Origin of the sequence: Mycolicibacterium wolinskyi (genome assembly GCF_002101965.1) — a bacterium.
Lineage (GTDB): Bacteria > Actinomycetota > Actinomycetes > Mycobacteriales > Mycobacteriaceae > Mycobacterium > Mycobacterium wolinskyi.
Genome location: NZ_LQQA01000001.1, coordinates 1 through 55457 on the forward strand (window position 1 = coordinate 1; position 55457 = coordinate 55457).

59 protein-coding genes, 4 tRNA genes and 2 pseudogenes (1 of these 65 running past the window's edge) are annotated in these 55457 nt (G+C 66.5%); 24 read left to right on the plus strand and 41 right to left on the minus strand.

The annotated features are described in order from the left end of the window. Positions 1-935 (plus strand): annotated as a pseudogene (locus AWC31_RS00005) (transglycosylase family protein); the annotation flags it as partial. Between the two features lie 6 nt (positions 936-941). Here the strand turns inward: AWC31_RS00005 and AWC31_RS00010 are convergent. From AWC31_RS00010 to AWC31_RS00025, 4 genes are read right to left on the minus strand one after another with little or no spacing between them, the layout of a single operon-like run. Next, complete coding sequence (locus AWC31_RS00010) at positions 942-1370, minus strand: molybdenum cofactor biosynthesis protein MoaE (protein WP_085141703.1); 429 nt, start codon at positions 1368-1370, stop codon at positions 942-944. Further along, positions 1367-1846: a MogA/MoaB family molybdenum cofactor biosynthesis protein gene (locus AWC31_RS00015; protein ID WP_067846275.1), complete on the minus strand. Its 480-nt coding sequence runs from the start codon at positions 1844-1846 to the stop codon at positions 1367-1369. The genes AWC31_RS00010 and AWC31_RS00015 overlap by 4 nt, the downstream gene beginning before the upstream one ends. Beyond that, on the minus strand, positions 1843-2316 hold the full coding sequence (moaC, locus tag AWC31_RS00020; protein ID WP_085141705.1) for a cyclic pyranopterin monophosphate synthase MoaC: 474 nt from the start codon (positions 2314-2316) through the stop codon (positions 1843-1845). Before moaC ends, AWC31_RS00015 begins: the two co-directional genes overlap by 4 nt. 2 nt (positions 2317-2318) lie before the next feature. Further along, positions 2319-2516: a hypothetical protein gene (locus AWC31_RS00025; protein ID WP_084356529.1), complete on the minus strand. Its 198-nt coding sequence runs from the start codon at positions 2514-2516 to the stop codon at positions 2319-2321. A gap of 58 nt (positions 2517-2574) precedes the next feature. On the opposite strand from AWC31_RS00025, the gene AWC31_RS00030 reads away from it, so the two are divergent. Beyond that, positions 2575-4830: a helicase-associated domain-containing protein gene (locus tag AWC31_RS00030; RefSeq protein ID WP_085141707.1), complete on the plus strand. Its 2256-nt coding sequence runs from the start codon at positions 2575-2577 to the stop codon at positions 4828-4830. Positions 4831-5278: 448 nt separating this feature from the next. Here AWC31_RS00030 and AWC31_RS00035 read toward each other — a convergent pair whose 3' ends face one another. Both AWC31_RS00035 and AWC31_RS37700 read right to left on the minus strand, forming a co-directional pair. Then, positions 5279-5704 (minus strand): hypothetical protein, encoded by a 426-nt coding sequence (locus AWC31_RS00035; RefSeq protein WP_085141709.1) that lies wholly within the window; start codon positions 5702-5704, stop codon positions 5279-5281. Between the two features lie 30 nt (positions 5705-5734). Beyond that, complete coding sequence (locus AWC31_RS37700; protein ID WP_234816660.1) at positions 5735-7660, minus strand: hypothetical protein; 1926 nt, start codon at positions 7658-7660, stop codon at positions 5735-5737. 428 nt (positions 7661-8088) lie between these two features. Between AWC31_RS37700 and AWC31_RS00050 the strand changes: the two genes are divergently transcribed. Beyond that, positions 8089-9738 (plus strand): DNA repair helicase XPB, encoded by a 1650-nt coding sequence (locus AWC31_RS00050; protein WP_085141713.1) that lies wholly within the window; start codon positions 8089-8091, stop codon positions 9736-9738. Here the strand turns inward: AWC31_RS00050 and AWC31_RS00055 are convergent. The 3 genes from AWC31_RS00055 to AWC31_RS00065 form a co-directional block, all read right to left on the minus strand. Continuing rightward, on the minus strand, positions 9735-11246 hold the full coding sequence (locus AWC31_RS00055; RefSeq protein ID WP_085141715.1) for a cytochrome P450: 1512 nt from the start codon (positions 11244-11246) through the stop codon (positions 9735-9737). The genes AWC31_RS00050 and AWC31_RS00055 overlap by 4 nt on opposite strands. A gap of 91 nt (positions 11247-11337) precedes the next feature. Then, positions 11338-11682: a cupin domain-containing protein gene (locus tag AWC31_RS00060; protein WP_067846300.1), complete on the minus strand. Its 345-nt coding sequence runs from the start codon at positions 11680-11682 to the stop codon at positions 11338-11340. A gap of 45 nt (positions 11683-11727) precedes the next feature. Further along, the gene (locus tag AWC31_RS00065; RefSeq protein WP_085141717.1) at positions 11728-12411 is read right to left on the minus strand and encodes an SDR family oxidoreductase; all 684 of its coding nucleotides are present in this window, start codon (positions 12409-12411) and stop codon (positions 11728-11730) included. Between the two features lie 141 nt (positions 12412-12552). On the opposite strand from AWC31_RS00065, the pseudogene AWC31_RS00070 reads away from it, so the two are divergent. Further along, positions 12553-13572: pseudogene (locus AWC31_RS00070) on the plus strand (YbfB/YjiJ family MFS transporter); the annotation flags it as partial. Here AWC31_RS00070 and AWC31_RS37705 read toward each other — a convergent pair. Next, entirely contained in the window at positions 13564-14547 is a 984-nt protein-coding gene (locus AWC31_RS37705) for a LysR family transcriptional regulator (protein WP_234816661.1), read from the minus strand. The pseudogene AWC31_RS00070 and the gene AWC31_RS37705 sit on opposite strands and share 9 nt — an antisense overlap. A gap of 126 nt (positions 14548-14673) precedes the next feature. Here AWC31_RS37705 and AWC31_RS00085 point away from each other — a divergent pair, with 126 nt between their 5' ends. Together AWC31_RS00085 and AWC31_RS00090 are read left to right on the plus strand one after the other, a co-directional pair. Then, positions 14674-15372 carry an SDR family NAD(P)-dependent oxidoreductase gene (locus AWC31_RS00085; protein WP_085141722.1) on the plus strand — a complete coding sequence of 233 codons (699 nt, stop codon included), beginning with the start codon at positions 14674-14676 and terminating at the stop codon, positions 15370-15372. Beyond that, positions 15359-15724: an SgcJ/EcaC family oxidoreductase gene (locus tag AWC31_RS00090; protein ID WP_085141724.1), complete on the plus strand. Its 366-nt coding sequence runs from the start codon at positions 15359-15361 to the stop codon at positions 15722-15724. Before AWC31_RS00085 ends, AWC31_RS00090 begins: the two co-directional genes overlap by 14 nt. Here the strand turns inward: AWC31_RS00090 and AWC31_RS00095 are convergent. Then, the gene (locus tag AWC31_RS00095) at positions 15705-16694 is read right to left on the minus strand and encodes an LLM class F420-dependent oxidoreductase (protein ID WP_085141727.1); all 990 of its coding nucleotides are present in this window, start codon (positions 16692-16694) and stop codon (positions 15705-15707) included. The genes AWC31_RS00090 and AWC31_RS00095 overlap by 20 nt on opposite strands. Before the next feature lie 55 nt (positions 16695-16749). Here AWC31_RS00095 and AWC31_RS00100 point away from each other — a divergent pair, with 55 nt between their 5' ends. Further along, a complete protein-coding gene (locus AWC31_RS00100; RefSeq protein WP_085141729.1) occupies positions 16750-17175 on the plus strand; it encodes a pyridoxamine 5'-phosphate oxidase family protein in 426 nt (141 codons plus the stop codon). Between the two features lie 4 nt (positions 17176-17179). Here AWC31_RS00100 and AWC31_RS00105 read toward each other — a convergent pair whose 3' ends face one another. Continuing rightward, a complete protein-coding gene (locus AWC31_RS00105) occupies positions 17180-19006 on the minus strand; it encodes a S9 family peptidase (RefSeq protein WP_085141731.1) in 1827 nt (608 codons plus the stop codon). Positions 19007-19060: 54 nt separating this feature from the next. On the opposite strand from AWC31_RS00105, the gene AWC31_RS00110 reads away from it, so the two are divergent. The 4 genes from AWC31_RS00110 to AWC31_RS00125 are packed head-to-tail and all read left to right on the plus strand — an operon-like array spanning position 19061 to position 21460. Then, positions 19061-19483, plus strand: a complete 423-nt coding sequence (locus AWC31_RS00110; RefSeq protein ID WP_085141733.1) for a PPOX class F420-dependent oxidoreductase — start codon at positions 19061-19063, stop codon at positions 19481-19483. A 32-nt stretch (positions 19484-19515) separates the two neighbouring features. Next, on the plus strand, positions 19516-19836 hold the full coding sequence (locus AWC31_RS00115; protein WP_085141735.1) for a type VII secretion target: 321 nt from the start codon (positions 19516-19518) through the stop codon (positions 19834-19836). 18 nt (positions 19837-19854) lie between these two features. Continuing rightward, positions 19855-20991 (plus strand): WXG100 family type VII secretion target, encoded by a 1137-nt coding sequence (locus AWC31_RS00120; protein ID WP_085141737.1) that lies wholly within the window; start codon positions 19855-19857, stop codon positions 20989-20991. A 28-nt stretch (positions 20992-21019) separates the two neighbouring features. Further along, positions 21020-21460: a TIGR03618 family F420-dependent PPOX class oxidoreductase gene (locus AWC31_RS00125; protein ID WP_085141739.1), complete on the plus strand. Its 441-nt coding sequence runs from the start codon at positions 21020-21022 to the stop codon at positions 21458-21460. Between the two features lie 15 nt (positions 21461-21475). On the opposite strand, the gene AWC31_RS00130 is transcribed toward AWC31_RS00125, so the two are convergent. From AWC31_RS00130 to AWC31_RS00140, 3 genes are all read right to left on the minus strand, one after another. Then, complete coding sequence (locus AWC31_RS00130) at positions 21476-21892, minus strand: MerR family transcriptional regulator (protein ID WP_085141740.1); 417 nt, start codon at positions 21890-21892, stop codon at positions 21476-21478. Positions 21893-22097: 205 nt separating this feature from the next. Then, positions 22098-24245 (minus strand): 3-hydroxyacyl-CoA dehydrogenase NAD-binding domain-containing protein, encoded by a 2148-nt coding sequence (locus AWC31_RS00135; RefSeq protein ID WP_085141742.1) that lies wholly within the window; start codon positions 24243-24245, stop codon positions 22098-22100. 16 nt (positions 24246-24261) lie between these two features. Next, a complete protein-coding gene (locus AWC31_RS00140) occupies positions 24262-25473 on the minus strand; it encodes an acetyl-CoA C-acetyltransferase (protein ID WP_067846341.1) in 1212 nt (403 codons plus the stop codon). A 157-nt stretch (positions 25474-25630) separates the two neighbouring features. On the opposite strand from AWC31_RS00140, the gene AWC31_RS00145 reads away from it, so the two are divergent. Further along, the gene (locus tag AWC31_RS00145) at positions 25631-26467 is read left to right on the plus strand and encodes a type IV toxin-antitoxin system AbiEi family antitoxin (RefSeq protein WP_085141743.1); all 837 of its coding nucleotides are present in this window, start codon (positions 25631-25633) and stop codon (positions 26465-26467) included. 67 nt (positions 26468-26534) lie between these two features. On the opposite strand, the gene AWC31_RS00150 is transcribed toward AWC31_RS00145, so the two are convergent. Next, positions 26535-27650: an alkene reductase gene (locus AWC31_RS00150; protein ID WP_207626265.1), complete on the minus strand. Its 1116-nt coding sequence runs from the start codon at positions 27648-27650 to the stop codon at positions 26535-26537. A gap of 54 nt (positions 27651-27704) precedes the next feature. On the opposite strand from AWC31_RS00150, the gene AWC31_RS00155 reads away from it, so the two are divergent. Next, entirely contained in the window at positions 27705-28877 is a 1173-nt protein-coding gene (locus AWC31_RS00155) for a pyridoxal phosphate-dependent aminotransferase (RefSeq protein ID WP_085141745.1), read from the plus strand. A gap of 27 nt (positions 28878-28904) precedes the next feature. Here AWC31_RS00155 and AWC31_RS00160 read toward each other — a convergent pair whose 3' ends face one another. Then, complete coding sequence (locus AWC31_RS00160; protein WP_085141746.1) at positions 28905-30329, minus strand: NAD(P)/FAD-dependent oxidoreductase; 1425 nt, start codon at positions 30327-30329, stop codon at positions 28905-28907. A gap of 168 nt (positions 30330-30497) precedes the next feature. On the opposite strand from AWC31_RS00160, the gene puuE reads away from it, so the two are divergent. Then, entirely contained in the window at positions 30498-31400 is a 903-nt protein-coding gene (gene puuE / locus AWC31_RS00165; RefSeq protein WP_085141748.1) for an allantoinase PuuE, read from the plus strand. 40 nt (positions 31401-31440) lie between these two features. On the opposite strand, the gene AWC31_RS00170 is transcribed toward puuE, so the two are convergent. The 7 genes from AWC31_RS00170 to AWC31_RS00200 all read right to left on the minus strand — a co-directional run bounded on the left by AWC31_RS00170 (position 31441) and on the right by AWC31_RS00200 (position 38209). Next, a complete protein-coding gene (locus AWC31_RS00170) occupies positions 31441-32994 on the minus strand; it encodes an NCS1 family nucleobase:cation symporter-1 (protein ID WP_085141749.1) in 1554 nt (517 codons plus the stop codon). A gap of 82 nt (positions 32995-33076) precedes the next feature. Beyond that, on the minus strand, positions 33077-33778 hold the full coding sequence (locus AWC31_RS00175) for a GntR family transcriptional regulator (RefSeq protein WP_085141751.1): 702 nt from the start codon (positions 33776-33778) through the stop codon (positions 33077-33079). A gap of 72 nt (positions 33779-33850) precedes the next feature. Further along, positions 33851-34765, minus strand: a complete 915-nt coding sequence (locus tag AWC31_RS00180; RefSeq protein WP_085141753.1) for an LLM class F420-dependent oxidoreductase — start codon at positions 34763-34765, stop codon at positions 33851-33853. Between the two features lie 39 nt (positions 34766-34804). Further along, a complete protein-coding gene (locus AWC31_RS00185) occupies positions 34805-35248 on the minus strand; it encodes an SRPBCC family protein (protein WP_085141755.1) in 444 nt (147 codons plus the stop codon). 49 nt (positions 35249-35297) lie between these two features. Next, on the minus strand, positions 35298-36179 hold the full coding sequence (locus AWC31_RS00190; RefSeq protein WP_085141757.1) for a universal stress protein: 882 nt from the start codon (positions 36177-36179) through the stop codon (positions 35298-35300). Then, positions 36176-37078 carry a universal stress protein gene (locus AWC31_RS00195; RefSeq protein ID WP_085141758.1) on the minus strand — a complete coding sequence of 301 codons (903 nt, stop codon included), beginning with the start codon at positions 37076-37078 and terminating at the stop codon, positions 36176-36178. The genes AWC31_RS00190 and AWC31_RS00195 overlap by 4 nt, the downstream gene beginning before the upstream one ends. 48 nt (positions 37079-37126) lie before the next feature. Further along, positions 37127-38209 (minus strand): CaiB/BaiF CoA transferase family protein, encoded by a 1083-nt coding sequence (locus AWC31_RS00200; RefSeq protein ID WP_085141760.1) that lies wholly within the window; start codon positions 38207-38209, stop codon positions 37127-37129. 18 nt (positions 38210-38227) lie between these two features. Between AWC31_RS00200 and AWC31_RS00205 the strand changes: the two genes are divergently transcribed. Further along, a complete protein-coding gene (locus AWC31_RS00205; protein ID WP_085141762.1) occupies positions 38228-39910 on the plus strand; it encodes an alpha-keto acid decarboxylase family protein in 1683 nt (560 codons plus the stop codon). Here AWC31_RS00205 and AWC31_RS00210 read toward each other — a convergent pair. Continuing rightward, entirely contained in the window at positions 39897-40337 is a 441-nt protein-coding gene (locus AWC31_RS00210; protein ID WP_085141763.1) for an SRPBCC family protein, read from the minus strand. The two genes, AWC31_RS00205 and AWC31_RS00210, sit on opposite strands and share 14 nt — an antisense overlap. A 32-nt stretch (positions 40338-40369) precedes the next feature. Here AWC31_RS00210 and AWC31_RS00215 point away from each other — a divergent pair, with 32 nt between their 5' ends. Further along, the gene (locus AWC31_RS00215; RefSeq protein WP_067846403.1) at positions 40370-40717 is read left to right on the plus strand and encodes a UBP-type zinc finger domain-containing protein; all 348 of its coding nucleotides are present in this window, start codon (positions 40370-40372) and stop codon (positions 40715-40717) included. Here the strand turns inward: AWC31_RS00215 and AWC31_RS00220 are convergent. Together AWC31_RS00220 and AWC31_RS00225 are read right to left on the minus strand one after the other, a co-directional pair. Further along, the gene (locus tag AWC31_RS00220; protein WP_085141765.1) at positions 40714-42270 is read right to left on the minus strand and encodes a phytoene desaturase family protein; all 1557 of its coding nucleotides are present in this window, start codon (positions 42268-42270) and stop codon (positions 40714-40716) included. The two genes, AWC31_RS00215 and AWC31_RS00220, sit on opposite strands and share 4 nt — an antisense overlap. Positions 42271-42322: 52 nt before the next feature. Further along, positions 42323-42922: a TetR/AcrR family transcriptional regulator gene (locus tag AWC31_RS00225; protein WP_085141767.1), complete on the minus strand. Its 600-nt coding sequence runs from the start codon at positions 42920-42922 to the stop codon at positions 42323-42325. A gap of 82 nt (positions 42923-43004) precedes the next feature. Here AWC31_RS00225 and AWC31_RS00230 point away from each other — a divergent pair, with 82 nt between their 5' ends. Then, a complete protein-coding gene (locus AWC31_RS00230) occupies positions 43005-43481 on the plus strand; it encodes a DUF2834 domain-containing protein (protein WP_085141769.1) in 477 nt (158 codons plus the stop codon). 2 nt (positions 43482-43483) lie between these two features. Here AWC31_RS00230 and AWC31_RS00235 read toward each other — a convergent pair whose 3' ends face one another. The 6 genes from AWC31_RS00235 to AWC31_RS00260 all read right to left on the minus strand — a co-directional run bounded on the left by AWC31_RS00235 (position 43484) and on the right by AWC31_RS00260 (position 48173). After that, on the minus strand, positions 43484-44335 hold the full coding sequence (locus AWC31_RS00235; RefSeq protein WP_085141770.1) for an SDR family NAD(P)-dependent oxidoreductase: 852 nt from the start codon (positions 44333-44335) through the stop codon (positions 43484-43486). Then, positions 44332-45237 carry an alpha/beta fold hydrolase gene (locus AWC31_RS00240; RefSeq protein ID WP_085141772.1) on the minus strand — a complete coding sequence of 302 codons (906 nt, stop codon included), beginning with the start codon at positions 45235-45237 and terminating at the stop codon, positions 44332-44334. The genes AWC31_RS00235 and AWC31_RS00240 overlap by 4 nt, the downstream gene beginning before the upstream one ends. Then, the gene (locus tag AWC31_RS00245) at positions 45234-46592 is read right to left on the minus strand and encodes a cytochrome P450 (protein ID WP_085141774.1); all 1359 of its coding nucleotides are present in this window, start codon (positions 46590-46592) and stop codon (positions 45234-45236) included. The genes AWC31_RS00240 and AWC31_RS00245 overlap by 4 nt, the downstream gene beginning before the upstream one ends. A gap of 109 nt (positions 46593-46701) precedes the next feature. After that, positions 46702-47301 carry a TetR/AcrR family transcriptional regulator gene (locus AWC31_RS00250; protein ID WP_067846424.1) on the minus strand — a complete coding sequence of 200 codons (600 nt, stop codon included), beginning with the start codon at positions 47299-47301 and terminating at the stop codon, positions 46702-46704. Positions 47302-47335: 34 nt separating this feature from the next. Beyond that, positions 47336-47572 carry a hypothetical protein gene (locus AWC31_RS00255; RefSeq protein WP_085141776.1) on the minus strand — a complete coding sequence of 79 codons (237 nt, stop codon included), beginning with the start codon at positions 47570-47572 and terminating at the stop codon, positions 47336-47338. Between the two features lie 22 nt (positions 47573-47594). Further along, positions 47595-48173, minus strand: a complete 579-nt coding sequence (locus tag AWC31_RS00260; protein WP_374214059.1) for a YdcF family protein — start codon at positions 48171-48173, stop codon at positions 47595-47597. 219 nt (positions 48174-48392) lie between these two features. Here AWC31_RS00260 and AWC31_RS00265 point away from each other — a divergent pair, with 219 nt between their 5' ends. Next, positions 48393-48734 (plus strand): hypothetical protein, encoded by a 342-nt coding sequence (locus tag AWC31_RS00265; protein ID WP_133060054.1) that lies wholly within the window; start codon positions 48393-48395, stop codon positions 48732-48734. 257 nt (positions 48735-48991) lie between these two features. Here AWC31_RS00265 and AWC31_RS00270 read toward each other — a convergent pair. The 3 genes from AWC31_RS00270 to AWC31_RS00280 all read right to left on the minus strand — a co-directional run bounded on the left by AWC31_RS00270 (position 48992) and on the right by AWC31_RS00280 (position 49291). Further along, positions 48992-49065, minus strand: a tRNA-Phe gene (locus tag AWC31_RS00270). Positions 49066-49106: 41 nt separating this feature from the next. Beyond that, positions 49107-49183: transfer RNA gene (locus AWC31_RS00275), tRNA-Asp, on the minus strand. A 35-nt stretch (positions 49184-49218) separates the two neighbouring features. Then, positions 49219-49291: transfer RNA gene (locus tag AWC31_RS00280), tRNA-Glu, on the minus strand. Positions 49292-49446: 155 nt separating this feature from the next. On the opposite strand from AWC31_RS00280, the gene AWC31_RS00285 reads away from it, so the two are divergent. From AWC31_RS00285 to AWC31_RS00295, 3 genes are all read left to right on the plus strand, one after another. Beyond that, positions 49447-49519 (plus strand) — tRNA-Lys (locus AWC31_RS00285). 46 nt (positions 49520-49565) lie between these two features. Continuing rightward, positions 49566-50066, plus strand: a complete 501-nt coding sequence (locus AWC31_RS00290) for an SRPBCC family protein (protein WP_085141780.1) — start codon at positions 49566-49568, stop codon at positions 50064-50066. Between the two features lie 112 nt (positions 50067-50178). Then, the gene (locus AWC31_RS00295) at positions 50179-50535 is read left to right on the plus strand and encodes a DUF732 domain-containing protein (RefSeq protein WP_085141782.1); all 357 of its coding nucleotides are present in this window, start codon (positions 50179-50181) and stop codon (positions 50533-50535) included. On the opposite strand, the gene AWC31_RS00300 is transcribed toward AWC31_RS00295, so the two are convergent. After that, on the minus strand, positions 50532-50855 hold the full coding sequence (locus AWC31_RS00300; RefSeq protein WP_165765875.1) for a hypothetical protein: 324 nt from the start codon (positions 50853-50855) through the stop codon (positions 50532-50534). The two genes, AWC31_RS00295 and AWC31_RS00300, sit on opposite strands and share 4 nt — an antisense overlap. 66 nt (positions 50856-50921) lie before the next feature. Continuing rightward, a complete protein-coding gene (locus AWC31_RS00305; protein WP_085141786.1) occupies positions 50922-51926 on the minus strand; it encodes an oxygenase MpaB family protein in 1005 nt (334 codons plus the stop codon). 82 nt (positions 51927-52008) lie between these two features. Here AWC31_RS00305 and AWC31_RS00310 point away from each other — a divergent pair, with 82 nt between their 5' ends. Further along, on the plus strand, positions 52009-52593 hold the full coding sequence (locus tag AWC31_RS00310) for a TetR/AcrR family transcriptional regulator (protein WP_085141788.1): 585 nt from the start codon (positions 52009-52011) through the stop codon (positions 52591-52593). Positions 52594-52599: 6 nt separating this feature from the next. Here AWC31_RS00310 and AWC31_RS00315 read toward each other — a convergent pair whose 3' ends face one another. From AWC31_RS00315 to AWC31_RS00325, 3 genes are all read right to left on the minus strand, one after another. After that, entirely contained in the window at positions 52600-53040 is a 441-nt protein-coding gene (locus tag AWC31_RS00315) for a hypothetical protein (protein ID WP_085141790.1), read from the minus strand. A gap of 157 nt (positions 53041-53197) precedes the next feature. Beyond that, complete coding sequence (locus AWC31_RS00320; RefSeq protein WP_067846464.1) at positions 53198-53626, minus strand: hypothetical protein; 429 nt, start codon at positions 53624-53626, stop codon at positions 53198-53200. 143 nt (positions 53627-53769) lie between these two features. Further along, positions 53770-54204, minus strand: a complete 435-nt coding sequence (locus tag AWC31_RS00325) for a hypothetical protein (protein ID WP_067846467.1) — start codon at positions 54202-54204, stop codon at positions 53770-53772. Between the two features lie 225 nt (positions 54205-54429). Here AWC31_RS00325 and AWC31_RS00330 point away from each other — a divergent pair, with 225 nt between their 5' ends. Together AWC31_RS00330 and dusB are read left to right on the plus strand one after the other, a co-directional pair. Continuing rightward, positions 54430-55434 (plus strand): acyl-ACP desaturase, encoded by a 1005-nt coding sequence (locus AWC31_RS00330; protein WP_067846471.1) that lies wholly within the window; start codon positions 54430-54432, stop codon positions 55432-55434. Then, a protein-coding gene (gene dusB / locus AWC31_RS00335; protein ID WP_085141792.1) for a tRNA dihydrouridine synthase DusB crosses the window boundary here: on the plus strand, positions 55431-55457 show its beginning. 1149 nt of this gene lie beyond the right edge of the window; 27 of the gene's 1176 nt are visible here — the first part of the coding sequence; the start codon lies at positions 55431-55433; its stop codon lies beyond the right edge, outside the window. The genes AWC31_RS00330 and dusB overlap by 4 nt, the downstream gene beginning before the upstream one ends.

A 55457-nucleotide genomic window follows, 5' to 3' on the forward strand; every position in this document is an offset into this window, starting at 1 on the left:
GGGGAGCGGCGCCGGCCCCGGTCGACATGCTGGCCGCCCCGGCCCCGATGCCGCAGGCACCTCCGCCGGCGCCGCTCCCCGAGCCTCTGCCGCCCGCTCCCGCGCCCGAGGCGCTGCCCCCGGCACCGGCACCCGCACCTGAGGCGCTGCCGCCCGCACCGGCACCCGTCGCGCCCGCTCCGGTCGACGTGCCGCCTCCGCCGCCGCCTGCTCCCGAGGCCCAGATCGTCGACGCCGCACTGCAGGTCGCACCAGCCCCGCTCGACGCACCGCTGCCCGTTGACGTGCCGCCGCCTCCGGCTCCGCCGGCACCCCCGGCCCCGCCCGTCGATGTCGTCGCGGCTCCGGCCCCACCGGCTCCGGAGAACTGGGATCAGGCCCCCGCTCCGGTCGACCAGCCGCAGACGTGGGCACTGCACGCCGGCACCCCGTTGCCGCTCGAGCCCGCGCTGCCGGCTCCCCCGGCCCCGCCCGCTCCTGCCCCAGCACCTGCGCCTGCCCCGGTCGCCGCACCCGCACCGGATCCGTTGGCCCCGCTCAACGGTGTGGACATTCCGCAGCCGGCCTTCGATGTGGCCAACCAGGTCGTGACCAACGGAACCCCGTTGCCGCCGGAGGGCGTCCCGCACCTGGCCAGCCCGGAGAACCTGCCGCCCGGCACGACAGACAGCCCGGCACAGATTCCCGGCCAGGGCCCGAACATGACGTACCTGCGCGAGATCTGGCACGCGATCCAGACCCAGGACATCAGCGGCAAGGACGCCTTGCTGGCGCTGACCCAGCGTCCGCTGACCTCGGCGCCTCCCGGCGGGCAGGCCGCGAACCTCCCGGTCGGCACGCCGCCGCCGGCAGATCCGGCCGCTCCTGCCCCGGCTCCAGCACCGGTGGGCGCTCCGGCCCCGGCCGCGCCCGCGCCGGTTCCGCCGCCGGCCTGAGTCAGGTCAGGCGGAGCCGACCCATTCGTCGGTGCCGTCGGCGAAATGCTGGTGCTTCCACACCGGTAGTCGCTCTTTGACGGTGTCGACGAGGCGGGCACAGGTTTCGAACGCCGCCCTGCGATGGTCCGCTGCCACAGCGGCCACGAGGGCGGCGTCTCCTATATTCAGGGGCCCGATGCGATGGCTCACGGCGATCGCCCGCACGCCCTCGGCCTGGGCGGCCACCTCGGCCGCGACCTCTTCGAGGGCCTGCTGAGCCGTGGGATGTGCCGAGTACTCGAGTCTGGTCACCGACCGGCCGCCATCGTGGTCGCGAACCACACCCGAGAAGCCGACGACGGCTCCGGCCGCCTCGTGCGCGACGAGTTCTTCGTACTCGGTCAGCGAGATCGGCGCGTCGGTCACTTCTACCCGGATTACGGCTGCGCTCACCGGTTGTGGTCCTTTCCCCCGAGCTGATCCAACGCGTGCTCGAGCACGTGATCGAGCACGCCCAGCCCGTCTTTGACGCCGCCGGGCGACCCCGGCAGGTTCACGATCAATGTGCGCCCAGAAACGCCGCAGACGCCACGGGAGAGCACCGAGGTCGGCACCTTGTGTACGCCGGCGCGCCGGATGGCGTCGGCGAGCCCGGGAACTTCGTAGTCCAGGACGGCCATGGTCGCCTGAGGCGTCGCATCAGTCGGCGAAATGCCGGTGCCGCCCGAGGTGATGATGAGGTCGACGTGTTCGGCCAACGCTGAGCGCAGGGCCTCGCCCACCGCGCTGCCGTCGGGCACCACCATCTGCTCGGTGACGTCGTAGCCGCGGTTGGCCAACCAGCCGACGATGAGAGGTCCGGTCCGGTCGTCGTACACACCGGCGGCCGCCCGGGTGGATGCGATCACAACCCGGGCAGAACGTGTCACTGCGTTGGTCTTTCCCACAAACCCGTTTTACCGCCTTCTTTGCGCACGACGCGGATGTCGTCGATGCGTGCGGCGGGGTCGACGGCCTTGATCATGTCGTAGAGCGTCAGCGCGGCCACGCTCACGGCCGTCAGTGCTTCCATCTCGACACCGGTGCGGTCGGTGCTGCGCACGGTGGCGGTGATCGCGACCGCGGATTCACGGACGTCGAAATCCACGTCGACACCGGTGAGTGCCAGCTGATGGCACAGCGGGATCAGGTCGGGAGTCCGCTTGGCCGCCAGGATGCCCGCCACTCGCGCGGTCGCCAGGGCATCGCCTTTGGGCAAGCCGCCGGACGCGATGAGCGACACGACGTCGGCCCGGGTCAGCAGCGTGCCCTGCGCCACCGCGGTGCGTTTGGTGACGTCCTTGGCCGTGACGTCGACCATGTGGGCCGCGCCGGACTCGTCGAGATGCGACAGTCCCACCGTTACCTGTTGACGACGGTGACCGACTGGACGAATGGCAGCTCTTCGGCTGGCAGCGGGAAGGTGATGTCACCGAACGGAGACAGTGAACCGGTGCGATCGGAGACGAGCTCGCTCACCGCGTGGTCATCGCCGTCGGAGAGCACCGGCCAGCCGTTGTCGACGTACTGTTTCTTCTTCTTGTCAGCCACGCCCCATATTGTGGCAGGCCCCATCGCCGGTCGCGATACCGGCGGGCTGCTTTACGCTGGTCAGGATATGAGCGCCGCACCGACTCCCGGAATTCCGCTGGGCGCGTGGCTGGCCGACCTCCCCGACGAGGGACTCATCCGTCTCCTGGAGTTGCGGCCTGACCTGAGCCAGCCGCCTCCCGGCACCATCGCGGCGCTCGCCGCCAGGGCCACGTCGCGGCAGTCGGTCAAGGCCGCCACCGACGGACTGGATTTCCTGCGGCTCGCGGTGCTCGACGCGCTGCTGGTCTTACACGCCGACACCGCGGCGGTCCCTCTTTCTGCGGTGACCGAACTGCTTGGCGAGCGGGCCGATGAGACCGACGTGCTCGCGGCGATCGACGATCTGCGCGAACGCGCCCTGGTGTGGGGTGAGACGTCCGTGCGGGTAGCTCCCGAGGTCGCATCCGGACTGCCCTGGTACAGCGGGCAGGCCGTCTTGGAAGTACCGGACCGCAGCGCCGAGAACATCGCCGGGCTGCTCGACGGGCTCGACGACGCCCAACGGGACCTGCTGGCCCGCCTGTTGGAGGGTTCGCCGGTGGGCCGCACGCGCGACGCGGCTCCCGACGCTCCGAGCGATCGTCCGGTGCAGCGACTGTTGGCGGCCGGGTTACTGCGCCGGATCGACAACGACACCGTGATACTGCCCCGCCTCGTGGGGCAGGCGTTGCGCGGTGAGGTGCCCGGCCCGACCACGTTGACCGCGCCGGAACTGAAGACCACCACGACGACCGTCGGCGACGTCGACGCCGTCGCAGCCGGCGCGGTGATCGATCTACTGCGCGAAATCGAGTTGGTGCTCGAAAGTCTCGGCACCACACCCGTTCCCGAGCTGCGCAGCGGCGGGCTGGGGGTGCGTGACGTCAAGCGGCTGGCCAAATCGACCGGGATTGACGAAGGCCGCCTCGGCCTTCTGCTGGAACTCGCGGCCGCCGCCGGGCTGATCGCGGCGGGCATGCCGGACCCCGATCCCGGCGAGGGCACCGGCCCGTACTGGGCTCCGACGGTGGCCACCGACCGGTTCGTCGAATCGACGACGGCCGTGCGCTGGCATCTGCTGGCCTCGACCTGGCTGGATCTGCCCGCCAGGCCCGCGTTGATCGCCACCAGAGGACCTGACGGCAAACCGTTTGCCGCGCTGTCGGATTCGCTCTACTCGACCGCGGCGCCGCTGGACCGCAGGCTGCTGCTGCGGGTGCTGGCCGACCTTCCGCCAGGTTCCGGCGTCGATGCCGCCGAGGCGTCGCGGGCGATGATCTGGAGACGGCCGCGCTGGGCCGCACGGCTGCAGCCCGGCACGGTGAGCGCGCTCCTCACCGAAGCCCACGCCCTTGGGATGGCGGGCCGGGGCGCGATCAGCACACCCGCTCGCGGCCTCTTGGCGGGAGACGCCGACGAGGATGTGCTGGCGGCGATGTCGAAGGCGCTGCCCAAGCCGCTCGATCATTTCCTGCTGCAAGCCGATCTCACGGTGATCGTGCCCGGACCACTGGAGCGCGACCTGGCCGAGCAGTTGGCAGAGGTGGCCACCGTCGAATCAGCAGGCGCCGCCATGGTCTATCGCATCAGCGAACCGTCGGTGCGACGCGCCCTCGACTCCGGACGGACCGCCAGCGAGCTACACAGCTTCTTCGAGAAACACTCGAAAACTCCGGTGCCGCAAGGTCTTACCTATCTCATCGACGATGTCGCTCGGCGGCACGGCCAGTTGCGGGTCGGCATGGCGGCGTCGTTCGTGCGGTGTGAGGATCCCGCGCTGCTCGCGCAGGCCGTCGCCTCCCCCGGTTCCGAACGCCTCGAATTGCGACTCCTGGCCCCGACGGTCGCGGTGTCGCAGGCGCCGATCGCCGATGTGCTCGCCGTACTTCGTGACGCGGGATTCGCACCGGCAGCTGAAGATTCGACCGGCACCGTCGTCGACATCAGGGCCCGCGGCGCACGCGTCACCGCACCGACGCGACGTCGGGTGTACCGGCCGCCGACGCCTCCGACCGCACAGACTCTCGGCGCGATCGTCGCGGTATTACGCAAGGTCGCGGCCGGACCATTTGCCAGCGTCCGCCTCGATCCCGCGATGGCCATCACGCAATTGCAGGAAGCCGCGATCGCGCAGTCCTCCGTCGTGATCGGCTACGTCGACCCGGCAGGCGTTGCCACGCAACGCGTCGTGGCTCCGATCAACGTCCGCGGCGGACAACTCACCGCCTACGACCCGGCCGCCGGGCGGGTACGGGAATTCGCGATCCATCGCGTGACATCGGTTGTGTCAGCTGACGATTGAGGATCGTCGTCGACGTCAATCGGCGAAGCGATCCGGTAGACACGCCTCCTCGAGATCAAGGTCGCCGGACGCTTGCCTACTCACGAGACAGGCATGCGCCCGCTCAAGCTGCTCTGCTTCTTTTTCTTTCCTTCTTCTGGGATGTGTCGGCGCCGCCCTTACCGGAGGATCCGATGGCTATGTCAACTCCAGTTGGCGCCCCGGTAGGAGGGTTTAAAGTGGCCCCAGTTGTGCCGTGGGAGGCGGACGTTGGCGGGTTAGCCTCGGCTGATAGTCCACTGTCGAAAGTGGATTCCGGCTGCGGAAAGATCAATCAACGGGGGTGTGTCGAAGGCAAGGCGTTAGAGGCTTTAAGGCTCACGATCGGCGTCTAGCTGCGAGTGGATCTGATCGTCCTCGGTTGACTAGAAGCAAGACAGCTTCGCGATACGGAGAAGATCTGTGGCGGTTAGCTATCGTCGATGAGGACATTGATGACGTCGGTTCCGTTGCCGGGCTGGGCTTCTCGGGTGAGCACGCGGATAGGGATGGAGCCGGTCCGCCTGAGTGGAACGTGGTGGTGGTATTCCGCGGTTGCCAGGATGCTGCCGAAGGTGAGTTCGGGTTCGGGGAAGTTCAGTGGCGTGTCGAAGATGAGTCGACCTAGGCCGGTGGTGTCGGTGCCGCGGTACACATAGATGTCGACCGTGCGATCACCGTGTTGGTCTTGGTCATCGGCGAAGGTGAAGACGTTGACGCTGGATTCGTCGGCAATGAACTCCACGGGATACTCATCGCCAAGTTCGGGAACCTCGTCCCAACCCAATGCCACGAAGGAGACTTGTTGGTAGTCCGGAATCATTGTGGCTTGAGCGAGTAGTTCGTTGCCCGCCATTCTGGTTGGTCCTCTCGGCTGGGTTGAGTGTCATTTGGGCTTTTTGTGGTGTTTCTTGCTCTTCTTGTCTTTCTTGGGTTTCTGCTTGTTGTGGTCGCGGTTCTTGTTCGATGACGCGGAGTGATCGCCGTTACCATTGTTGTTGCTGTCGCGGGTGGCTTGCACCCCGGCCTTCTGCACGGCGGTGAGGCGTTGACGATTGGTGACGGTGCTGACCCGTTCGGCGTCGATAGCGCGTTGCTGGGCGGGGCTGGACGGACGTAACTGTGGTTGCCGTTGGAGCAGGTCGCGTTGCGCGCAGTTGCGGCAGCTGGTTTGGCCGGCGCGGTTCCGGAACACCACTTCGACTAGATCGCCAGGCTTCAGCTTGTACTTGCGGATCACGGTCGACCAAGTATTGCCCTCGACCGAGGATGCCCTGGGATTGAGGTACCGCACGTTAGGGCGGCCAGTGCCGCGGTCGGCGCTCATAGCGAGTGGTTTCTCGTCGCGCGCATACCCCGACCGCAGCGGGAAGCCTTTCATGGCTTCGTTGCGATTAGCGTTCCGTGCTGACTGAGTGGCGATCGGAAAAGGACTGGGTTGGTCGAGGATTGCCGCTTCGTAGTGGTCGATGAACGGTCCTTGCCCGCCCATCTTGGTTTCGTCGTAGACCCCGGCCGGATGCTGGGTGATGCACCCGCAGTCCAGAGTGTGTCCCGGGGGAACGTGTACGGGAGCCTTGCCCGGGGGCGCGTTGGGAGCTTTGGGAGTGCTCACACCAGGCACCGGTGGTTTCGCCGCGTCCGCGACGTCATCGGCGAGTTGCGCTGGCGGGGTGGGTGTGGCTTTGGCGACGTCGATAACGTCGTCGGCGTGCTTGCCTAGTTGTTCGACGGCGAGTTCGGCGCTCTCGGTGACCACCTTCTTGGCCGCGCCTTGCGGGGTGACCATCGAGGCGGCGCCCAGCACCGTGGAGGCGATGCCGAGGGCTTGGTTGTCGGGCATGGCGGCGGCGGCGATATCCACGGCGGCGCTGGAGATGTTGACGGTGGCCGAGGCGATCATGGCCGCACCGGCAGGTCCGCCGACGCCGGTGACCGCCAACGCGACACCACCCACGAGCAGCGCGGATTCGAGTGGGTTTTCCTTGACGAACCCGCCCACGGCTTTGGCGCCGGAGACGGTGGCCGACATCGCCGTGGAGGCGGCCGATGTGACCGTGTCAGCCATCGAGCTGACGGTGCTGGTGAACGAATCAAACAAGCCCACCGGCACCCCGCCGGTCCCGGTGAGGTGCAGGGGTGGGTCGACGTAGACCGGCCAGGTGGTGTGCGGTTGGGGGTCGATGACCTCGGCGAGCACATATAGCTGCGGGGCGAGTTGTTTGACCACATACGAGCTGGGCACCAATCGGCCGGTGGCGTCGCGGGTTTCGGCCGGTGAGAACATGCCGATGGTCTCGGCGGTCGGGGTCGCTTTGTTGATGGTCAGGTAGCCGTTGGTGTGGGCGAGCATGACGGTGTCGGCCGGGGTGCGTACGAAGGTGGTGACCATCCGCGGCCCGCCCGGATCGCTGATCCGGGCGACGGTGCGGGTGCCGGTGGCGGTGTTTTCGGCCAGCATGTCGAACCCGGCCCCGGCATTCGGGTAGACGACCTGCCCGCCCGCGGTGTGCTGGGCGTTGCCGAGCCCGCCGGGCAACACCACCTGCACCGGGCCGGCGGCGGTGGGTGCGGTCAGGCCGGCCACCGGCTCGTCAGGTAATCCGGCGCGGCGCTGCTCGACGGTCAGAGTGGGATCGGAGCCGACCGCCGAATCGGTGAACGCGGCGACTGCGGCGTCGGCGAACCCCTGCGCCGCCGACACCGTTCGCGCCGCCTGCCCGATCCCGCTCGACGGCGCGGCCAGGTGCAGCCCGCCGACGGTGACCGCCACCGCGCACAACGCGGCCAGCCAACGCGCCGGCCACCCCAACCACATACTTTGCTGACCGTCGCGCAGGAAGTTTCCTGCACCCGCAATCCAGCTTCGATCCCCCGACATGCGATCCCCCGATCAGCAACTTTTTATAGTTCACTCGCAGCTATCTTCAGCAAGCTTGATAAGCACTGTAGACATCCGCGCCTTAATGCGCAATTAACAGCTACAATTCGCAACATCAACGCGCATCTGGCATCGCCCATATCTCATCTAGCGAAACTTCTCTACCAGTGTTGAGTAACTACAGCTATCTATTAGGAACCGCCGTCAATAGTCGTCACCGTTACCATGAACGCAGCTGGTCATAGATAGCTGTCGGAATCACCTCCGCGTCCGAACCTCCGTGCGCCAGACGTCCAGCTCGACGGGTTCGGAATAATGGACAGGATGAGTTTGCAGCCGGGAAGCAGGGCGGATCGCGCATGACTGACGGCCCGTTGATCGTGCAGTCCGACAAGACGGTCCTGCTCGAGGTCGACCACGAACAAGCAGGAGCGGCGCGAGCGGCGATCGCACCCTTCGCCGAGTTGGAGCGTGCCCCCGAACACGTGCACACCTACCGCATCACGCCGCTCGCGTTGTGGAACGCACGCGCGGCCGGTCACGACGCCGAGCAGGTCGTCGATGCCCTGGTGTCGTTCTCCCGGTACCCGGTTCCGCAGCCGCTGCTGGTCGACATCGTCGACACCATGGCGCGTTATGGCCGCCTGCAGCTGGTCAAGCACCCGGCGCACGGGCTGACGCTGGTCAGCCTCGACCGCGCCGTGCTCGAGGAGGTGCTGCGCAACAAGAAGATCGCGCCGATGCTGGGCGCGCGCATCGACGACGACACCGTTGTCGTGCACAACAGCGAACGCGGCCGGGTCAAGCAGATGCTGCTCAAGATCGGTTGGCCGGCAGAAGATCTCGCCGGTTACGTCGACGGTGAGGCACACCCCATCGAGCTCGCACAAGACGGCTGGGCCTTGCGCGACTACCAGGAGATGGCCACCGAATCGTTCTGGGCGGGCGGCTCGGGCGTCGTGGTGCTGCCATGTGGCGCGGGCAAGACGCTGGTCGGTGCGGCGGCGATGGCCAAGGCCGGCGCGACCACGTTGATCCTCGTCACCAACACGGTGGCGGGCCGGCAGTGGAAGCGCGAGCTCGTCGCCCGTACCTCTCTGACCGAAGACGAGATCGGCGAATACTCGGGCGAGAAAAAGGAGATCCGGCCCGTCACCATCGCGACGTACCAGGTGATCACCCGCCGCACGAAGGGCGAATACAAGAACCTGGAAATCTTCGACAGCCGCGACTGGGGCCTGATCATCTACGACGAGGTGCACCTGCTGCCCGCGCCGGTGTTCCGGATGACCGCTGACCTGCAGTCTCGCCGGCGCCTCGGGCTGACCGCGACGCTGATTCGTGAGGACGGCCGTGAGGGCGACGTGTTCAGCCGCATCGGCCCCAAGCGGTACGACGCACCGTGGAAGGACATCGAAGCCCAGGGCTGGATCGCGCCCGCCGAGTGCATCGAGGTGCGGGTGACGATGACCGACAACGAGCGCATGCTCTACGCCACCGCGGAACCCGAGGAGCGCTACAAGCTGTGCTCGACCGTCCACACCAAGATCGCGGTGGTGCGCTCGATCCTCGAGCGCCATCCCGGCGAGCAGACCCTGGTGATCGGCGCCTACCTCGACCAGCTCGAGGAACTCGGGCAAGAGCTCGACGCGCCGGTGATCCAGGGGTCGACGAAGAACGCCGAACGCGAGGCGTTGTTCGACGCCTTTCGCCGCGGTGATATCTCCACGCTGGTGGTTTCCAAGGTCGCCAACTTTTCCATCGACCTTCCGGAAGCCTCAGTGGCCGTGCAGGTTTCGGGCACTTTCGGCTCGCGCCAGGAAGAGGCACAACGGCTGGGACGGCTGCTGCGCCCCAAGGCAGGCGGTGGCGGTGCGGTGTTCTATTCGGTGGTCTCCCGCGACAGTCTCGACGCGGAGTACGCCGCGCACCGGCAGCGGTTCCTGGCCGAGCAGGGCTACGGCTACATCATCAAAGACGCCGACGATCTACTCGGCCCGGCGATCTAGCCGCGACTCCGCAGGGTCATCAGCAGTTCGCCGTCCGGGCCGCCGGTGAACGTCAACTCGCGGCGCAGCCGCTGACCAGGTACGAGATCGAGCTCGAAGCGCTGCGCGAGGCTCGCGACGATCAACGTGGCCTCGAAGTTGGCGAACCCAGAGGCGACGCACATGCGCTTGCCCGCCCCGAACGGCATCTGCGCACGACGCTGCGCACCGTCGAGGTTCTCCTTGAGAAACCGCGCCGGATTGAAGTCGTGCGGGCTGCCCCACACGCGGGCGTTGTGGTGCATGCTGTGCATCAAGATGGCGACGCTGGTTCCGGCTTTGATCGGGTAATCGCCGAGGATGTCATCGCCTTTCGCCATCCGGGCCACGCCCATGATCGGCGGGTACACGCGCATGGCCTCGGCAACCACGGCTTGTGTCCAGGGCAGGTTGTCGACGTCGTCGGCGGTGGGTTCGCGTCCGCCGAGCACGTCGTCGAGCTCACTGCCCAGCCGTTGGCGCGCCTCGGGATTCTGCGACAGCAGGTACCAGGTCCAGGCCAGTGCCGCCGCGGTCGTCTCGAAGCCGGCCCCGAGGAATGTCATCACCTCGTCGCGGATCTCCAAATCGGTGTAACGGTAACCGGTTTCGGGATCCTCAGCGGCTATCAACAGTGCCAGCAGATTGTCGGTGCGCTCGATCTTGCCGCTGCGGTGGTCGGCGATCAGCCGGTCGATGAACCGCTCTATCCGGCTAAGCCCCCACCTGGCCCGCGGTGCGATGATCCACGCACCCCGCCGCAGCGCATTGATCGCGAGCCGAGGTGAGGACATCTTGTCGGCACCCCAACGCAACGGCCGCGCCACGCCGAGCAGGAACCCGTAGCCGAAAAGCGTTAGCAGCCGGGCGAAGTCGGTACGCATCTGTTCGGCGAGCTTGCCGGTGAGTTCGATGCCGAACATCGTGCGGGCGATGATGTCCATCGTCACGTAGTTCATCTCCGCGGCGATGTCCACCGGCCGCCCGGCGGCCAGGATCCGGTCCCAGCGGTCGGCGGCCGCGACACAGGCGGCGGTCATCTGCGGCGCGAACGTGTCCACCTGACGTTTGGCGAAGAGGGGCTGAACCAGGCGCCGGTTGCGTTGCCACAGTTCGTCGTTCAGATCGGTGACCAGGCCGCGTCCGAACGCGACGGCCAGCAGGTCGTACTCGGCGTTCTTGGCGTAGTTGTCCTGATTGGACACCAGGACGTGGCGCGCGATATCGGGGTTGCGCACCACCACGAACTTGGCCAGCGGCGTACGTGCGACGACGATGTCGTCCTGACCGGGCAGTTCGGTGGCGTACTCGTAGATTGTGTGCCGGTACCCCGCCCGGATGGCCTTCATGGCGAGCCACCACGACTTCAGATAGCCGACCTCGGTGTGTTGCCAACGCACCGGTGTCGGCGCCCACCGCGGCGGATGCAAGCTCGCCTCGGCGTGGACTGGGCACGCGACTTGCGCGGACTGTGCGCTCGGCTGGGACATATGCCACCTCCCCGGGAGTCCGCGCACCCCCCGGAGCACGGACTCGCGGTATACGGTACCGCTGGTACCGAGTCAGGCCAAGCCCCCAATTTCAGGTATGCGGCCCCATGGTCTTCACCACGGTCAGCAACACCACCGAATCCGCCAACGCGTGCAGGGTGTGGCGGGTACGCGGGATCACGATGTGGTCGCCCGGCGACCCTTCCCAGCTGGCCTCCGAGTTCGCCAGCCGGACCCTGCCCTCGATCACCTGCAGAGTCGCCTCACCGGGGCTCTCGTGCTCGTCCAGACCACTGCCCTGCGTGAGGGCGATCAGCGTCTGACGCAGTGCGTGTTCATGCCCGCCGTAGACGGTGTGGGCACTACGTCCGCTGTTGGCCGTCCGGGCTGAGGCCAACTGCTGACGCGCAAGCGCGGTGAGCGAGATCTTCTCCATACTTGAATCGTGCCACTTCGTGACGGCAGATTCTGCGCAGTCGGGTCAACCGCCGGTGTTCGCGGTGGACAACTGTGCCTTGGCGCTACGCGCCCAATCGTCGGCCAGGATCTCCGCCCGCCCATCGAGTAGGCCGGCAATCGCCTGGGAGGCCACCACTGCGGGATCGATCTTCTGGTCCGCGGGAACGTAGCTGACCATGTCGGTGTCCATGTAGCCGACGTGCAATGCGGCGACGTGGATCCCGCGTGGCGCGAGGTCGATTCGCATCGCATCGGTGAGCGCCCACGCGGCCGACTTGGCCGCGGCATACGCCCCCGAGGTCGGCGGGTGGTACCAGGACAGGACCGACAGGACGTTGAGAATCGCACCGCCGCCGTTACGTTCGATGATCGGCGCGAACTCGCGTGTGACGTTGAGAGTGCCGAAGTAGTGGGTCTCCATCTCCAGCCGGATGTCCTCGATTGGCCCGGTCAACAGGTTCGCCCGCGTCGATACACCGGCGTTGTTCACCAATACCGTGACGTCTTGCGTGATTTCGGCCGCACGGCGTACCGACTCCGGATCGGTGATGTCCAGTTGAACGGGAATCACCCCCGGCAGATCGACCGTCTCGGGCCTCCTGGCCGCCGCATACACCTTTGCCCCGCGTGCGACGAGCTCGGCGGCGAGCCGGCGCCCCAACCCACGGTTGGCTCCGGTCACCAGTGCGGTGATGTTCTGTGTCATCGGACTACTCCTTTCGCGTTGTGCGAACACCACAACAACTCGGATCGATGTCCGCAATCCCGTGGTGTGAAAGGCAGTTCCTTGCAGCTGTGAGGATTTCGATCGTGGTCACCGACCGGCGCCGCGCCGCACGATGGATCGATGCAACACCATGCGCACGTGACCCGGACGGCGGCAGTACTGGCCGCCGCGATGGGCATCGGCCGATTCGTCTACACGCCGATCCTGCCGCTGATGACCGCACAGGCCGGGATCTCGCCGCACACCGCGGCCAACCTGGCCACCGCGAACTACGTCGGATATCTGGCGGGTGCCCTGATGGGTACCGTTTGGCCACGGCTTGCCAGATCGATGACCGCGTGCCGGGTGTGCCTGATCGTCCTCATCGCCAGTCTCGCCGCAATGCCGTTGTTCACCAATACAATCGAGTGGACAGCGCTGCGCGCCGTGGCCGGGCTGACCAGCGCCCTGGTGTTCGTGATCGCGGTCAACGCGATGCTGGAACACCTCCATGGCCATCCTGCGCGTCTTGCCGGCTGGGGGTTCGGCGGTATCGGCGCAGGCATCGCGCTTTCAGCGGTGCTCGTGCTGGCCATCGACGACTGGAAGGCGGCCTGGTGGGCGTCGGCGGCGGTGTCCGCGGTGCTGGCGATCGGCGCCTGGTCGATGCAGCACGCTCCCGAAACGGCGACGGCGGTCGATGACGCCGAACAGCGCCCACCGCACGGCGCCTTCTCGATGCTGCTGGCCAGCTACACACTCGAAGGGATCGGCTACATCATCGCCGGGACGTTCCTGGTCGCGGCAGTCGCACAAGGCACACCGGATTGGCTGGGCGGCGGCACGTGGCTTGTGGTCGGCGTGGCCACCGTTCCGTCCGCGGCATTGTGGGCAACCCTGAGTAGCCGATGGTCTCATCCGGGATTGCTGGTGGCGGCACTGTGCCTGCAGGCGGTCGGGATCGCCGTCGCAGGTTTGGTCGGCGGAATCACCGCCGCACTGGTCGGCGCCGTGCTGTTCGGCGGCACCTTCGTCGGTGTGAGCACACTCGCGCTGGCCGCCGGACGCCTGCTGCGTTATCCGCGTGCTGTCGCGTTGTTGACCGCGGGGTACTCGGTGGGCCAGATTGTCGGCCCGCTGGTGGTGGCGCCGCTACTGCACCACGGGTTCCGGCCCGCGCTGGTCCTGGGCGCTGTCGTGGTGCTGGCCGCCGCCCTGATCGCCGGGCTTATGCGGATCGTCGGCGGGCAGCCAGACCGTCGGGTCCGCCAGCCCGAAATCAATGGTGCCGCCGGTGAATTCGTCGATGACAGCGTGGACAGCGGGGTTCTCTTCGCCACGCCGCCACACCAACGACCACGTCCACAACGGTGACGGGTGAATCACCGGCCGACGCACCAGACCCCGCGGCAGCGACACATCCTGGCCCTTGGGGTTGTTGAGAACCGGACGACGCAGCCGGCGCACATGCTCGAAGAACGTCGGGCCGGTGACGCCGCCGTCGTCGGTACGCATCACCCGCGCGCCCGTCGCGGCCGCGAACTGCTCGCCGTAGCGGTTCCACGACGACCAACTGGCACCGTCGGCGTCCACCAGCACCACGGTGTCGGCGGCTTCGACCGGCGCCTCATCGGTGCCGGCGTCCAACGCGTACAACCGGTCGACGCCGAGCAGCCGCGCGTCAAGCGACAGCGCGTCGAGGTCGGCGTTCTGCACCCAGCAGATCGCCAGGTCAAGACTGCCGTCGGCGACACGGGCGGCCTGCGTGTGCGACGGCATCACCCACGTGTCCACCCGCAGTTCGGCGACGCCCGCGGCCCGCTCGGCCCAATCGGTCGGGCACCAGTTCACACAGCCGATGCGCACCGGGTCGGAGATCGCCATACCTTTTGCGCGCCTGCGTAGTTCGTCGGCCTGGGCGATCAACGCGCGGGCATCGGGCAGTAGTGCCGCCCCGGCCGAGGTGAGCGCGACGGACCTCCGGTCCCGGTCGAACAGGGTCACCTTGAGGTCGCGCTCCAGCGCCTTGATCTGCTGGGACAGCGACGGCCCTGCGATACGCAGACGCTCGGCAGCGCGGCCGAAGTTCAGCTCCTCGGCCACGGTGACGAAATAGCGCAGCTGCCGCAGCTCCACCGTTGCAGCGTAATAGGCACAGCCTCTCAGCAGAGAGGCAACCGGTCCCTTCGACCGGACATGAGCGCGCCCGATGCCGTGTTGAGTGGTGCAACCGGATAGGACCGGATCAGAAAGGGACCAGACATGAACACTCCAGTCGCGATCATCACCGGCGCATCGCAGGGCATCGGCGCGGGCCTGGTGACGGGATACCGCAAGCTCGGCTATGCCGTCGTCGCGAACTCGCGCAGCATCGGTGAAAGCGATGATCCGATGGTGCTGACCGTGGCGGGCGACATCTCCTCGCCCGGCGTCGGACAGCGCGTCGTCGACGCGGCGCTGGAACGCTTCGGCCGCATCGACACGGTCGTCAACAACGCAGGCATCTTCATCGCGAAGCCGTTCACCGAGTACACCGACGCCGATTACGACGCGATCACCGGCGTGAACCTGCGCGGGTTCTTCGAGGTATCCCGAGCAGCGCTCGCCGCGATGGGCGACTCCGGCCATATCGTCAACGTCTCCACCAGCCTGGTGGATCAGGCCAATTCGAAGGTGCCCGCGGCGCTGGCCTCCCTGACCAAAGGTGGACTGAACGCGGTCACGAAGGCGCTCGCGGTCGAATATGCGAGCCGTGGCATTCGCGTCAACGCGGTGGCTCTCGGCTCGATCAACACGCCGATGCACGATCCGTCCAGTCACGACTTCATGGCATCGCTGAACCCGATGAATGAGCTCGGTGAAATCGACGACGCCGTCCAGGCGGTGCTGTACCTGGAGCAGGCCGGGTTCGTCACGGGCGAGATCCTGCGCGTCGACGGAGGTCAAAGTGCAGGCCACTGAGAACATCCTGCGCGGGGTGCTCGACGTGTGGAAGACCGGCATCGACGCACACGAGCCGCAACGGGTGGCCGACGTGTTCACCGCCGATGCGATCTTTCAGGGCCTGCGGCCCTACAGCGTCGGACAACAGGGGGTGTTCGAGTACTACGACTCCCAGCCGGCGGGCATGACGGTCGACTATCGCATCCGCGAGACGCGCGACCTCGCCGACGGAGTGGTGCTCGGATACCTGGTCGCGGACTTCTCCTTTCGCGACCGGGACCCGATCCACCTAAACCTGGGTGTGGTGGTCACTCGCAATGACGCCGGGTGGCACATCGCGCACTACCAGGTCAGCCCAGTGCAGGGATGACCTTCTGCTCGAACAGTTCGATACCCGACCGGTCGTATGCGGCCTCCGGGAAGTACAGGATCGCGTACTCACAGCCGAGATCACGCATCCGCTGCAGTTTCTCGACGACCTGTTCCGGTGTGCCGGAGGCGGATTCGGGAGCACTCATGGTCGACAGCATCGCGTCGACCGCGGCCTCCCCCGCCACCGGCACCTGGCGGTCGCGCAGCCGGGCGATCCGGTCTTTGACATCGGCTTCCGAATCGCCGATGACGGCGTTGAAGTTGGCCGACCGCACGATCGCGTCGTAGTCGGTGCCGACCTCGCGGCAATGCCCGGCCAGCACTTCCGATTTGTGGGCGAACCCGTCGGGCGCGGAGGTGAAGTTGGTGTACTGCGCATACTTGGCCGCGATGCGCAGCGTCACCTTCTCTCCGCCCCCGGCGATCCACAGCGGGATGCTGTTTTCCTGCAACGGCTTCGGTGCGACGATCGCGTCGTCGACCTGATAGTGCTTGCCGTCGAAGCTCACCCGCCCGTCGCGCCACGCGTCACGCATGATCTGCACACCCTCGTCGAGCCGGCCCAGCCGCACCCCGGCCGACGGGAAGCCGTAGCCATAGGCCCGCCACTCGTGCTCGTACCACCCGCCACCGATGCCCATCTGGATACGGCCGCCCGAGATGATGTCGGCGGTGGCCGCGACCTTCGCCAGGTACACCGGGTTGCGATAGCTCATCGCCGTACACATCTGGCCGAGTTTGATGCGTGACGTCGTCGCCGCGTACGCCGACATCAACGACCACGCCTCATGCGTCGCCTCGTCGGTGGGCACCGGCACGGTGTGGAAGTGGTCGTACACCCACAGCGAATCCCAGGCGCCGCCGTCGGCGTAGGTGGCCAGGTCCTTCATGACCGGCCAGTGCTGCTGTGTGGGAATGTCTACGAGATCGAGTCGCCAGCCCTGCGGAATGAAGAGTCCAAAGCGCATGGATCCTCACTCTACGACGGCCTGCCGTGTCGGTGGACGCGGCTAGCCTGAGTTCATGGCCCTTTCCAAGGAAGAACGCGAACAGTTTCTCGCCGAACCGCACATCGCCGCACTGTCGGTGTATGCCGGAGACAAGCGTGGTCCGCTCACGGTCCCGATCTGGTACCAGTACTCACCCGGCGGTGAGCCGTGGGTGCTGACGGGTGTCGGGTCGCGCAAGCACCGGCTCATCGAGGCCGCAGGCCATTTCTCGCTGATGGTCGAGCGGCTCGAGCCGACCGTCCGCTATGTCGCCGTCGACGGTGCCGTCAGCCGGATCGAGCCGAGCACCGACGAACAACTCGTCGAGATGACCAAGCGCTACCTCGCCCCGGAGAAGGTCGAGGGGTACCTGGAGTTCGCGCGCCGCGAGCACGGCGAGAGCGTCACGGTGTACCTGAAGCCCGAGCATTGGCTGTCGGCGGATCTGGGGGCCGTGTGACGCCCTAGGTTTCGGCGCGGCCGCCGAGGTGCTTGGCGAGGAACCGGTCGGCTCGATGATAGAAGTCGAGCCGGTTCTCGGGCTTGGCGAAGCCGTGGCCCTCGTTCTCGTACAGCGCGTACTCGTGGTCGATGCCGTGCTCAGCCATGGCCGCGACGATCTGCTCGGACTCGGCTCGTTTGACCCGGGGATCGTTCTCGCCCTGGGCGATGAGCATCGGGATGCGGATGTCCTGCACTCGCGACAGCGGCGACCGTGACCACAGGAAATCGGGGTCGTCGCCAACTCGCTTGTGCCACAACGCGATCATCGGCTTCCAGTACTCGGGGAACGAGTCCATGAGGGTGTTGAGGTTGGATGGGCCGACCATCGAGACCGCGCACCGGAACACGTCCGGGGTGAACGTCGCCCCGATCAGCGCCGCGTAGCCGCCGTAGGATCCGCCGTAGATCGCGATGCGATCACGGTCGACGATGCCCCGCTCGACCAGGTAGTCGACGGCGTCGATCAGGTCGTCGTGCATCTTGGCTCCCCACTCGCGGTTGCCCGCGTTGAGGAACTCCTTGCCGTAACCGCTCGAGCCGCGGAAGTTCACCTGCACGCACAGATAACCGCGGTTGGCCAGCCACTGCGCCTCCGGGTCGAGGCCCCACCCGACACGCACCCACGGGCCGCCGTGGACATCGAGCACCGCGGGCAGGTTCGTGCGCTGCTCGCCCGGCGGGTACGACAGGTAACCGTGGATGGTCAGGCCGTCGCGGGCGGTGAAGCTAAAGGGCTCCATCGGCACCAGCGGATAATCGTTGAGTTCCGGACGATGATCGAACAGGAACGTCGCTGTCTGCGTAGCCCGGTCCCAGTGGTAGAACTTCACCGGCCCGGAGTCCTGATCGAACGCGACGAGCCATGTGGTGTCGTCGTCGCTGCGGTCGCTGATGATCAACTCGCCGGCGTGCAGGCGTTGCAGCGCCTCGATGTCGCCACGGATCGCGTCGTCGAATATGCGGTACTCAAGGCGTTCTCCGTACAACGTCACGCCCTGGATCTCCCTGGTGTCGGGATGCATGATCACGCCGGCGATGTCGTAGGTGTCGTCCTCGGCGATCACTTCGGTCGCACCGGACTCGACGTGCATCTTGACGAGCCGCGACGTGTTCGACCCGACCGATGTCTGCAGATACATCCCGGTGCCGTCTTTCGTGAAGCCGACGGGCCCCGTCGACTCGGCGTCTTCCGGAGGTACCTCGAGTAGCGGCCGCCAATCCGCATGCTCGTCCTCGCGCACCATGATCACCATGCCGCCGTCAGGAGTAGGCGTCACCGCGCCGCGCACCTTCAGGTCGTCGTCGACCACCCAGCCGAGAAACCCGGGATTTTCGAGGACCTTGCGCAGCTCACCGGTCGTCAGGTCGAGGTGGTACACATCGTGCAGCTGCGGGTTGTCCTTGTTGATCCCGACGAGCACATCGTTCGGAAATCGCTTGTGATGGGCGATGAGTCGGCACTGCACACCGTCCATCGGCGTGAGGTCGCGTTCGGCACCCGTCTGCAGGTCGACGTCGTAGAGGCGGAAGTTCTCACTGCCGTCTTTGTCCCGAACGTACATGAGGTGACGATTGTCGTGGGCCCACAGATAACCCTGGATCCCGCGGTCCTTGTCGTGGGTGACCGACTGTTCGTTGCCGGACCCGGCGTCGCCGACGAACACGTTGAGCACGCCGTCGAGCGGCGCGAGGTACGACAGCCGGGTGCCGTCGGGCGAGATCTGCGGTGCGGCGCGCTCCGGGTGGCCCAACAAGACTTCCAGCGGGATCAGCTCGGCTCCGGTCATTGCGCCCCCGTATCAGCGATGCGGTCCAGTGCCGTTCGAGCGTAGCGTGACGAAGTGGCCGATCTATCCGATCAAGTAGTCAAGTTTCTGTCTGAAGGCACCCGCACCGCCGTCTTGAGCTGGGTAGCGAAGGACGGCCGGCCGTTGTCGGCGCCGGTGTGGTTCCTCGTCGACGACGGTGAGCTGGTCTTCAACACCGGCAAGGAAACCGCGAAGGGCCAGGCGTTGGCGCGAGATCCGCGGGTGGTGCTGTGCATCCACGACGACAACCCACCGTTCTCGTTCGTACAGGTTCAGGGCGTCGCCACCATCAGCGAAGAACCCGACGACCTGCTCGACGTCGCCACCCGAACCGGCGGCCGCTACATGGGTGCCGAGCGAGCCGAGGAATTCGGCAGACGCAACGGAGTGCCGGGAGAGCTGGTGGTACGGGTCAAGCCGACCAAAGTGCATGCCGGATTCGACGTAGCGGACTGAGACGCGGAGTCGAAACCACTACGCTTTGCCCCATGGCAGAGTCGGTGCACGTTTCCACGTCCGCAATGCAATCGACGGCCGAAACGGTGGGCGGTATCGGCAACGAGATCGCCGGGTTTCGCGCAGGTCAGCAGATCGCGGATGTGGCCGCACGGGCGATGAGCGGGTTGGCGTGCGGTGCGGCGGTGGCGGCTGCGGCCAGCCGGGTAGACGAAGCGTCCGCCGTGGTCGGATCCTCATTGACCAAGCTTTCCGAGGACCTGCGCGCGGCGGCTTCCAGATACGACCAGACCGACGACGACGCGAGCGCGGCACTGGCACGACAATTCCGGACGATGGACGCCGAGTCGTAGTCAACGGGTTCGGCACCAATGACTGTCACGATTCCGACCATCCTGGCCTCGCGCCCCGCCGGCCTGATCGACGCGGCACAACTGGTGCAGCAGCAGGCGCAGACGGCCGTCGATCAACTGGACCAGGGCCGAAACGCCTTGGCAGACATGCGCAAAGGCTGGGACTCGGCCGCCTCCGACGCGGCGAGCGCCAATGCTGAGCGGGTATTCGCGAGCCACCGCAAGATCGTCGACGCACTGCACGACATGCAGGCGGCACTGCAGCGCGGTGGCGACCAGATGTCGGCCACCCGCGCCGACGTCGCCGAGATCATCGGCAAGATCCAACCGTTCGGATTCGAGGTTGCCGACGACGGCACGGTTTCGATCGCCCCGGGTAGCCGAGCCGATGAAATGGCTTCGCGCAGCCCGGTTTTCGCGCGGCAGATGCAGATGCTCGCGATGCAGTATTCGATCGATCTCAAGCGACTGATCGCCGAATTCGACACCCAGGACAACACGCTAGCCAACGCTCTGCAGCAGGCCACGGGCGACTTGGATCTGAAGGAGATCGCCCGGATGGGTCGCGCCGAGGAGGGCAAGCCTTCCGCGGACGACACAAAGAAGGACGCAGGCTCACCTGCCGAGCCGGGCAAGGACGCCGACCAGACCACGCCTGGCGCCACCCCTGCCGCAGTACCACCCGTGCCACCGGTGGTCACCGGGCCCGCCAATCCTCAGGCGGCGCCACGGCCGGCCGCCGCCACACCGCCACCGAAACCCGGTGGCACACCGACACAAACACGAGCAGCCGAACCGGCGCGGCCGAGCACCCCGGCGCCCACACCCCCACCGACGAAAGGCCCGGTGCCGGCGCAGCCGAATCCAACACAGCCGTCACGGCAGAGTGGCCCGGTGCCCACCGCGCCGCCGACAACGCCGGGCACCCCGGCCCAGGGCTCAGGTTCGACGGCCACGGCGGCAACGCCCGCGAGCTATTCGGCAGCACAGACGTCATCGTCCAGCGGTGCGCCGGAAAGCAACATCCAAGCCGTCAGCGCCACAGGCGGTCTCCCGGAGAAGATAATCTACGAGATCGACGACGATGGGTGGCTCTATCCGGTTGGGGACCCCGATTTCGACCCAGACGAATTTGATGACGACTGGGGACCTTAAGCTGCGCACACGAAAAGAGGAGCCCACCATGGCCGACGTTTCCGCATTCGCCGACGTGTTGTCGCGCGATCAGGGGTTGTGTGTGCTGAGCACGCTGCGCCGCGACGGCAGTATCCAGTCGTCGGTCGTCAATGCCGGGGTGATGGCCCACCCGCAGAGCGCTGAGCCCGTCGTCGCGCTCGTGGCAATCGGCGGATCACTGAAACTGCGCCATCTGCGTGCCGACCCACGCGCCAGCGTCGTCGCGCGCGCCGGTTGGCAGTGGGTCACGGTCGAGGGGATCGCCGAGATCATCGGCCCCGACGACTCGGACGTCGATCCTGAAACGCTGCGAGTGTTGTTGCGCAACATCTTTCAAGCCGCCGGCGGCACACACGACGACTGGGACACCTATGACCGGGTCATGCGCGAACAGCGTCGGGCGGCGGTTCTGATCACGCCTACGCGGGTCTACTGCAACCCCGGGTGACAAGCGCAGACGACGTCAGCGCCGCTCGGTGTTCGCCCAGATACCGCCGTCGTCAAGGGCAGCCGTGACGTGCGGACAGTCGAGCAGATCCGCGTGCGGGCACGACAACGTATGCGTCAAGCCGTCAATTGCGGCCTGTATCACCGACAACTGCTGTTGAAGCTCGTCCTGCTTGCGGTGAATCATGTCGCGCCAGCCGTGGTTCGCGCGCCTCCGCTGATCGAGGAACTGACCGACCTCGTCAAGCGTCATGCCCGCCCGCTGAAGCATTCCGATCACGCGCAGCCGCTGCACGATCGACGGTTCGTACAGCCTGCGCAGCCCATTTCGGCCCGCGGGTGCGATGAGTTCGAGGCGTTCGTAGTAGCGCAGCGTCGACGTCGTCACGCCCGTCGACTTCACGACGTCAGCGATGTCCAGGAGTTGTTGCATTCACCGAACCTCTTGATTTGAAGTGCGGTTCAAGTATGACGCTGGGGCCATGAATGACAAGACCTCCCTGCGCCCCACAGCACCAACCCGGGTTGAGATTGCGCACAGGGTCGTGAATGCCCGAGAACCACGACCCGGTACGCAATTTCAATGCCGGCAGACGCAAAAGCCCCCGGCTCGCGCCGGGGGCTTTCGACGTTGTTGCCTACGACTCCAGCGAGGCCGGCGGCAGGAAGCGGTCGCCGTACTTGGCGGCCAGCTCCTTGGCGCGCGCCACGAAGCCTTCCTTGCCCTTACCGGACGGGCCTTCGTAGCCGACGATGAACTGGTGCACACCACCGGTCCAGGCCGGGAAGCCGATGCCGAAGATCGAGCCGATGTTCGCGTCTGCGGTCGAGGTCAGCACGCCCTCGTCGAAGCACTTCTGGGTCTCGAGTGCCTCGGCGAACAGCATGCGGTCGATCATGTCCTGCAGCGGCGGGGTCGAGCTGCCTGACTTGAACGTCTCCCGCAGACCGGACCACAGGCCAACGCGCTTGCCGTCGGCGTACTCGTAGAACCCGGCACCCTTCAGACGCGACGGGCGGCCGATCTCGATCATCTTCTCGACCACGGCCTCGGCCGGGTGCGGCACGTGCGTGCCACCGGAAGCCTCGACGCCCTTGCGGGTCGCGACCGCGATCTTGTGCATGAGCTCGAGGTTCAGCTCGTCGGACAGCTGCAGCGGCGGAGCCGGGTAGCCGGCCTGCGAACCCGCCTGCTCGATGCTGGCCGGTTCGACACCCTCGCCCAGCATGGCCAGCGCCTCGTTGACGAACGTGCCGATCACGCGCGAGGTGAAGAAGCCGCGGCTGTCGTTGACGACGATCGGGGTCTTCTTGATCGCCAGGGTGTAGTCGAACACCCGGGCCAGCGCCTCGTCAGAGGTCTTCTCGCCCTTGATGATCTCCACGAGCGGCATCTTGTCGACCGGTGAGAAGAAGTGGATGCCGATGAAGTCCTCCTGGCGCTTCACGCCGGTGGCAAGACCGGTGATCGGCAGCGTGGAGGTGTTCGAGCCCAGCAGTGCGTTCGGCTCGACGATGTCCTCGATCTCCTGGAAGACCTTGTGCTTGAGGTCCTGATCCTCGAATACGGCCTCGATCACGAAGTCGACGCCCTTCAGATCCTGCGGATCGGCGGTCGGGGTGATCTTGGCGAGCAGCGCGGCGGACTTCTCCTCGGTGGTCTTGCCTCGCTTGAGTGCCTTGGCCTCCAGGCCCTCCGAGTAGGCCTTGCCCTTCTGCGCGGCCTCGATCGTGACGTCCTTGAGCACGACGTCGTAGCCGGCCTTGGCCGACACGTAGGCGATGCCGGCGCCCATCATGCCCGCGCCCAGCACGCCGATCTTCTTGATCTCCTGCTTGGCGATGCCATCGGGCCGGCTGCCGCCGCCGTTGATGTGCTGCAGATCCAGGAAGAACGCCTGGATCATGTTCTTGGCGACCTGGCCCGTGACGAGCTGGGTGAAGTAGCGGCTCTCGATGCGCGACGCGGTGTCGAAGTCGACCTGCGCACCTTCGACGGCGGCGTCGAGGATCGCGCGCGGGGCGGGCATCGGCGCACCCTTGAGCTGCTTCTTCAGCAACGCCGGGAACGACGGCAGGATGCCGGCCAGTGCCGGATGCGACGGCGTGCCGCCGGGCATCTTGTAGCCCTTGACGTCCCACGGCTGAGTGTGGCTGTCGGGGTTGGCCTTGATCCAGGCCTTGGCGGCGGGCACCAATTCCTCGACGCTGCCGACCAATTCGTCGACCAGACCGGTTTCCTTGGCCTTGGTCGGGTTGAACCGGGTGCCCTGGCTCAGCACCTCCATGAAGGCCTTCTGGATGCCGAACATGCGCACGGTGCGGGTCACGCCGCCACCGCCGGGCAGCAGGCCCAGAGTGACCTCGGGCAGACCGATCTGGCTGCCCTTGACGTCGGCGGCGATGCGGTGATGACACGCCAGCGCGATCTCCAGGCCGCCACCCAGCGCAGCACCGTTGATGGCGGCGACGACAGGCTTGCCCAGGGTCTCCAGCTTGCGCAGGTCGGCCTTGATGAATTCGACCTCACTGAAGGCGTCGCCGGCGTTCTCCGGGCCGACGTTGATCATGCCCTTGAGGTCACCGCCCGCGAAGAAGGTCTTCTTCGCGCTGGTGATGACCACACCGGTGATCGAATCCTTTTCGGCAACAAGGCGTTCCACCGTGTTGTGCATGGATTCCTTGTAGTGCTCGTTCATCACGTTGGCCGAGCCGGTCGGGTCGTCCAGCGTCAGGGTGACAATGCCGTCGGCATCCTTGTCCCACTGAATGGTGTTCTCTGCCATGACTGTTCGCTTCTCCCTAGACGCGCTCGATGATGGTGGCAACGCCCATGCCGCCGCCGATGCACAGCGTGATCAGTGCACGCCGAGCACCGCGACGCTCGAGCTCGTCGACCATGGTTCCGGTGATCATGGCGCCGGTGGCGCCGAGCGGGTGGCCCATCGCGATGGCGCCACCGTTGACGTTGAGCTTCTCGTCGGGGATGTTGAGGTCCTTCTGGAACTTCAGCACCACCGAGGCGAACGCCTCGTTGAGCTCGAACAGGTCGATGTCGTCGACCGTCAGCCCGGCACGGTCCAGCACCTTGCGCGTGGCCGGCGTCGGGCCGGTGAGCATGATGACCGGATCGGCGCCGCTGGTGGCGGTGGCCACGATGCGCGCCCGCGGGGTGAGGCCCTGCGACTGGCCCGCCTTTTCGGAACCGATCATCACCAGCGCCGCGCCGTCGACGATGCCCGAGCTGTTGCCGCCGGTGTGGACGTGGTTGATCTTCTCGACGTAGTGGTACTTCTGCAGCGCCACGTCGTCGAATCCGCCCATCGCGCCGATGCCGTCGAACGCGGTCTTGAGCTTGCCCAGGCCCTCGAGGGTGGTGTCGGGACGCATGTGCTCGTCATGGTCGAGGATGACCAGACCGTTCTGATCCTTGACGGGCACGACCGACTTCGCGAAGTAGCCGCCCGACCACGCCGCGGCGGCCTTCTGCTGCGACCGCAGCGCGTAGGCGTCGACGTCGTCGCGCGAGAAGCCCTCGATCGTGGCGATCAGGTCGGCACCGATGCCCTGCGGGACGAAGCCGATGCGGTAGTTGGTCTCCGGGTCAGAGGCCCAGGCGCCGCCGTCGGAACCCATCGGCACGCGGCTCATCGATTCGACGCCACCGGCCAGCACCAGGTCGTCCCAGCCGGAACGGACCTTCTGGGCGGCCAGGTTGACGGCCTCCAAACCCGAGGCGCAGAAGCGGTTGAGCTGGAAACCGCCGGTGGTCTCGGGCAGCTTGGCCACCAGCCCTGCGGTACGGGCAATGTCGCCGCCCTGGTCACCGACCGGTGAGACGACGCCCAGGATGACGTCGCTGATCAGCGTCTCGTCCAGGTCGGGGTAGCGGCTGCGGATCTCTTCGATCAGGCCGACGACCAGGTTGACGGGCTTGACCTCGTTCAGCGAGCCGTTGCGCTGCTTACCGCGCGGCGTACGGATCGCCTCGTAGATAAAGGCTTCTTCGGACATGTCTTTGCTCCAGGTCCTGTCAGGTTGATTGACGGGTCCATCCGCGCAGCAGATGGGCCTCTGCCCGGAGGCTACCAGGGGCTTCGATCAACCTGTTGGTTGGGAGCTTGAACGCTGCGCATCGCGGGATGTCAGTGCGTGTCGGCACACTCCGGCAATGGGGGAACCGTTCATCGGCAGCGAGGCTATGGCCGCGGGCACACTGACACGTCATGAATTGCGGAGCCGCTTCATCGCAGTGCACCGCGATGTCTATGTCGCGCGGGATACCCCGCCTTCGGCGGTACTGCGAGCCAAAGCCTGCTGGTTGCGCTCCCGGCGGCGCGGAATATTGGCCGGATTTTCGGCCGCTGCATTGCACGGCGCGCGTTGGATCGACGCCGGCTTGCCCGCGTACATCATCGACACCAATCACCGGCCCGCCCGCGGGATCGTCGCGTGGGGGGATGCGGTCGATGACGACGAGATCTGCCTGATCGGCGGTATACGTTTGACCACACCGGCGCGTACCGCAATGGACCTGGCCTGCAAGTTCCCCGAAGACACCGCCATAGCGGCGATCGACGCGCTCGCGCGAGCGGCGCGGTTGAAGATGGCTGACATCGAGCTGGCGGCTGCGCGGCATTCGGGACGCAAAGGCATCAAGCAAGCCCGCGCCTCTATCGCGCTCGTGGACCCGGGAGCGGAATCGCCGCAGGAAACGTGGTTGCGGCTGCTGGTCGTGCGTGCGGGCTACCCGCCACCGAACACGCAATACCCCGTGCGCAACGAGTACGGCGCGTTGATCGGTGACGTCGATCTCGCGTGGCCGGAATTGAAGATCGCGGTCGAATACGAAGGCCGCCACCATACCGATCCCAACGTCCTGCGCAAGGACATCGCTCGGGTTGACGAGATGACCGACAACGGTTGGATCGTCATCCGGGTGACCCGCCGCGACGGTGAAGCGAACGTGCTCGGCCGGATCGCCAAGGCGTGGACATCACGCCAGTAACGCTGTGGCGGAAAAACGGCCGAAAAACCGCCACAGCGTTACTGGCGCGGCCGTGTGGCCACCCCGCTCAGGCGGACTTGGGCTCGGCCACCTCGGCCAGCGTCGGGTAATCGATGTAGCCGACCGGCCCGGGCGCGTAGAACGTCGCCACGTCGGGCTCGTTGAGTTCGGCGCCGAGGATCAGCCGGTCGATCAGGTCGGGGTTGGCCAGGTAGGTCCGGCCCACCGCGGCCGCGCTGATCGCACCCCATTCGGCGTAGCTCTCGAGCTGGCTGAAGTCGGTACCGGTGTTTCGGCCGGTGTTCAGCACGAACGTGCCAGGCCACAGTGCCCGGATCACGCCGAACGTGTGCGCGCTGGGATCGATCAGCAGGTGCAGGTAGGCGATGTTGAGCGGTGCGATGCGGTTCAGGAGTGCCTCGTAGACGCTCACGGTGTCGTTCTCGTGCATGTCGCCGGCGTGGTTGCCGGGCGAGATGCGGACACCGACCCGTCCGGCACCGATTTCGGCGACGACGGCCTCGACGACCTCGGCGGTCAACCGCGCCCGGTTCTCCGGCGAACCGCCGTAGGCGTCGGTGCGCTGGTTGATCACATCCGACTGGAACTGGTGCAGCAGGTAGCCGTTGGCCGCGTGGATCTCGACACCGTCCATGCCCGCATCGATCGCCCGGCGCGCGGCCGCGCGGAACTGGTCGACGATGCCGGGCAACTCGTCGGTGCGCAGCGCCCGCGGCGTCTCCAGCGGCTTCTTTCCGGTGGGCGTGTGGCTGAGCATGTCGGCGGCTATCGCCGAGGGCGCGACGGATTCCGCCCCGCTGATCTCGGGATGCGCCAGCCGGCCGACGTGCCACAGCTGCACGAACATCTTGCCGCCCGCCGTATGCACGGCATCGGCGATCTCGGCCCATCCGGCCTGATGCCGGTCGGTGTAGATGCCAGGGGTGTTCATGTAGGCACCGTTGGCAGTCTCGGCGATGGCGGTTGCCTCACTGATGATGATTCCCGCGGAGGCTCGCTGTGAGTAATACTCGGCGGCCAGCGGCGACGGGGTGCCGTCGGCGTCGGCGCGCGAGCGGGTCAGCGGTGCCATGAACAGCCGGTTGGTCGCGGCGGTGTCGCCCACCTGGATGGGCTGCAGCAGTGCGGCGTCGGCGTCGAGGCGGAAAATCTTGTCGGTCACGCCGCACTAAGCGCCACAGGTGCCCGGTTCATTCCCGCACTAGCCTCTAGAAACATGACCGTCACAAGGCTGCAGCCCTACGCCGTCACAGTGTTCGCGGAGATGTCGGCGCTGGCCACGCGCTTGGGCGCGGTGAATCTGGGCCAGGGCTTTCCCGATGAGGACGGGCCGGCCGCGATGCTGAAAGTGGCACAGAACGCAATCGCCGATGGCGCCAACCAGTACCCGCCCGGGCTGGGCATCGCCGAATTGCGCCAGGCGATCGCCGCGCAGCGCAAACGTCACTACGGCATCGACTACGACCCCGAAACCGAGGTGCTGGTGACGGTCGGCGCCACGGAGGCGATCGCGGCCTCGCTCATCGGGCTGGTTGAACCGGGTTCCGAAGTTGTCGTGATCGAGCCGTTCTACGACTCGTACTCCCCCGTGATCGCGATGGCCGGTTGTGTTCGCCGCGCGGTCCCGTTGGTACCGGACGGCCGCGGATTCGTCATCGACCTCGATGGCCTCCGTCGCGCGGTCACGCCGAAAACCCGGGCACTGATCCTCAACACCCCGCACAATCCGACCGGGGCGGTGGCCTCCGACGCGGAGTTGAGCGCGATTGCCGCAGTAGCCGTCGAACACGACCTGCTCGTCATCACCGACGAGGTGTACGAGCAACTGGTCTTCGACGGCTATCGGCACATGCCGCTGGCCGGGTATCCGGGGATGTCGGCGCGCACCGTCACGATTTCCAGCGCGGCCAAGATGTTCAACGTCACGGGCTGGAAGATCGGGTGGGCGTGCGGGGCACCCGAATTGATCGCCGGGGTGCGTGCGGCCAAGCAATACCTGACGTACGTGGGCGGGGCACCGTTCCAGCCCGCCGTGGCGCATGCTCTCAACAACGAGGACGGCTGGGTGGCGGACCTGCGCGACACCTTCCAGACGAGGCGTGACCGGCTCGGCTCGGCATTGACCGACTTGGGTTTCGAAGTGCACGACAGCCACGGCACGTACTTCCTGTGTGCCGACCCGCGACCGCTCGGCTATTCCGACAGCGCCGCATTCTGTGCCGAACTCCCCCACAAGGCTGGGGTGGCCGCGATCCCGATGTCGGCGTTCTGCGATCCCGAGGCACCGCACGCCGATGTGTGGAATCACTTGGTGCGCTTCACGTTCTGCAAGCGTGACGAGACCATCGACGAGGCGATCCGGCGTCTTGAAGTGCTGAGACAGCGCTGACGCGAGACGGCCTGACCGTCTACTGAATCAGGAGTCGAAGCCGAGACCCGCGGCGTCGAGCGCACGCAACAGCAGATTGCGCTTGCCGTCGCGGTGATCGGCGCGGTCCAGCGCCCACCGCGTCGCCGTGACCCCGAGCCAGGCCAGCGGTTCCGGCGGGAAGGGCAACGGCTTGGACGTCACCATCGACAGCTCAGTTCGTTCGGTGCGCTGTCCCTGGACTTTGTCGAGCAGAACATTCGCGGCGAACCGCGTCGCCGCGACGCCCAGACCGGTGAATCCCGCCGCATACGCGATGCGGCCCCGGTTCGCGCCACCGAAGAATGCGCAGAACTGCGTCGACGTGTCGATCACGCCGGCCCAGCGGTGGCTGAATTTCAGGCCTTCGAGCTGTGGGAACGTGGTGAAGAAATGACTCGCGAGCCGGGTGTAGGTCTCGGGCCGGTCTTCGAGGCGGGGGTCGATGCGTCGGCCGAAGTGATACACCGCGTCGTATCCGCCCCACAGGATGCGATTGTCGGCCGACAACCGGTAGTAGTGGAACTGGTTGGCCATGTCCGCAATGCCTTGGCGGCCACGCCATCCGATGGAATCCAGCTGTGCGTCCGACAGCGGCTCGGTCATCAACACGTAGTCGTACACCGGCACCGTGTGGTACCGATACCGCTTGAGCAGTGATGGAAAGGCATTGGTGGCCAGGATGACTCGGTCGGCATAGAGGGGCGCGACCTCGGTCGCGACGCAGATCGGCGCCTGCCCGCGCGCGCCGGTCAGTCCCGTCACCGGGGTGTTCTCGAAGATTTCCACGCCACTGCGTGCACACACCCGCGCGAGTTCGGCGGCCAGCTTGGCCGGGTGTACGGTCGCGGCCTCGCGCGGCGAGTAGAGACCGGCCAGGTACGTCGGCGAATTCACCTGCTCCCGAACGGCACTCTGGTCGAGGAACGTGCTGCCGGAATGCTCCGGCTGCGAGCATAATTCGGCGGCCTGATAGTCCTCAACCGCAACGTTGAGCACACCGTTGCGTTCGAAATCGCAGTCAAGGCCGAGTTCGAGCACCGCCTTCTCGATGGCGTCGAGGTTCTCGTGGCCGAGCCGCTGCAGCGTGTCGAATTCTTGTGGCCATCGACTGCGTCCGTTCGCCTCGCCATGGGTGAGGCTGGCCTCGACGAACCCGCCATTCCGGCCCGAGGCGGCGCTGCCGATCGTGGCGGCTTCCACGAGCGCAACCCGGATGCCGGGGTCACGCTGAACCGCCAGCAGCGCGCTCCACAGCCCGGTGTAGCCGCCGCCCACGATGACCAGGTCGTAGTGCGCCGTCCGGGCGACCGCCGGGAATTGGGTGCCTGCGCCGCTGTCCGCGAGCCAGAAGCAGCCGAGTTCGGATTCGCTGAGGGATTGGCGCACAACGTGTTGCGATGGAAGTTGACGTTCGAAGACAGTGCCGGACACGACTTATCGACCTCTAGCGAAGAAGTGGTTAGTGGGAGTCATCCTGCCAGGCAGAACAGCCCAACAGCCCCGGCATTGTGTAACGGATCAGCACCTTGACGTGACACTGTGTCATCGCCTTTTCGCGCGCGATCAGCTAACCGCGGCCACATCTGTGACGATAGCCGGGTGAGCTACCCGAGAGATCTGATCGGTTACGGCCGCACGCCACCAGACCCGCAGTGGCCCGGCGGTGCGGCGATCGCGGTGCAGTTCGTGCTCAATTACGAGGAGGGCGCCGAGAATTGCGTGCTCGACGGCGACCCGGCCTCGGAGACGTTCTTGTCGGAGATGACGCCCGCCGAGGCGTTTCCCAACCGCCACATGAGCATGGAGTCGCTGTACGAATACGGGTCGCGGGCCGGGTTATGGCGGCTGCTAAGGGTTTTCGAGCGTCGCCAGATCCCGTTGACGATCTTCGCGGTGGCCCGCGCGATGCAGCGCAATCCAGAGGCGGTGGCCGCTTTCGCCGAGCTCGGCCATGAGATCGCGTGCCACGGCCTGCAATGGAAGTCGTACCAGCTGATCGATCGTGACACCGAGCGCGAGCACATGGCCGAGGCGGTGCGGATCCTGACCGAGCTCACCGGTGCGGCCCCGCTGGGCTGGTACACCGGCCGCGACTCACCGAACACCCGCGAACTCGTCGTGGAGCACGGCGGATTCGTCTACGACTCCGATTCCTATGCCGACGACCTACCGTACTGGGTTCGGGTGGCAGAGAAAGACCACCTGGTCGTGCCGTACACGTTGGACACCAACGACATGCGCTTCGCTTCCCCCGCAGGGTTTTCCAACGGTGAGGAGTTCTTCGCACATCTGCGCGACGCGTTCGACGTGCTGTACGCCGAGGGCGTGGCGGGCAACCCCAAGATGCTTTCGGTCGGACTGCACTGCCGGCTCGCGGGCCGGCCCGCCCGCACCGCGGGGCTCGAGCGATTTCTCGACCACGTGCAGGCCCACGAGAACGTGTGGCTGGCCCGTCGCATCGAGATCGCCGAGCACTGGCGCGCGGTGCATCCGGCGGCCTAGCGCCGTCGGATCGATCTCGGGTCCACCACCCAGATGCGGATCACGACACCGACACGGCGACCAGCGAATCCCGTTTGGCCAACCCGTAGTACAGGCCGAACGCGACACCGCAGCCGATGAACCAGCTGTACTGAGCCGCGGTGTGCATGCCCACGACAGTTCCGGCGAGGAGCACCGGAATGACGGCCAGCACCGCGCCGACCACGGTCGCGATCACCGCGATCCGGTTGTAACCCTTGCTGTACCAGTACTTTCCGGACTCCGCCATGGTGAACAGGTCGTCGACGACGACCTTCTGCTTGCGCACCAGGTAGTAGTCGGCGATCAGCACACCGAACAGCGGTCCGATGAACGCGCCGAGCGTCTCGAGGGTGTAGTGGATGACTTCCGGGTTGTTGTAGAGGTTCCACGGCGTGATCAGCACCGACCCCACGGCCGCGATCATGCCGCCGGCGCGCCAGCTGATGCGCTGCGGGCTGACATTGGAGAAGTCGAATGCCGGGCTGATGAAGTTCGCGACGATGTTGATGCCGATCGTGGCGATCGTGAACGTCAACGCGCCCAGCACGATCGCGAATGTGCTGTCGATGCGGGCCACCGTCTCGACCGGGTCGGTGATCAGCTCGCCGAACACCGGAAGCGTGAGCGAGGCCGTCACCACCACCAGCACCGAGAACACCAGGAAGTTCACCGGCAGTCCGAGGAAGTTGCCTTTCTTCACGGCCGCGAACGTTTTTCCGTAACGCGAGAAGTCACCGAAGTTGAGCATCGGACCGGAGAAGTAGGACACCACCAAGGCGATCGCGCCCAGCATGACCGGCACCGAGGCCCACCCGGTGTAGGTGACGTCGCCGAGGTTGAGATCGATTGCGCTCCAGCCTGCCTGGTAGATCAGATATCCGCAGAGCAGGAACATCACGACGTAGACGGCGGGCCCGCAGAAGTCGATGAACTTGCGGATCGACTCCATGCCGCGCCAGAACACGCAGGCCTGCAGGACCCACAGCAGCAGGAAGCTGCCCCAGCCCAGCAGCGACAGGCCCGCGAAACCGTAGTCGGCGACCACCGCGTAGGGCGCCAGTGCGGGAAACAGTTTGATGAGCACGATGTCGAGCGCCGCCGACGCCAGGAAGGTCTGGATGCCGTACCAGGCGACCGCGATCAACCCGCGGATGATCGCCGGGATGTTCGCGCCGAGCACACCGAACACCGTCCGGCAGATCACCGGGTAGGGCACGCCCGCGGCCTGGCTCGGTTTCGCGACCAGATTGCAGAAGAAGTACACGATCGTGATGCCGATGAGCAGTGCGACCAGCACCTGCCAGCTGGCCAGGCCGAGGGCGAACAAGCTGCCCGCCGTCACGTAGCCGCCGACGCTGTGCACGTCGGACATCCAGAACGCGAATATGTTGTAGGAGCCCCACGTCTGCTTGCGCAGCGGCGCGAGGTCCTCGTTGGTCAGCCGCGGGTCGTAGCCGGGTTTGATGTCGCCGCTGCCGACCGGGTGTCCGGCCGCCTCGATGAGATCTCCGGCCCCGACCACGGCACCCGGCGCAAGATCGCCGGTGGTCTTGGGAACTGCGGTTTCTGTCATGGGCTGACGCTAGAAACGCAGTGTTTCCGCGGCATTTCCCCAGCGCTATGCCGCTATTTCGGGAGAAATATATTCAGCGCCGTCAGGCCAGCAGTCCGGTGTCGGTCGGCAGGGTCGCGATCACCGCGTTGAGCCGCGCCGCATGTGCCTCGGAGGCCGCGACCAGACGCTCGGGATCCTCCGCGAGGAACGCGTCGAGCATCTCGCGGTGATCGGCGTGCAGGTGAGCGCGGTCGGCCGGGCCGACATGCACCATCGACTGCACGGGCTCGGTGACGTTCCAGGCCGCCTCCAGCATGTGCAGCAGGCGGTGCATGCGTGACGGCCGGGTCAGGGCGGCGTGGAACTGCCGGCTCTGACGGTGGTAGGCCACCGCGTCGTCGTCGGCGATCGCCTGCTCGAGCAACCGGTTCACCTCGATCGCGGCCGCCCGGTCGGCGTCGGATGCGTTGGCCACCGCAACCATCAATGACGCCGACTCCAAAGTCTCACGCACGATGTACATCTCGCGCAGCTCCGCAGGAGTCAACACTGCCACGCGGTATCCGGCATTGCGGCGGTGGGCGACCAGGCCCTCGCCGATGAGGGTCTTGAGTGCCTCGCGGACCGGGATCTGGCTGACTCCGAACACTTCGGCCACCTCGGCGAGCGGGATCGGCGTCCCGGGTGGTACGCCGCCGTCGAGAATCGCACGGCGCAGTTCATGGAGGACGGCCTGTTGTGACGGCGAAACTGGATCAGCCATCAGCTGTTCGAGCAGAGCCGATCGCCGATGGGGCCGCATGACCGGCCAGGCTAGGCCACCAATGTTGCGGCCGCCCGTCACCGGCGTTTCGAACGTGTGGCGCAGCGACCGTCAGAGCGAGGCCGTCACATCCCAAAGCGCCTGCAAGTCGGACTGTTCCGTGCGCAGCGGGCTGAGGGCCACGTCGGTCGCCCCGGCATCGAGATAGGTCCGAAGCTGGGCACGGACCTGGTCAGCGGAGCCGACGGCAGCGAGCTCGGCGACACTGGACACCCCTTCCCGGGCGATGACCTTCTGATACGACGGGATGGTCTCGTAGAACGCCAGCTGCTGCGCGGCCAGCTCGCGTGCGGCGTCGACGTCGTCGGAAACCAGCGCGGGCACCATCGCGGTCACACGCGGCACGGGCCGACCCACTGCGGCGGCAGCATCGTTGATCGTCGGCACGATGAACTCGCCGACGGTACGCGGCCCGGCCAGGTACGGCAGCGTGCCGTCGGCGAGTTCACCGGTGACGCTCAACGCCTTGGGACCCATCGCGGCCACGTAGATGGGCACCGGCGTTCCGCCCGGGATACGTACCGGCCACTCGGGTTCGACGGTGAATTCGCGGCCACGGTAATTGACCTCGCCGTCATCGAAGATGGCCCGGAGCACCTCCAGATGTTCGCGTAGCCGTTCCACCGGGTTCGGCCACACGGTGCCGAAGCCCTGTTGTTCCGGTGCGTGCGATCCCAAGCCGAGCCCGAGGCTGAAGTTGCCGTGCGCGGCTGCCTGCGCGGTCTGGGCCGCGGACGCCACCAGCAGCGGATGGCGCGGGTTGATCGGCACCACCGACGTGCCGACGCCAAGGCCGGGAACCGCCGCACCGATCAGACCGGCCAGCGCGATGGCATCGACATCGAACCGCTGCGCCAGCCAGATCTGCCGAACTCCAGCGTCGAAGGCGCTGCGGGCCTGGGCAATCGCGTCATCGACGACATTGGGCGCGGACAGGTTCACGGCGAGCACGATTCCGGTGGACATACCCGCACCAACCGTCCACCGCCGCCGAGCTATTCCGTTCTACTCACGCTGAGCTTTACTCATGACGCGACGCCGCAATTGTTCGGTGGCAACGTCGAGCACAAGCTTCTTGGCCCGCTTGATCAAGAATTCCGGTATCGGCATCGCCAAATCGACGATGATGTCGAACCGCACCCGGGTTCTGTCGACCTCGGGCGTGAGGTTGTACTCGACGTGCTGTCCACGCTGCTGCAGGTTGGCCTCGGCGTCCCACACCATCCAGTGCTCACCCCAGTGGTACTCCAGCAACTCCTTGTCGGTGATGCCGAGCAACCGCATGGTGGCCTTGACATGGTGCGGACGGCCGTCGGGATAACGGTCGATCACCTCGACATGCCGGTGCAACGACGACCAGGCCGGTAACGCGTCGACGTCGGCGAGCACATCCATGATCGCCTCCGGCGGCGCGTCGAAGACCACTTCCGTGGAGGCTTGGACGGCCATGCCGGCAAATCTAACGCCGCGGGCGCTCCCGGACGGCGGTTTGGGGCGATCAGGATGATCGTCGTGCGACGATCACCGGTACCCGGGCCGAGTGGAGGACCTCCGAACTCACCGAACCGAGCAGCATCCCGGTGAAACCGCCCCGGCCGCGGCTGCCGACCACGATGAGCTGTGCGGACTCCCCCTGTTCCAGCAGTTGCCGTGCCGGATTGTCCCGCATGACGATTCGCCGCACCGCGACGTCCGGATACCGCTCGGCCCAGCCCGCCAACTGCTCGGCAAGCACCCGTTCTTCGCGGGGTTTGAGATCGGTCCACCTGACGTCGGGGAAGTTGTAGTCGAGATCGTTCCAGGTATGCACCACAACGAGTTCCACACCGCGCCGCGACGCCTCGTCGAATGCGATCTCGGTGGCCAGCTCAGACGCGGGCGATCCGTCGAGCCCCACCACCACCGGCGCGGTCTCCGATACGGATACGCCGTCGTGGATGACCGCGACGGGACCGTTGGCGTGCAGCACCAGGGTGGAACTCACCGAGCCGAGGATGCGCCTGCCCCACTTTCCGAGGCCGCGCGAACCCACCACCACGAGATCGGCTTCGCGCGAACAGTCGATCAGCGTCGCGACCGCGTGGGCGGGGGTGAGCTTCTCGACGATGTGGAGCGGTTCGGCCGTGGCGGTGGCTTCCTGCGCGACCCGGCGCGCAGCGGCCAGCACATCCCGGCCGTGCTGCTCTTGCACCTGCCAATACTCTTCGGACAGTGGCACATCCAGCCATACCGGGGCTGCGGCAGTGCCCTGCGCGTAGACGAGGATGAGCGGTACCCGCCGCAGCGCCGCGTCCTGCGCGGCCCACCGTACTGCCGCGTCGGATGACGACGAACCGTCGATCCCGACGACGATGCCGCGGCGTTCGGATGGTGACTTCATCGCTCATCTCCTTGCCTGTCGGCGCGGCACACCAGGACCGGCACCGGGCTGTGGTGCAGCATGTTGAGGCTCGTCGACCCGAGCACCACACCGGCCAGTGCGTTGCGGCCGCGGGTACCGACCACGACGAGTTCGGCTCCGTCGGCGTGGCGCATGATGGCCTTACCGGGTGAGACCGGCTCGACGAAGCACTTCGCGTCGACATCGGGATGGCGTTTGTTCTGCGCATCAACGGTTTCGGTCAAGGCTGTCAGTTCGGCGACTTCCAGAGCCTCCCAGTCGATGACGAACGGGATCGTGACACCTGTCTCGGCCGGTACGGCAAACGACAGGGAGCGGACGGCCTTGAGCGGGACTCCCAGCCGGTCGGCCAGTTCGAACGCGGTCGCCAGCGCATTCTCGGCGGCCGGGCTGTCGTCGACACCGACCACGATCGGCCCGCCGCCGGGCGCGACGCGGTCGCCACGGAACGCGACCACCGGGCACGCCGCGCGGGTGGTCACAGCGAGCGCCGTCGAGCCGATCAGCAACGCCGCGGCGGGCGTGACCGCCTTGCCGCCGAGCACGACGAGGCGCGCCTGTGCGCTCGCCGCGATCAGCGCCTCGTCGGCCGGCTCGTTGACCGAGGCCGTGGTGATCTGCAGGCCGGGGCGTTCAGCGCTGACCGCCTCGACCGCGGCCTTGAGAAAGATCTCGGCGCAGTCCTGCTGATAGCTCATCATTGCCGCGACCATGGCACCGGCGGTCTGGGTCAGGTTGCGGCCGATCGTCGGCAGCGCGTGCAAGACATGCAGCGGCGTACCGAGTTTCTCGGCGACCGCCCCCGCCCAGCGCGCGGCGTTCACCGCGCTGTCGCTGCCGTCGATTCCGACCACTACCGGTGCCGTCGAGGAAGTCATACCTCAATCCTGGCCAGCTCCGGTGGCCGCGGCAATGGTCCAAAGACCCTAATCCCAGCCGATGTCCCCGATGTCGGTGGTGGATTGGGGTGGGGTGCCCGGCGCCGCGGGCGGCGTGCGGGAGAAGCGCGGCGCGGGTGCGGCCTGGTCGACGCCGTCGACCGCGACGAGCGTCGAGCGGGCCCGCAGATGTTCGTTTTCGGCGGCCTCGCCCCACGTGAGGACGGGTGTCACGCAGGCATCGGTGCCGGAGAAGATCTTCGTCCATTCGTCGCGAGTCTTGGACTTGAATCGCTCGGTGAGGATTTCCCGCATCTCGTCGTAGCGGGTCAGCTCGAACTGTCCGGGGATCTCGTCGGCGCCGAGACCCAAGCCGGCGACCAGCTGAGCGAAGAACTGCGGTTCGATCGCGCCGACGGCCATGTACTTGCCGTCGGCCGTCTCATAGGTGCGGTAGTACGGCGCCCCACCGTCGAGCAGAAACGACTCCCGCTCGTCGCGCAGCGTTCCGGTGGCCCGCATGGTCCACATCATCTGCGCGAGCATGCTGACCCCGTCGACCATCGCGGCGTCGATCACCTGCCCTTTTCCGGAACGTTCGCGCTCATAGAGCGCCGAGACGATGCCGACCAGCACGAGCATCGACCCGCCGCCGAAATCGGCGACCAGGTTCAGCGGCGCGACGGGCGGCCGGTCGCGGTAGCCGATCGCGGACAGCGCACCCGTCTGCGACAGGTAGTTGATGTCATGGCCCGCGGTCTGCGCGAGCGGGCCGTCCTGCCCCCAGCCGGTGATGCGCGCGAAGATCAGACGCGGGTTGACGGCCTCGCAGTCCTGCGGCCCGATGCCCAGCCGTTCACAGGTGCCGGGGCGGAAGCAGTCCAGCAGCACGTCGGCCTTGGCGACGAGATCGAGCAACTTGCCGGGTTCGGCCTTGACGTCGAGGTCGACGATACGTTTGCCGCGGTGCAGCAGATCGACGTTCTCGGGGGGCATGGTCAGACCGCCCGGACGGCGCACCCGCACCACATCAGCGCCCAGATCGGACAGCATCATCGCGGCGTGCGGCCCGGGGCCGATGCCGCCGAGCTCGATAACTCTCACCCCGGCCAGGGGTCCCGTGTTCGTCATGCGAGGCACACTAGCTGGGTGACGGAAAACGCCTACACAGTCGGTGACTATCTACTGGACCGCCTCGCAGAACTCGGCGTGACCGAGATTTTCGGCGTCCCCGGCGACTATCAGCTGGAGTTTCTCGACCACATTCTGGCCCACCCGCGCATGACCTGGATCGGCGGCGCCAACGAACTCAACGCCGGTTACGCCGCCGACGGCTACGGCAGGCTGCGCGGGATGGCCGCGCTGGTCACCACGTTCGGCGTCGGCGAACTCTCGGCCGCCAACGCGGTCGCGGGCAGTTACGCCGAACATGTTCCGGTCGTGCACATCGTCGGTGCGCCGTCCAAGGACTCTCAGGCGGCACGGCGCATCGTGCACCACACCCTCGGCGACGGCGACTTCGAGCACTTCCTGCGCATGAGCCGCGAAATCACGTGCGCCCAGGCCAATCTGGTGCCCGCCACGGCGACCCGCGAGATCGACCGCGTCCTCTCGGAAGTCCGCGAGCAGAAGCGCCCCGGGTATCTGCTGCTCGCAACCGATGTGGCCCGCTTCCCCACCGAGCCGCCGGCCGCGCCGCTACCCCGCTACACCGGTGGCACCAGCCCGCGGGCGCTTTCGATGTTCACCGAAGCCGCATCCCAGCTCATCGGTGAGCACCGGCTGACTGTGCTCGCGGACTTCCTGGTACATCGGATGGGCTGCGTCGACGAGCTCAATGCCCTGCTCGGCGCCGACACCGTCCCGCACGCGACGCTGATGTGGGGCAAGAGCCTGGTCGACGAGAGCTCGCCGAACTTCCTCGGGATCTATGCCGGTGCGGCCAGCGAGGATTCGGTTCGTGAGGTGATCGAGGAGGCGCCCGTGCTGATGACCGCCGGCGTGTTGTTCACCGATATGGTCAGCGGGTTCTTCAGCCAGCGCATCGACCCGGCCCGCACCATCGACATCGGTGTCAACCAGAGCGTGGTCGCGGGGCAGGTGTTCGCCCCGCTCGACATGGGAGCCGCGCTGGATGCCGTCACCTCGATCCTCAAGGGCCGCGGTGTGACGTCGCAGGCGTTGCCGCCGGCCCCCGCCCGCCAAACCGCCACACCTCCGGCGCGCGACGCCGCGCTGACGCAGGAAACGTTGTGGGACAGGCTTTCCGACGCGTTGACGCCGGGCAACGTAGTACTGGCCGACCAGGGCACGTCGTTCTACGGCATGGCCGGGCACCGATTGGCGTCCGGCGTCACGTTCATCGGCCAGCCGCTGTGGGGCTCGATCGGCTACACGCTGCCCGCCGCACTCGGCGCCGGCCTGGCCGACCGCGACCGCCGCACGGTGCTGTTGATCGGGGACGGCGCCGCGCAGCTGACCGTCCAGGAACTCGGCGCCTTCGGCCGCGCCGGGCTCGCGCCCGTCGTGGTCGTGGTCAACAACGACGGATATACGGTCGAGCGCGCGATCCACGGCGTCACAGCCGAATACAACGACATCAGCGGATGGCGCTGGACCGAACTACCCGCAGCACTGGGGGTCTCCGATGCCCTGACGTTCCGGGTCAGCACCTACGGCGAACTCGACGACGCGTTGACCGCAGGCGCCGACGCACAGGACCGCATGGTCTTCATCGAGGTGCTGCTGGGCCGCATGGACATCCCGCCGTTGCTGACCGAGCTCGCGCAGTCCGCGTCGGCGGCGAACGCCGGAAAGGTCAGCCCTTCTTGACCTTGAGCACCTGCTTGCGCAGACCGTCCGTGGCGGTCTCCATACCGCCCTTCATGGTCCGCTTGAGGATGAACCCCGGCAGCGGCACCGACAGGTCGATCGACATGTCGAACCGAACCCTGGTCTTGTCACCGTCGGGCGTCAACGTGTAGCTGGCGTCCTGGGCCTTGAGCTGGCCGGCACTCACCAACGTCCAGCTGACCTTGTTCTCCGACCAGGTGTACTCGATCACCTGCTCGTCGGTCAGCCCGGCGGCCTTGACCGTCATCTTGGCCCGCCGCGGACGGCCGTCGTCGAACGTCTCGAGGATCTCGGCACGCTGGAACTGCGGTGACCAGCTGGGTGTCGCCTCGACGTCGGCGATGACGTCGAGAATCTCCTCCGGCGTCGCTTCGATCACAACTTCTCGGGAATCGCTGGTTGCCATGCCGCGAACCCTATCGGGCTAGGCTCGGCGCCATGAGCGATACCGTCGATCCGACCGCGCCGCCGAGCGGCACCGGATGCGCGGAATGCGATGCGGTGGGCGGCTGGTGGGTGCACTTGCGACGCTGCGCGGCATGTGGACACATCGGCTGTTGCGATGATTCCCCCGCCCGTCACGCATCGGCCCACTGGCGGGCCACCGGGCATCCGATCATCCGGTCCTTCGAGCCGGGTGAGGACTGGTTCTGGAACTTCGACACCAACGCTTACGCCGATGGGCCCGAGCTCGCCCCGCCACAGCACCGGCCGGCCGATCAGCCGGTGCCGGGTCCACGCGGGCGGGTTCCGGCCGACTGGGCTGCGCAGCTGCGCCGTCGTTAGCCGGCCAGGACGGCCTTGGCGGCGTTGTAGCCGGGGATGAAGGTGATGCCGGGGCCACCGTGGCATCCGGCACTACCCAGGTACAACCCGTCGATCGGTATCGGTTGGTCCACATAGCCTTTGGGTCCGGGCCGGTTGGGTCCCATCTGCTCGGGATGAATGAGCCCGTGACAGTAATCGCCGCCGGGTGCGCCGAACATCGTGCCCATGTGCTTCGGCGTGAACGTCGTGTGGCGGATGATGCGGCGCTCGAAATCCGGTGCGAGCCTGGTGATCTTCTCGATGACGCGCCTGCCCATTTCGACCTTCATGTCCCCGTAGCCAGCGGTGGCCTCTTCGACCGGGAACCACAGCGAGAATGCCGATGCGGCATGCTTACCCTCGGGCGCCAGGGTCGGATCGTGGGCGGACGGTATCTGGAACGCGATGGCGGGATCGGCGGGGACGATACCGCGCCTCGAGTCCTGCCACTGCTGCTGCAGTTCCTCGGGTGTGCTGAAAATGCCGATGGCGGCCTGCATCTCGGGATCGTTGAGCAACTCGTAGGGTGCGTCGAACGTCGGCGCGCCGTCGAGGGCGAAGTGCATCTGCAGATAGCTGCCACGGTGGTCGGTGTGGCCGAACCGATCCCGGACCTCAGCCGGCAGCACCGCGGGGTCGATCAGTTCGGTGACCGTCAGATCAGGTGCGATGGCCGAGACGACGACAGGCGCGGTGACCGTCGAACCGTCGGTCAACCGCACTCCGGTCACTCTCCCGGTGCCGACGAGGATTCTCTCGACGCTGCTGCGCAGCCGTATCTCACCGCCACTGTCGGCCAGTTGCCGGCACAGATGGTCGGTGAGCGCGCCGACGCCGCCTGCCAACTTCTTCATCAGCACCGCGTTCTCGTCGGGCACGGCGAGCCCGAATGCGAGTGCGGCGGCACTGCCGGGTGTTTCGGGTCCGCGGTAGGTGGTGTTGACGGCAAGGAATGCCAGCATGCCGCGCAGTGCGCCGTGCTTCTCACGGTCGGGCAGGTAGCGGTCGAGCACATCGCTGACCGAGCCGAACAGCAGATCGGTGATCGCCGCGCGCTCGGATTCTGTTGTGGCGCAGGCATACATCTCGTCGAGGGTGCGCGGCGGCCGATTCGCGTCGAAGCGGCCCAGCGCCCGTGTGGGGGCCTGGCTCCACGCCATCAGACCGGCCATGCCGGTGACCGCGTCGGCCCCGTGCACGTCCCCGAGGTGCGTCAGCATTTTCATCGGGTCGGAGTAGTAGACCACCGGGGCATCGCCGATGCCGCGCAGGGACACCGACATGACCTCGAGGTCGATGGTCGGCAGATCGTCGAGCCCCAGCTCGCGGCTGACCACCGCAGACGTCGGGAACTGCAGGGACCCGGCGATCTCGAACCGGTAGCCCTCGAACAACTCGACCGTCGAGGCCATGCCGCCGGCATAGCGCTTACCCTCCAGGCACACCGTGCGAAGCCCCGCGCGCTGCAACAGCGCGGCCGCGGTCAATCCGTTGTGGCCGGCACCGATCACGATCGCGTCGAAATCCGCCATCGGCTGAGGCTGACATGCGACCCAAAGTTTTGTCAATAGTGACAAAACATGGTCACACGAGACCCGAGCGCAGCGATTCCAGCCCCGCCCGGCACAGCCGCGCGAGCTCGGGCAGCGTCCGCTCCTCGTCGCCGGCCATCCACAGCTCCATGGCACCGAAGACCGCGGCTGCCACACACCGCGCGGTGACGACGACGCGCAGCAGATCGTCGCCCCGCGGCGCAGCCGGTTCGCGTTTGGCCAGGTGGTCGGCCACCGCCTCGGCGAAATCCGTTTCGACCTGGCGGATGTGCCGCACGATGCGGCCGGGGTCGAGTTCGGACGAGCGCATCGCCGCGATCTTCGTGACGGCGTCAACGTCGTAGGGAAAAGCCAGGATCGCCGACTGCACCGAGTCGAGGATGGATTCACCGGCGGGCCGTTCGGCCAATGCGGCGCGGAACCAGTGCAGGCCGGCGTCATAGTCGGCGAACAGCAGGTCGTGCTTGGAGTTGAAGTGACGGTAGAACGTGCGCAGCGATACGCCGGCATCGGCGGCGATCTGTTCGGCCGAGGTGTCCTCGACGCCTTGCGCGAGAAATCGCACGAGCGCGGCCTGGCGCAACGCTTCGCGCGTGCGTTCGCTGCGTGCGGTCTGCGCCGGCCGGGCCATGCCGGTAAATTACCGCACCGCCAAATCACACTGTAGAAATGTCAATATTGACAAAACATCGGTCAGCGAGTGTGCTCACGCCATGGTGTCTCTCATCGTTCATGCCGTACTGGGTATCGCCGTCATCGCGCTCGTGGTCCGCTTGAATCCACAGATCTTCAGCCGGCCGCCCGGCCCGCAGTTCTCCAAGACGGAGCTCGCGTTCTACGTCGTCGGCATCGCGTCGATCCCGTTGTGCTGGTATTTCAACTCGCAGTTCGTGGCTCAATATGCCGTGCCCGGGGGTAATCCGATCTGGGGTCCGGGAAGCTGGACCGAGTTCATTCAGCTCGGCTACACCAATCCGGCCGCGAGTTCGGCCAGCGCCGACTACACGATCGCCAATGTCATTCTGTTGCCGCTGTTCACGATCATCGATGGACTGCGCCGCGGCATCCGCCATCCCTGGCTGTTCTTCGTTTCCAGCCTGTTCACGAGCTTCGCGTTCGCATTCGCGTTCTACTTCGCGACCATCGAGCGGCAGCGCCGCCACCAGCAGGCCGGGCTGCCGGTCGGCTAGCGCTAAGGGGTCGCCGCGGCGGCTCGGCTGCGCAGCCGCGTCATGGCCATGCTAATGACGTCGTAATACCGCGTGGGTGCGATGCGCGCGAGCGCGTCGAAGACGTACGCGTCCGGCCCCACCATGATCCGGGCCTTGCCCGCCTCCACCCCGCGATGGATGATCTCGGCGGCCTTGTCGGGCTGGGTCATCGTGATCGCGGCGAACTCGTCGGCCATCTGTTCGTGGCTGCGGCCGCGACCTTCGGGGTCCTTGCGGAACCGGGCATTGCGGACGATGTTGGTGTTGATCCCGCCGGGGTGGACGTTGATCGCGGTGACGCCGGTCCCCCGCAGTTCCTGGCGAAGGGAGTCGGTGAACCCGCGCACCGCGAATTTCGCCGAACAGTAGGCACTTTGGTTGGGCATGCCCACCAGGCCGAAGACACTCGACGTGTTGACGATCGCGCCCTCGTCCTGTTTGACCAGGATGGGCAGGAACGCCCGCGTGCCGTTGACGACACCGTGGAAGTTGATGTCCCACAACCAGTTGTCGTCCTCCGGCACCGAGTCGAGCACACTCGACGAGACGGCGACACCGGCGTTGTTGAACACCGCACCGATGGGCTGTGGCGCCCAGTCGGCGACCTCGGCGGCGAAATCGCGCTGGGCGTCGGCGTCACGCACGTCGAGTACGCGGGCCAGGACCGGGCCGCGCAAGCCGGCTTCGGTCTCCTTCAGACCGCCCTCGTCGACATCGGAGATCGCGACCGGGCACGAGTGCGCCGAAAGCCGTTGCGCGAGCGCACGTCCGATACCCGACGCGGCACCCGATATGACGACGGTCCGGCCGCTGATGGTTCGACGCTTGCTCACTGGTGCTCCTTGAGTTCGGGGTGGGCGGCGGTGTGCGCCGTGATCAAATCCAGCAGTTTCGGCCAGGCACCGACGGGCAGGTCGTGTCCCATGCCGGTGATGGTTTCCAGCCGCGCACCCGGAATCGCCCTGGCGGTCGCGGCGCCGCCGGTCGGATGCACCATGCGATCGCGGTCGCCGTGGATCACCAACGTCGGCACGTCGATATGGGCGAGTTCGGCGGTGCGGTCGCCGGACGCGAAGATGCCTGCCAGTTGCCGGGCCGTCCCCTTCGACGCGGCGGGGTCACGATCCCAGTCGATGCCGGATGTCTCGCGCACCCAGGCCTCGTCGAACGGATAGCCGTGAGAACCGATGTGCCGGAACATCTTCACCGCGGCATCGGTGGCCTCGGCACGGGTTCGCGGCGGGCGCGCCGTGGCCATCCGCCACCACGTCGACGGTGCCGGCCTGCCGATGCGCGGCGCACCGGTGTTCGACATGATCGACGTCAGCGTCGTCACCCGGCCCGGATGGTGGGCGGCCACGGTCTGGGCGATCATGCCGCCCATCGAGATGCCGACCAGGTGCGCCTGCGCGTAACCCAACGCATCGAGGAGTCCCACGGTGTCGCGGGCCATGTCGCCGAGATGGTACTGGTCGGGGTGATTGCCGCCGCGCAGGATGGCCAGCGGAGGTGGCGGCGGATACGGCATGTGGGTGGACAGTCCGGCGTCGCGGTTGTCGAACCGGGTCACGCGATATCCCCGGTCGACCAGCGCCGTGACAAACCCGTTGGGCCACGAATGCAGTTGCTGGCCCAGCCCGGCGATGAGCACGACAGGCGTCGCATCCGGGTCGCCGAACTGCTCATAACACAGCCGGATTCCACGCCCGACGTCGACGATGTGCTGCTCGGTCATGCGCTGACCTCCTCGGCGGCGCGGTTCGTGTTCACCGGCGATCTGCGCCTTCGCCGGTAGACGACTGCCACGCCACCGCGGCTCGGCGCCGTCGCGATGCCACGGGAATGCGTGCGTTCACCCGGCGAATAAGTGGTGCGGAACTCGAATTCCCTTAACAGGGTGCGCAATACGACGTTCATCTCCATGTTGGCGAACGCGGCGCCGATGCAGCGACGGATACCGCCGCCGTAGGGAATCCACGTATGCGTGTCCGGGTTGGCGCCGAGGAACCGGTCGGGGTCGAAAGTCTTGGCGTCGCGGAAATTTCGTTCGCAGTCGTGCGACAGCGCGATGCTGGCGATCACGACATGCCCTTCGGGAATCACCCACTCCCCCAGACGCAACCGCTGCCGCGCGACGCGGCTCGTGGCGGCGATCACCGGGCGGGTACGTTGCACCTCCCAAATCGTCGCCTGGCGCAGTTTGGATCCCCCGGCGTCGGCTTCGGCGGTCAACCGGGCCAGCAACCGCGGATGCCTGCGCAACCGCTCGATCGCCCACGCCAAAGTCGTTGCGGTGGTCTCATGACCGGCGGCCAGCAGGGTGAGCAGCTCGTCGGCCACATGCGCATCGGAGATCGGCGTGCCGTCCTCGTAGCGCGCACTCAGCATGAGCGCCAACACATCTGATCGGTTGTCGAAGTCAGGATCGGCACGCGCCTCGGCGATGAGCGAGGCGACGATCTCGTTGTAGCGGCGGCGCGACCGTTGCACCCGGCCCCATGGACTCCACGGGCCGAGGTCGCGGCGCAGCGCCGCGGGCAGCACCGCCATGCGGGACGCGAGCGGCACCATCGGCGGAAGCAGTTCGCGGAGTTCGTCGAGAGATTGGCCCTGCGCGCCGAACACCGTGCGCAGGATCGCGTTGAGGGTGATCCGCATCATCGGCTCCAACGTCGCGAACTCGCGACCTTCGGGCCAGCCGGCGGTCTCTCGCAGCACCTCTTCCTCGACGATGGCCTCGTAGCCGGCCATGCGCTTGCCGTGAAACGGGGGCACGAGCAGCTTGCGGCGGGCCCGGTGATCGTCCCCGTCAAGGCTGAACGTCGAGCCCGGCCCCAACACGGTGCCGAGGTTGGCGGCGCGGCCGACGAGGTCACCGTTCGTGGTGAAGAGGTCTTTGAGCAGAGCCGGGTCGCTGACCACGACGGCTTCACCGAAGATCGGCAGGTTCACGGTGAACGCCCCGTCGTAGCGTCGACCGACCGCCGCGACCGCCCGGTGACGCGCGGCCAGGAACGCTATCCCGGTGACGAGCTTGGGGATCCGGGGTCCGGGCGGTAACCGCACCGGATCTGTCGTCGCCTCGGCCATGCTTGCCCTCCCGCGTCGGTACCGCGATGTACCAGACGTACGGTACGCCGCGGTACCGCTCACGGCAAGGTGTCCTGCTCTGGCCGTCAGCGCGCCCGCGTGGTGTGAGTTACCCGCGGGGTTCCAGCAATGCGATCGACGCGTCGACGGCCTCTTCGGTGATGTCACTCATCCGGCCGCCGCTCTCGACGGTGATCGCGGTCAGCTCCCGTAGGCCGCCCAGCACCATGATCACGCGCTGACGCGACACCTGAACTCCCGCGGCGTGAAACTCCTCGGTGTCACTGATCGTCTGCACCATCGCGATGAAGTTCTCCATCGCCTCCCGCTGCAGCGCGCGTGCGGACGTGCCCAGCGACGGCACGTCGCGGATCCAACTCAACATCAGCTCGGGATGCGCCTCACCCGACGCGATCCACGCCTCGATGGCCTGGCGGACCTGGTCCCGCCACGGCGCATGCGGATCGACCGCGGCCGAGATCTGACGGACCTGTTCGGCATTCGCGTTGGTGAGCAATGCGACAAAGCACTCCTCACGGTCGGCGAAATGCTCGTAGAACGTGCGGCGTGAGGTGCGGGCACGGCGGACGATATCGGCGACCGTGGTCTTCTGGTAGCCGTCCTCGATGATCGAGGCCTCGAGTGCGTCGAGCAGGCGGAGCCGAAAGGCACTCTTGTCGGCCTCGACGGCGGTAGCGGCACTGTTCATATCGGGCTGCAATCGTACTGACCGAGCCGCTGCTTCAGCGGCGCACCGTCGGGCTGTGGCCGAATGTGGACCTCGGGCCCGAGCCACGGGGCTGGTTCTGCTGAAACGCCAGGCACGTTCCCAGATGCCCGGCCACACACGGCACGCCGTTCATCGTCGGCACCGGGCCCCCGGAGTACACGCCGGTGGGATCACGGTAGGCGGGCTCGGCCGCCGCCGAGGGTGCGAACATCACCGCCAGCGCCACACAGGCCGTCACGATCCGGCACATAGCGCCAGGGTAGACCTGCTCATCAGCCGATCGGCGTCAACGGACTCAGCACATCACGCACGAACTGGGCGATGTTCACCGACGGATTGCCGTCGGGGAAGCTCACGGTGGCCAGGATGTTGCCGCCGGCATCGGCGAAGTTCTGGTCGGCGCGGCCCTGGTGCGTCGACGAGGTCACCAGGATGATGCCCGACGTGCCGGCCTTTTTGGCGAGCGGCACCGAGAACTGCGCGTTCTGGACGGTGCTGTTCGCCCGGTCCTCGACGATGATCCGGTTGGCCGGAAAACCAAGCAGCAGAAGCAGATTGCGCATCTGCCCGGCTTCGGTCTGACCGTTCTGGGGGTTGCCGCCGGTCACGATGATCGGCGACTGCGGAAACGACTGCGCGATCACGAGACCGGTGAGCACGCGGTGGTAGAGAATCGTGCGCATCGAGCCATCGGGCTTGAGGCCGTAGCCGAGGATGACGATGGCCGGCTTCGAGAAGTCCTTGCTCGCCACCGGCGGGGCGGCCTGCGCGATGGCCGGCGCCACCCCGCCACACACGACCGCCAGGGCCAGCGCAGCGCCCCCGAGTGCGACTCTCAGCCGTTTCCCCACAATCCACCCCCGAGAAAATTGCGACACGCGTGTTTATCGGTGCGTTTGGGGATGATGTTACAGATATGGTTTTTGTGGTGCAGTGTGTCTGCTGTTAGGCGAGCGGATCCTGAGTAGCCGAGCCAACGTCTCGCAGTTCACCGCTGCGCAGCGTGAGGTCGTACGAGAGTTCGTCCAAGGCTTGGGCAATCCCAACGTAGTCATTATTGGAGGCGGGTAGTGAGCGGCTTTGTTCGATTCGTCGACGGTGACTGGTCCTGGAATTCGTCGATGACTCGGATCATGTTCGACTTGCTCGAAGACCGCTTGCCCGACGGTGACCGCAAGGCCGAGATCGTCGAACTGCGTGATAACAACGTCTTGATGCTTGACCTGCGTGATCCGTCACAGGACCAGCTCGTTGCGATCATCGCCAACGAGCTAAACGACTACCTCGCGGGTCGATTCGATGCCGACGCCCGAAGGGACTTTGAACGGGGGTATTCCGAGTTACTCCGGTTGGCGGCGGCACAGCATCGCCGCAATACGGAACAGGATGGCGGCGGCCCGACTATCGCATGATGTCAGACTGTGGAGGGGTGACGGTACCACCGACGAAGACGTCGATGGAATTCATACGAGAGCCTCGCCGAAAATTGACGACACGCGTCAACCGCAAATCTGACTTGGTCAGGAACAGTTCGAAATCTTCGTCAGCCACACCTCGTAGACCGCCGCGGAGAATAAGGCAGCCGGTGTGTCACATGTGTCAGATTCGGGCTTCCAAGCCGCGTCTCCCAAACACAGGAAAACCCACCCTCACCAGTGGGTTCTCTCAGTGGCCAGGGCCGGGATCGAACCGGCGACCTTCCGCTTTTCAGGCGGACGCTCATACCAACTGAGCTACCTGGCCGGAAGGCCTCGGCTCTTGCAAACCGAAGTGCCTCGCCGTGATGGCGACCCTGACGGGACTTGAACCCGCGACCTCCGCCGTGACAGGGCGGCGCGCTAACCAACTGCGCCACAGGGCCTTGCTTTCCTGCGTGCTCCGCGTTACCGCGTAGCGTACCCCCAACGGGATTCGAACCCGTGCTACCGCCGTGAAAGGGCGGCGTCCTAGGCCACTAGACGATGGGGGCCTAATCCGAATCTCTCCGGGGTACTCGCGACGTTGTCCGTTGGGAGCTTCGATAGCTTAGGGTACAAAGGCCGAATTCCTCAAACCCAATGGTCACAGGTGGTTGGGCCGGTGCCCGCACACGCCTTCGCCGCACCAAGTATCCTGTGTCTCCGCGCCCCTATAGCTCAGTTGGTAGAGCTACGGACTTTTAATCCGCAGGTCCCAGGTTCGAGCCCTGGTGGGGGCACAAACAACGTCCGATGAGTTTCACGCCGTCGGCAGTCGGTATTGGCATGAATGAAGAAACCGTCGTCGCGAAGACCGTCGTCAATGCCCCCGCCGAGGCCGTCTTCGACCTGCTGGCAGATCCGTCGACGCACGCGGCGATCGACGGCACCGGTTGGGTGCGCGAGCCCGTCGATGCGACTCGTGTGACGGGCACCGGACAGGTTTTCCGGATGGCGATGTATCACGACCTGCATCCCAACAAGCACTACGAGATGGCGAACCGCGTCGAGGTGTTCGACCGGCCGCGGGCGATCGCATGGCTGCCGGGAACCGAACCGCGGCACATTCCCGGCCGCGACGCATCCGACGACTCCGCGGTCGAATACGGGGGTTGGATCTGGCGGTATGACCTCGCACCGGCCGGCGTCGACCGAACCGAGGTCACGCTGACCTACGACTGGTCGAATGTGCCGCCGCGCCACCGCGACATCGAGTTCCCGCCGTTCGGCCCCGAGCATCTGGACAACTCGCTGCGGCATCTGGCCGAGTTGGCCGAGCGCGCTTAGGCCGTCGTACGCGGACACCTGTCAACATCGGTGGGCGCCGCACAGGAATGCCCTCTATGGTGTCTTCCGGGGGGTTGCTGGTTGAACAGACTGGTCGTACGAAGGAGTCGCTATGTCGTCCCGGCGCCTTGCCACCCGGGCTCTCGCCACCTCGGTCAGCGCCGCCGCGTTGGCGGCAGCCATGACGTTGGGTATCGCACCGGCACACGCCACCCCTGAGGACGACAAGTTCTTCGCCATCGTGAAAGAGCTGGGCGTCGCGACGAATTCGCCAGAAGAGGCGGGCACGGTCGGGCGCGGCGTGTGCGATGCGGTTGACAAGGGCAAGATCGAGCCGGCCCGCACGGTGCGCAGCATCATGAACCAGCTGATGAACCAGGCGGGCATCGACAAGGGCCAAGCCGCGAATCTGGTCTGGGGCGCCGTCAAGGTTTACTGCCCGCAATACAGCTCGATCGTCGGCCGCTAGCCGCCCGATTGATGGGCCGGGACGCGCACCTCCGGCGGCGATCCCATGACGCCGAGCGCGTTGTCGACGGCCGACCGGGCGGCGTCGAGCAATTCCCTCGCCCGCTGCGGAACGAATCCCACGGGGTGTGACCAAACACTCTGGAACGCAAGGCTTCCCAGCACGGGCACGATGTGCGCGCTGGCCGCCTGCGGCAGGTATGCCGGATGCGCTGTCGCGGTCACCGCGCCCAGCGCGACCACCGCGGCGCTGAGCACCGCGGCAAACGCAACACCGATTGACCGAGTAGTGCGGAGAACGGCCCCCCGGCGAATCTTCATTCGCACCACACAGTGATCCTGCACCAAACCACGGCGCAAGGTACAGCGGTTAACGCATTCGGTACATCAAACCTCGGGACAGTAATGCCACGGATTTCCGCGGGCGTCCAGCGGCGGCAGGTTGCGCGCGGGCGTCTCGCGCAGTGGCGCGTCGGCCGGAAGACGGCCGGTCGCACGGTCCCAGCCCGCCCGCGCGCGGGGATGCATGCGGCGACGCTTGGGCAGCATCTTGAACGTGTAGTGCACGAGTTTGCCGAACAGCCGGTGCAACTTCTCGTCACGCTCGGACCACGTGTAGCCCATCAATTCGCGCACCGGCGGGTCATAGAGGCCGACGGTCACCCAAACGGCGAACGGCCCCAACAGTTTCAGATTGAGCTTCCAGAGTGGATCCGGAATCCATTGCAGCGACGGATGTTTCGGCATGGTCGACAGGTCGAGCACCTCACGCGCGGCATAGTTGTTCTCGAGCACGTTGCGGCACATGTGATCCCAGTAGACCTGGAACTCCTCCCAGGTCTTGGGGACCGGTCGCATGCTCATGCCGTACTGGCGATACCAGGTGATGTGCTCGTCGAACAGCTGGCGCTTCTGATCCTCGGTGAGACCGCCGCCGAAATGCTCCGCGGTGAGGATCGTGCCCATGAAGAACGTGGAGTGCGCCCAGTAGAAGACGTCGGGGTTGAGTGCGCTGTAGCGACGTCCCAAGGAGTCGACGCCCTTGATCCCGATGTGGTAGTCGCGGACCTGGGCGCCGGTCTGCGGTGCGCGGTCGCCGTCGAACACCACGCCGCCGATCGGATACAACGACCGCAGCAGCCGTGGGAGGCGCTCGCGGAAGAAGATCGAATGCTGCTCGACGGCTGCGCCGAGCTGCGGGTGCATGTTCTGCATGGACCCGGCCCACGGGCCCTGCAACAGACCGCGCCAGTCCCCGAAGATCTGCCACGTGAGCGAATCCGGGCCCAGCACGTCGGGCAGCGCCTCGTAGCCGCCCGATGCGGGGCATCCCGCTGCGAGCGCAGCGGAACCGCTGGTCACCGGGCACGTCTCAGAAGTATCTTGTGTCACAGATGCACTTTCTGCCGGCAGGGTCAGCTAGCCTGATCCGATTTTGACTACACACGTTGTCATCAAGAGCTTAGGAGTACATGTGCCGTCCGGTCAACGACGCGGCCGATGGTCAGGCGTTCCGCTGCGCGAGCGCACGGCCCTTCGCCGCGACGAGCTGATCGCTGCCGGGGTGAAATTGCTCGGTGATGCCCAGGGCCCGGCACTGACGGTTCGTGCGGTTTGCCGGGAGGCTGAGCTGACCGAACGGTACTTCTACGAGAGTTTCACCGACCGCGACGGCTTCGTGCGGGCCGTGTACGACGACGTCTGCGCCAGGGCGATGTCGGCGCTGACCTCGGCGGCAACACCACGTGAGGCGGTGGAACGGTTCGTCGCGCTGATGGTCGACGACCCCGCCCGCGGGCGGGTGCTGTTGCTGGCACCGGAATCCGAGCCGGTGCTGACACGGTCGGGCGCCGAGTGGATGCCGAACTTCATCGATCTGCTGCAGCGCAAGCTCACCCGCATCGCCGACCCGGTGCGTCAGGCGATGGTCGCGACCAGCCTGATCGGCGCCCTGACGGCGTTGTTCACGGCCTACCTCAACGACCGGCTGCCGGCCACCCGCGAGCAGTTCATCGACTACTGCGTGGACATGCTGCAGGGCCGGGTGCCGAGTTTCTGAGCCGACCTACTCGTCGGGCGTGCTGACCTCGGCCAGTTCGCCTTCCTCGGCGGAGGCGGCCTCATCCGCGGCGGCCTTGGCCTCACGGCCGAGCGGGCTGGCGATCGAAGCACCCGGATTGACGGCCGTGGCATGGTCGCCTGCGCAGTTCAGCGACAGCTGCACGACGTCCTCGGTGTGCTCCCAGTAGACGTCGTCGGTCATCGGCACGAGCGGCCTGGTGTCCCAGGCGTTGGTGACGATGCACTCGTCCTTCGGCAACCGGCCGCCGACGGTCACCGCCACGCGCGGCGTGCCGCCGGCGTCCTCGATTGCCGACGCGGCGTCGGCATACGGCTGACCCACGACATCCGGGGCCGCCGACGCAGCTCCCGCGCCGGCCAACGCGACTGCGAATCCCGCGGCTGACGTGCCGAGAACACTTCCGAGCACACTGACGATCTTCATTTGGCCCGACCTTCCCCATCCGGTGATCTCTCCCGGAGATGGGGCGGCCAGCGCCTTCGGTAGTGCTCTCAGTCGCCCCACGGCCCGCGACGCAGGTCGCGGACTCCAGGAGCTAGCTGAATTCTAACCGTCAGGGCGATTGACGAACCGAAAACTTTTACTCGTCGGGCGTGCTGGCCTCGGCGAGCTCTTCCTCCTCGGCGGCGGCTGCCTCGTCGGCAGCGGCCTTGGCCTCCCGGCCGGCCGGGCTCGCCAGCGAGGCACCCGGATTGGTCGCGGAGGCGTATCCACCGTCGCAGTTGAGAGACAGCATCACTTCACCGTCGGCGTGCTCGTACTCGTCGCCGGCATCGCGCACGAACGGCGCGTCCCAGGCGTTGGTGACCACGCACTCGTCCTGCGACAACTTGCTGCCGACCGTGACGGCGACCTTGGGCTCGCCGCCGTCATCCTCGATCGCCGAGGCGGCGTCTTCGTACGTCTGACCCACGACATCAGGGGCGGCAGCCGCGATACCTGCTCCGAACAGGCCAGCCGCCCCAAAAGCGATGGCTGCTCCAGCTCCGGCAACGACGAGCTTCTTCATATGCGCCCGGCTCCTCACGGTCATTCCACCACTGCACCAAACGGCAGTCCGCGAGGAGATTACCGAGCAGACCGCACGAAAGACGGTTGCGCAGAAGGGAACTGTGCGTGAACGCTCAGTGTGAACGGGGCGAGCGCCCGGACTTACTCGTCGGGCGTGCTGGCCTCGGCGAGCTCTTCTTCCTCGGCCGCGGCCGCCTCGTCGGCGGCGGCCTTGGCCTCGCGACCGGCCGGGCTCGCGACCGAGGCACCCGGGTTGGTGGCCGTGGCGTGGCCGCCGTCGCAGTTCAGCGCGACCATGACCTCACCATCGGCATGCGCGAACTCGCCACCGTCGTCGCGCATGAACGGCGCGTCCCAGGCGTTGGTGACGATGCAATCGTCCTGCGACAGCTTGCTGCCCACGGTCACCGCCACCTTGGGGGTGCCGCCGTCGTCCTCGATCGCCGTCGCGGCATCCGAGTAGGTCTGACCCACGACATCGGGCGCTGCGGCGGCAATACCGGCGCCGAGGAGGGACGACACGGCCGCACTGGCAGCAACCGCCGCTCCGGCCCCGAGAACGATGAGCTTCTTCACGTGTGCCCAACCTCCGAGTCTGGGTATTCGGTATCTGTTCGATGAACGTTTGGTTGTGATCTCTTGACGTTCCCGCGGATCGTACCGTCATCCCCCGCGTGGCGCAGCGCTGATGTGAGACGGCCGGCGTAACTTGATGTCACCGGGTTACACAGATATATTGACTGCAACCAACAGGTACAGATAACTGGGCGGCGTCTCCGGACGCGAGGAGGGTAAGGACCTATGACGAAGGAACTCACCGACCTACAGCTCCTGCACGAGCTTGAGCCCGTCGTCGAGACGGCCATCAACCGCCACATGCGGATGCGCAAGGACTGGAACCCGCACGACTACATCCCGTGGTCGGACGGCAAGAACTACTACGCCCTCGGCGGCCAGGACTGGGAGCCGGGGCAGTCGAAGCTGTCCGAGGTCGCCCAGACCGCGATGGTGCAGAACCTGCTCACCGAGGACAACCTGCCCTCCTACCACCGCGAGATCGCGATGAACATGGGCATGGACGGCGCATGGGGCCAGTGGGTCAACCGCTGGACCGCCGAGGAGAACCGGCACGGCATCGCGCTGCGCGACTACCTCGTCGTGACCCGCGCCGTCGATCCGGTCGAGCTTGAAGAACTGCGCGTCGAGCAGGTGACCCGCGGCTTCTCCCCGGGCCAGAACATGCAGGGCGACCTGTTTGCCGAGAGCCTGTTCGACTCCGTCATCTACGTGACGTTCCAGGAACTGGCGACCCGCGTCTCGCACCGCAACACCGGCAAGGCCTGCGACGAGCCCATTGCCGATCAGCTGCTGCAGCGCATCTCCGGTGACGAGAACCTGCACATGATCTTCTACCGCGACGTCAGTGCGGCCGGGCTGGACATCGCCCCCAACCAGGCGATGGCCTCGTTGCACCGGGTGCTCGACAACTTCAAGATGCCCGGCTATACCGTGCCCGATTTCCGCCGCAAGGCCGTCGTCATCGCCGTCGGTGGTGTCTATGACCCGCGCATCCACCTGGACGACGTGGTGATGCCGGTGCTCAAGAAGTGGCGCATCTTCGAGCGCGAGGATTTCACCGGTGAAGGCGCGCGCCTGCGCGACGACCTTGGCCGGCTGGTCGAGGAGCTGGAGGATGCCTGCGACAAGTTCGAGGTGGCCAAGCAGCGCCGGCTGGAGCGCGAGAAGAAGGTCGCCGAGAAGAAGGCCATGAAGAACCTGTTGGTGACGACCTCGTCGACGGCATGACCCTGACGGCACCGCCCGCCGAT

Coding starts and splice junctions, on each gene's coding strand:
- AWC31_RS00030 (WP_085141707.1), top strand. CDS start 2,575: ATGAGCGCCGCACCGACTCCCGGAATTCCGCTGGGCGCGTGGCTGGCC.
- AWC31_RS00240 (WP_085141772.1), bottom strand. CDS start 45,237: ATGACCGAGCAGCACATCGTCGACGTCGGGCGTGGAATCCGGCTGTGT.
- AWC31_RS00190 (WP_085141757.1), bottom strand. CDS start 36,179: ATGAAGTCACCATCCGAACGCCGCGGCATCGTCGTCGGGATCGACGGT.
- AWC31_RS00290 (WP_085141780.1), top strand. CDS start 49,566: ATGAATGAAGAAACCGTCGTCGCGAAGACCGTCGTCAATGCCCCCGCC.
- AWC31_RS00170 (WP_085141749.1), bottom strand. CDS start 32,994: ATGACAGAAACCGCAGTTCCCAAGACCACCGGCGATCTTGCGCCGGGT.
- AWC31_RS00245 (WP_085141774.1), bottom strand. CDS start 46,592: ATGGCCGAGGCGACGACAGATCCGGTGCGGTTACCGCCCGGACCCCGG.
- AWC31_RS00100 (WP_085141729.1), top strand. CDS start 16,750: ATGGCCCTTTCCAAGGAAGAACGCGAACAGTTTCTCGCCGAACCGCAC.
- AWC31_RS00060 (WP_067846300.1), bottom strand. CDS start 11,682: ATGGAGAAGATCTCGCTCACCGCGCTTGCGCGTCAGCAGTTGGCCTCA.
- AWC31_RS00115 (WP_085141735.1), top strand. CDS start 19,516: ATGGCAGAGTCGGTGCACGTTTCCACGTCCGCAATGCAATCGACGGCC.
- AWC31_RS00145 (WP_085141743.1), top strand. CDS start 25,631: ATGGGGGAACCGTTCATCGGCAGCGAGGCTATGGCCGCGGGCACACTG.
- AWC31_RS00130 (WP_085141740.1), bottom strand. CDS start 21,892: ATGCAACAACTCCTGGACATCGCTGACGTCGTGAAGTCGACGGGCGTG.
- AWC31_RS00125 (WP_085141739.1), top strand. CDS start 21,020: ATGGCCGACGTTTCCGCATTCGCCGACGTGTTGTCGCGCGATCAGGGG.
- AWC31_RS00135 (WP_085141742.1), bottom strand. CDS start 24,245: ATGGCAGAGAACACCATTCAGTGGGACAAGGATGCCGACGGCATTGTC.
- AWC31_RS00175 (WP_085141751.1), bottom strand. CDS start 33,778: ATGCGGCCCCATCGGCGATCGGCTCTGCTCGAACAGCTGATGGCTGAT.
- AWC31_RS00220 (WP_085141765.1), bottom strand. CDS start 42,270: ATGGCGGATTTCGACGCGATCGTGATCGGTGCCGGCCACAACGGATTG.
- AWC31_RS00185 (WP_085141755.1), bottom strand. CDS start 35,248: ATGGCCGTCCAAGCCTCCACGGAAGTGGTCTTCGACGCGCCGCCGGAG.
- AWC31_RS00035 (WP_085141709.1), bottom strand. CDS start 5,704: ATGGCGGGCAACGAACTACTCGCTCAAGCCACAATGATTCCGGACTAC.
- AWC31_RS00255 (WP_085141776.1), bottom strand. CDS start 47,572: ATGTGCCGGATCGTGACGGCCTGTGTGGCGCTGGCGGTGATGTTCGCA.
- AWC31_RS00065 (WP_085141717.1), bottom strand. CDS start 12,411: ATGACACAGAACATCACCGCACTGGTGACCGGAGCCAACCGTGGGTTG.
- AWC31_RS00200 (WP_085141760.1), bottom strand. CDS start 38,209: ATGACGAACACGGGACCCCTGGCCGGGGTGAGAGTTATCGAGCTCGGC.
- AWC31_RS00105 (WP_085141731.1), bottom strand. CDS start 19,006: ATGACCGGAGCCGAGCTGATCCCGCTGGAAGTCTTGTTGGGCCACCCG.
- AWC31_RS00320 (WP_067846464.1), bottom strand. CDS start 53,626: ATGAAGAAGCTCGTCGTTGCCGGAGCTGGAGCAGCCATCGCTTTTGGG.
- AWC31_RS00315 (WP_085141790.1), bottom strand. CDS start 53,040: ATGAAGATCGTCAGTGTGCTCGGAAGTGTTCTCGGCACGTCAGCCGCG.
- AWC31_RS00050 (WP_085141713.1), top strand. CDS start 8,089: ATGACTGACGGCCCGTTGATCGTGCAGTCCGACAAGACGGTCCTGCTC.
- AWC31_RS00330 (WP_067846471.1), top strand. CDS start 54,430: ATGACGAAGGAACTCACCGACCTACAGCTCCTGCACGAGCTTGAGCCC.
- AWC31_RS00120 (WP_085141737.1), top strand. CDS start 19,855: ATGACTGTCACGATTCCGACCATCCTGGCCTCGCGCCCCGCCGGCCTG.
- AWC31_RS00215 (WP_067846403.1), top strand. CDS start 40,370: ATGAGCGATACCGTCGATCCGACCGCGCCGCCGAGCGGCACCGGATGC.
- AWC31_RS00180 (WP_085141753.1), bottom strand. CDS start 34,765: ATGTCCACCGGAATCGTGCTCGCCGTGAACCTGTCCGCGCCCAATGTC.
- AWC31_RS00225 (WP_085141767.1), bottom strand. CDS start 42,922: ATGGCCCGGCCGGCGCAGACCGCACGCAGCGAACGCACGCGCGAAGCG.
- AWC31_RS00295 (WP_085141782.1), top strand. CDS start 50,179: ATGTCGTCCCGGCGCCTTGCCACCCGGGCTCTCGCCACCTCGGTCAGC.
- AWC31_RS00230 (WP_085141769.1), top strand. CDS start 43,005: ATGGTGTCTCTCATCGTTCATGCCGTACTGGGTATCGCCGTCATCGCG.
- AWC31_RS00055 (WP_085141715.1), bottom strand. CDS start 11,246: ATGTCCCAGCCGAGCGCACAGTCCGCGCAAGTCGCGTGCCCAGTCCAC.
- AWC31_RS00300 (WP_165765875.1), bottom strand. CDS start 50,855: ATGAAGATTCGCCGGGGGGCCGTTCTCCGCACTACTCGGTCAATCGGT.
- AWC31_RS00140 (WP_067846341.1), bottom strand. CDS start 25,473: ATGTCCGAAGAAGCCTTTATCTACGAGGCGATCCGTACGCCGCGCGGT.
- AWC31_RS00210 (WP_085141763.1), bottom strand. CDS start 40,337: ATGGCAACCAGCGATTCCCGAGAAGTTGTGATCGAAGCGACGCCGGAG.
- AWC31_RS00195 (WP_085141758.1), bottom strand. CDS start 37,078: ATGACTTCCTCGACGGCACCGGTAGTGGTCGGAATCGACGGCAGCGAC.
- AWC31_RS00095 (WP_085141727.1), bottom strand. CDS start 16,694: ATGCGCTTTGGACTCTTCATTCCGCAGGGCTGGCGACTCGATCTCGTA.
- AWC31_RS00250 (WP_067846424.1), bottom strand. CDS start 47,301: ATGAACAGTGCCGCTACCGCCGTCGAGGCCGACAAGAGTGCCTTTCGG.
- AWC31_RS00085 (WP_085141722.1), top strand. CDS start 14,674: ATGAACACTCCAGTCGCGATCATCACCGGCGCATCGCAGGGCATCGGC.
- AWC31_RS00155 (WP_085141745.1), top strand. CDS start 27,705: ATGACCGTCACAAGGCTGCAGCCCTACGCCGTCACAGTGTTCGCGGAG.